This window comes from Streptomyces sp. NPDC001634 (assembly GCF_040298185.1).
Lineage (GTDB): Bacteria > Actinomycetota > Actinomycetes > Streptomycetales > Streptomycetaceae > Streptomyces.
Window position 1 is genome coordinate 8,928 of sequence record NZ_JBEOZU010000010.1, and the last position, 56,287, is coordinate 65,214.

The 56,287-nt window shown below is 70.5% G+C and carries 51 protein-coding genes and 3 pseudogenes; 12 read left to right on the plus strand and 42 right to left on the minus strand.

What is annotated here, in order from left to right:
• Positions 1-134 precede the first annotated feature (134 nt).
• From ABT186_RS08715 to ABT186_RS08760, 10 genes are all read right to left on the minus strand, one after another.
• Positions 135-2,810: a glycosyl hydrolase gene (locus ABT186_RS08715; RefSeq protein ID WP_351924227.1), complete on the minus strand. Its 2,676-nt coding sequence runs from the start codon at positions 2,808-2,810 to the stop codon at positions 135-137.
• Between the two features lie 231 nt (positions 2,811-3,041).
• Entirely contained in the window at positions 3,042-4,613 is a 1,572-nt protein-coding gene (locus tag ABT186_RS08720; protein ID WP_351924229.1) for a sialidase family protein, read from the minus strand.
• Between the two features lie 144 nt (positions 4,614-4,757).
• A complete protein-coding gene (locus ABT186_RS08725; protein WP_351924231.1) occupies positions 4,758-5,939 on the minus strand; it encodes an MFS transporter in 1,182 nt (393 codons plus the stop codon).
• 38 nt (positions 5,940-5,977) lie between these two features.
• Entirely contained in the window at positions 5,978-6,163 is a 186-nt protein-coding gene (locus ABT186_RS08730) for a hypothetical protein (RefSeq protein ID WP_351233685.1), read from the minus strand.
• 25 nt (positions 6,164-6,188) lie between these two features.
• On the minus strand, positions 6,189-6,698 hold the full coding sequence (locus ABT186_RS08735; RefSeq protein ID WP_351233683.1) for an O-acetyl-ADP-ribose deacetylase: 510 nt from the start codon (positions 6,696-6,698) through the stop codon (positions 6,189-6,191).
• Positions 6,695-8,104 (minus strand): phytoene desaturase family protein, encoded by a 1,410-nt coding sequence (locus ABT186_RS08740; protein WP_351233681.1) that lies wholly within the window; start codon positions 8,102-8,104, stop codon positions 6,695-6,697. Before ABT186_RS08740 ends, ABT186_RS08735 begins: the two co-directional genes overlap by 4 nt.
• 228 nt (positions 8,105-8,332) lie before the next feature.
• The gene (locus ABT186_RS08745; protein WP_351924233.1) at positions 8,333-9,178 is read right to left on the minus strand and encodes an inositol monophosphatase family protein; all 846 of its coding nucleotides are present in this window, start codon (positions 9,176-9,178) and stop codon (positions 8,333-8,335) included.
• Between the two features lie 100 nt (positions 9,179-9,278).
• Positions 9,279-11,105: a gamma-glutamyltransferase family protein gene (locus tag ABT186_RS08750; protein WP_351233677.1), complete on the minus strand. Its 1,827-nt coding sequence runs from the start codon at positions 11,103-11,105 to the stop codon at positions 9,279-9,281.
• 453 nt (positions 11,106-11,558) lie between these two features.
• Complete coding sequence (locus tag ABT186_RS08755; protein ID WP_351233673.1) at positions 11,559-11,852, minus strand: hypothetical protein; 294 nt, start codon at positions 11,850-11,852, stop codon at positions 11,559-11,561.
• Between the two features lie 125 nt (positions 11,853-11,977).
• Positions 11,978-12,619 carry a TetR/AcrR family transcriptional regulator gene (locus ABT186_RS08760; protein WP_351233671.1) on the minus strand — a complete coding sequence of 214 codons (642 nt, stop codon included), beginning with the start codon at positions 12,617-12,619 and terminating at the stop codon, positions 11,978-11,980.
• An 88-nt stretch (positions 12,620-12,707) separates the two neighbouring features.
• On the opposite strand from ABT186_RS08760, the gene ABT186_RS08765 reads away from it, so the two are divergent.
• Complete coding sequence (locus ABT186_RS08765; protein WP_502973158.1) at positions 12,708-14,216, plus strand: FAD-dependent monooxygenase; 1,509 nt, start codon at positions 12,708-12,710, stop codon at positions 14,214-14,216.
• 88 nt (positions 14,217-14,304) lie between these two features.
• Here ABT186_RS08765 and ABT186_RS08770 read toward each other — a convergent pair whose 3' ends face one another.
• From ABT186_RS08770 to ABT186_RS08780, 3 genes are all read right to left on the minus strand, one after another.
• Positions 14,305-14,859 (minus strand): Uma2 family endonuclease, encoded by a 555-nt coding sequence (locus tag ABT186_RS08770; RefSeq protein WP_351924235.1) that lies wholly within the window; start codon positions 14,857-14,859, stop codon positions 14,305-14,307.
• A gap of 91 nt (positions 14,860-14,950) precedes the next feature.
• On the minus strand, positions 14,951-15,628 hold the full coding sequence (locus ABT186_RS08775; protein WP_351233665.1) for a response regulator: 678 nt from the start codon (positions 15,626-15,628) through the stop codon (positions 14,951-14,953).
• Positions 15,625-16,728 (minus strand): sensor histidine kinase, encoded by a 1,104-nt coding sequence (locus ABT186_RS08780; RefSeq protein WP_351233663.1) that lies wholly within the window; start codon positions 16,726-16,728, stop codon positions 15,625-15,627. Before ABT186_RS08780 ends, ABT186_RS08775 begins: the two co-directional genes overlap by 4 nt.
• Positions 16,729-16,894: 166 nt before the next feature.
• Between ABT186_RS08780 and ABT186_RS08785 the strand changes: the two genes are divergently transcribed.
• Positions 16,895-17,890 (plus strand): carboxymuconolactone decarboxylase family protein, encoded by a 996-nt coding sequence (locus ABT186_RS08785; RefSeq protein ID WP_351233661.1) that lies wholly within the window; start codon positions 16,895-16,897, stop codon positions 17,888-17,890.
• 209 nt (positions 17,891-18,099) lie between these two features.
• Positions 18,100-18,792, plus strand: coding sequence for a hypothetical protein (locus ABT186_RS08790; protein WP_351233659.1), 693 nt, complete (start codon positions 18,100-18,102; stop codon positions 18,790-18,792).
• Positions 18,793-18,819: 27 nt separating this feature from the next.
• Here ABT186_RS08790 and ABT186_RS08795 read toward each other — a convergent pair whose 3' ends face one another.
• From ABT186_RS08795 to ABT186_RS08835, 9 genes are all read right to left on the minus strand, one after another.
• Positions 18,820-20,346 carry an NCS1 family nucleobase:cation symporter-1 gene (locus ABT186_RS08795; protein ID WP_351233657.1) on the minus strand — a complete coding sequence of 509 codons (1,527 nt, stop codon included), beginning with the start codon at positions 20,344-20,346 and terminating at the stop codon, positions 18,820-18,822.
• Between the two features lie 169 nt (positions 20,347-20,515).
• Positions 20,516-21,535: a TIGR03842 family LLM class F420-dependent oxidoreductase gene (locus tag ABT186_RS08800; RefSeq protein ID WP_351233655.1), complete on the minus strand. Its 1,020-nt coding sequence runs from the start codon at positions 21,533-21,535 to the stop codon at positions 20,516-20,518.
• Between the two features lie 11 nt (positions 21,536-21,546).
• Entirely contained in the window at positions 21,547-22,950 is a 1,404-nt protein-coding gene (gene hydA / locus ABT186_RS08805; RefSeq protein WP_351233653.1) for a dihydropyrimidinase, read from the minus strand.
• Between the two features lie 124 nt (positions 22,951-23,074).
• The gene (locus tag ABT186_RS08810; protein WP_351924237.1) at positions 23,075-23,917 is read right to left on the minus strand and encodes a nitrilase-related carbon-nitrogen hydrolase; all 843 of its coding nucleotides are present in this window, start codon (positions 23,915-23,917) and stop codon (positions 23,075-23,077) included.
• Between the two features lie 148 nt (positions 23,918-24,065).
• On the minus strand, positions 24,066-25,625 hold the full coding sequence (locus ABT186_RS08815) for a PucR family transcriptional regulator (protein WP_351924239.1): 1,560 nt from the start codon (positions 25,623-25,625) through the stop codon (positions 24,066-24,068).
• 67 nt (positions 25,626-25,692) lie between these two features.
• Entirely contained in the window at positions 25,693-26,976 is a 1,284-nt protein-coding gene (locus ABT186_RS08820; RefSeq protein WP_351924241.1) for an aspartate aminotransferase family protein, read from the minus strand.
• Positions 26,973-27,815, minus strand: coding sequence for a nitrilase-related carbon-nitrogen hydrolase (locus ABT186_RS08825; protein WP_351924243.1), 843 nt, complete (start codon positions 27,813-27,815; stop codon positions 26,973-26,975). Before ABT186_RS08825 ends, ABT186_RS08820 begins: the two co-directional genes overlap by 4 nt.
• Before the next feature lie 185 nt (positions 27,816-28,000).
• Positions 28,001-30,106: a hypothetical protein gene (locus ABT186_RS08830; protein WP_351924245.1), complete on the minus strand. Its 2,106-nt coding sequence runs from the start codon at positions 30,104-30,106 to the stop codon at positions 28,001-28,003.
• Positions 30,107-30,298: 192 nt separating this feature from the next.
• Entirely contained in the window at positions 30,299-30,550 is a 252-nt protein-coding gene (locus ABT186_RS08835; RefSeq protein ID WP_351224142.1) for a helix-turn-helix domain-containing protein, read from the minus strand.
• 73 nt (positions 30,551-30,623) lie between these two features.
• On the opposite strand from ABT186_RS08835, the pseudogene map reads away from it, so the two are divergent.
• Together map and ABT186_RS08845 are read left to right on the plus strand one after the other, a co-directional pair.
• Positions 30,624-31,388: pseudogene (map, locus tag ABT186_RS08840) on the plus strand (type I methionyl aminopeptidase); the annotation flags it as partial.
• 227 nt (positions 31,389-31,615) lie between these two features.
• Positions 31,616-34,336 carry an ATP-dependent Clp protease ATP-binding subunit gene (locus tag ABT186_RS08845; protein ID WP_351924247.1) on the plus strand — a complete coding sequence of 907 codons (2,721 nt, stop codon included), beginning with the start codon at positions 31,616-31,618 and terminating at the stop codon, positions 34,334-34,336.
• Positions 34,337-34,348: 12 nt separating this feature from the next.
• On the opposite strand, the gene ggt is transcribed toward ABT186_RS08845, so the two are convergent.
• Positions 34,349-36,145: a gamma-glutamyltransferase gene (gene ggt / locus ABT186_RS08850; protein WP_351924249.1), complete on the minus strand. Its 1,797-nt coding sequence runs from the start codon at positions 36,143-36,145 to the stop codon at positions 34,349-34,351.
• A 104-nt stretch (positions 36,146-36,249) separates the two neighbouring features.
• Here ggt and ABT186_RS08855 point away from each other — a divergent pair, with 104 nt between their 5' ends.
• Both ABT186_RS08855 and ABT186_RS08860 read left to right on the plus strand, forming a co-directional pair.
• On the plus strand, positions 36,250-37,005 hold the full coding sequence (locus ABT186_RS08855; protein WP_351224149.1) for a hypothetical protein: 756 nt from the start codon (positions 36,250-36,252) through the stop codon (positions 37,003-37,005).
• A 116-nt stretch (positions 37,006-37,121) separates the two neighbouring features.
• Complete coding sequence (locus ABT186_RS08860) at positions 37,122-38,690, plus strand: alpha/beta fold hydrolase (protein ID WP_351924251.1); 1,569 nt, start codon at positions 37,122-37,124, stop codon at positions 38,688-38,690.
• A 53-nt stretch (positions 38,691-38,743) separates the two neighbouring features.
• On the opposite strand, the gene ABT186_RS08865 is transcribed toward ABT186_RS08860, so the two are convergent.
• The 9 genes from ABT186_RS08865 to ABT186_RS08905 all read right to left on the minus strand — a co-directional run bounded on the left by ABT186_RS08865 (position 38,744) and on the right by ABT186_RS08905 (position 46,575).
• On the minus strand, positions 38,744-39,634 hold the full coding sequence (locus ABT186_RS08865) for an amino acid ABC transporter permease (protein ID WP_351224153.1): 891 nt from the start codon (positions 39,632-39,634) through the stop codon (positions 38,744-38,746).
• On the minus strand, positions 39,631-40,275 hold the full coding sequence (locus ABT186_RS08870; RefSeq protein WP_351224155.1) for an amino acid ABC transporter permease: 645 nt from the start codon (positions 40,273-40,275) through the stop codon (positions 39,631-39,633). Before ABT186_RS08870 ends, ABT186_RS08865 begins: the two co-directional genes overlap by 4 nt.
• Positions 40,276-40,286: 11 nt before the next feature.
• Entirely contained in the window at positions 40,287-41,198 is a 912-nt protein-coding gene (locus ABT186_RS08875; protein WP_351924253.1) for a glutamate ABC transporter substrate-binding protein, read from the minus strand.
• A 17-nt stretch (positions 41,199-41,215) separates the two neighbouring features.
• Positions 41,216-41,959 carry an amino acid ABC transporter ATP-binding protein gene (locus ABT186_RS08880; RefSeq protein ID WP_351224159.1) on the minus strand — a complete coding sequence of 248 codons (744 nt, stop codon included), beginning with the start codon at positions 41,957-41,959 and terminating at the stop codon, positions 41,216-41,218.
• Between the two features lie 117 nt (positions 41,960-42,076).
• Positions 42,077-42,517, minus strand: a complete 441-nt coding sequence (locus ABT186_RS08885; protein ID WP_351924255.1) for a DUF6278 family protein — start codon at positions 42,515-42,517, stop codon at positions 42,077-42,079.
• Positions 42,518-42,576: 59 nt separating this feature from the next.
• The gene (locus ABT186_RS08890) at positions 42,577-43,356 is read right to left on the minus strand and encodes an exodeoxyribonuclease III (RefSeq protein ID WP_351224163.1); all 780 of its coding nucleotides are present in this window, start codon (positions 43,354-43,356) and stop codon (positions 42,577-42,579) included.
• A gap of 84 nt (positions 43,357-43,440) precedes the next feature.
• Entirely contained in the window at positions 43,441-44,076 is a 636-nt protein-coding gene (locus ABT186_RS08895; RefSeq protein WP_351224165.1) for an MBL fold metallo-hydrolase, read from the minus strand.
• Positions 44,077-44,146: 70 nt separating this feature from the next.
• Positions 44,147-45,445: a bifunctional 3-oxoadipate enol-lactonase/4-carboxymuconolactone decarboxylase PcaDC gene (gene pcaDC / locus ABT186_RS08900; RefSeq protein WP_351924257.1), complete on the minus strand. Its 1,299-nt coding sequence runs from the start codon at positions 45,443-45,445 to the stop codon at positions 44,147-44,149.
• A gap of 32 nt (positions 45,446-45,477) precedes the next feature.
• A complete protein-coding gene (locus tag ABT186_RS08905) occupies positions 45,478-46,575 on the minus strand; it encodes an IS110 family RNA-guided transposase (protein ID WP_351924259.1) in 1,098 nt (365 codons plus the stop codon).
• A 389-nt stretch (positions 46,576-46,964) separates the two neighbouring features.
• On the opposite strand from ABT186_RS08905, the pseudogene ABT186_RS08910 reads away from it, so the two are divergent.
• Positions 46,965-47,370: pseudogene (locus tag ABT186_RS08910) on the plus strand (MFS transporter); the annotation flags it as partial.
• Positions 47,371-47,534: 164 nt separating this feature from the next.
• Here the strand turns inward: ABT186_RS08910 and ABT186_RS08915 are convergent.
• The gene (locus tag ABT186_RS08915) at positions 47,535-48,518 is read right to left on the minus strand and encodes a cation diffusion facilitator family transporter (RefSeq protein ID WP_502973160.1); all 984 of its coding nucleotides are present in this window, start codon (positions 48,516-48,518) and stop codon (positions 47,535-47,537) included.
• A 246-nt stretch (positions 48,519-48,764) separates the two neighbouring features.
• On the opposite strand from ABT186_RS08915, the gene ABT186_RS08920 reads away from it, so the two are divergent.
• Complete coding sequence (locus tag ABT186_RS08920; protein ID WP_351924263.1) at positions 48,765-49,121, plus strand: metalloregulator ArsR/SmtB family transcription factor; 357 nt, start codon at positions 48,765-48,767, stop codon at positions 49,119-49,121.
• A 54-nt stretch (positions 49,122-49,175) separates the two neighbouring features.
• On the opposite strand, the gene ABT186_RS08925 is transcribed toward ABT186_RS08920, so the two are convergent.
• The 7 genes from ABT186_RS08925 to ABT186_RS08955 all read right to left on the minus strand — a co-directional run bounded on the left by ABT186_RS08925 (position 49,176) and on the right by ABT186_RS08955 (position 53,914).
• Positions 49,176-49,307 carry a hypothetical protein gene (locus ABT186_RS08925; protein ID WP_502973159.1) on the minus strand — a complete coding sequence of 44 codons (132 nt, stop codon included), beginning with the start codon at positions 49,305-49,307 and terminating at the stop codon, positions 49,176-49,178.
• Positions 49,308-49,374: 67 nt separating this feature from the next.
• Positions 49,375-50,613, minus strand: a complete 1,239-nt coding sequence (gene chrA, locus ABT186_RS08930) for a chromate efflux transporter (protein WP_351924265.1) — start codon at positions 50,611-50,613, stop codon at positions 49,375-49,377.
• Positions 50,614-50,665: 52 nt separating this feature from the next.
• On the minus strand, positions 50,666-51,040 hold the full coding sequence (locus ABT186_RS08935) for a hypothetical protein (RefSeq protein ID WP_351224176.1): 375 nt from the start codon (positions 51,038-51,040) through the stop codon (positions 50,666-50,668).
• Positions 51,041-51,062: 22 nt separating this feature from the next.
• Positions 51,063-51,494, minus strand: coding sequence for a chromate resistance protein ChrB domain-containing protein (locus ABT186_RS08940; protein ID WP_351224178.1), 432 nt, complete (start codon positions 51,492-51,494; stop codon positions 51,063-51,065).
• Entirely contained in the window at positions 51,491-52,018 is a 528-nt protein-coding gene (locus tag ABT186_RS08945) for a Chromate resistance protein ChrB (RefSeq protein WP_351924267.1), read from the minus strand. Before ABT186_RS08945 ends, ABT186_RS08940 begins: the two co-directional genes overlap by 4 nt.
• Before the next feature lie 103 nt (positions 52,019-52,121).
• On the minus strand, positions 52,122-53,216 hold the full coding sequence (locus ABT186_RS08950; protein ID WP_351924269.1) for a sensor histidine kinase: 1,095 nt from the start codon (positions 53,214-53,216) through the stop codon (positions 52,122-52,124).
• Complete coding sequence (locus ABT186_RS08955; RefSeq protein WP_502973161.1) at positions 53,213-53,914, minus strand: response regulator transcription factor; 702 nt, start codon at positions 53,912-53,914, stop codon at positions 53,213-53,215. The genes ABT186_RS08950 and ABT186_RS08955 overlap by 4 nt, the downstream gene beginning before the upstream one ends.
• 186 nt (positions 53,915-54,100) lie before the next feature.
• Between ABT186_RS08955 and ABT186_RS08960 the strand changes: the two genes are divergently transcribed.
• Positions 54,101-54,382 carry a hypothetical protein gene (locus ABT186_RS08960; protein WP_351924271.1) on the plus strand — a complete coding sequence of 94 codons (282 nt, stop codon included), beginning with the start codon at positions 54,101-54,103 and terminating at the stop codon, positions 54,380-54,382.
• Entirely contained in the window at positions 54,268-54,948 is a 681-nt protein-coding gene (locus tag ABT186_RS08965) for an ABC transporter permease (RefSeq protein ID WP_351924366.1), read from the plus strand. The genes ABT186_RS08960 and ABT186_RS08965 overlap by 115 nt, the downstream gene beginning before the upstream one ends.
• Positions 54,949-55,291: 343 nt before the next feature.
• Here the strand turns inward: ABT186_RS08965 and ABT186_RS08970 are convergent, their stop codons facing one another.
• Positions 55,292-55,525, minus strand: coding sequence for a hypothetical protein (locus tag ABT186_RS08970; protein ID WP_351224198.1), 234 nt, complete (start codon positions 55,523-55,525; stop codon positions 55,292-55,294).
• Between the two features lie 41 nt (positions 55,526-55,566).
• Between ABT186_RS08970 and ABT186_RS08975 the strand changes: the two genes are divergently transcribed.
• The gene (locus ABT186_RS08975) at positions 55,567-55,893 is read left to right on the plus strand and encodes a hypothetical protein (protein ID WP_351224200.1); all 327 of its coding nucleotides are present in this window, start codon (positions 55,567-55,569) and stop codon (positions 55,891-55,893) included.
• Between the two features lie 191 nt (positions 55,894-56,084).
• Here ABT186_RS08975 and ABT186_RS47905 read toward each other — a convergent pair.
• Positions 56,085-56,251: pseudogene (locus tag ABT186_RS47905) on the minus strand (helix-turn-helix domain-containing protein); the annotation flags it as partial.
• Positions 56,252-56,287: the final 36 nt, after the last annotated feature.

A 56,287-nucleotide genomic window follows, 5' to 3' on the forward strand; every position in this document is an offset into this window, starting at 1 on the left:
GCCGCGCCGCCCTCTCGGCCGGGGCGGTGGGTGGGGGGGGTTCTCCGGGGTGGGGGGGCGCGCGGGGGGGGGGGGGGGCGGCCGGGGCGGGCGCCCCCCCCCCCCCGCCGCCGTATCACAGGGATCGACCGTGGTCAGTCGTTACGGCCCTTGAAGCGCCGTACGTCGAAGGACCAGATGCCGCGCCCGTGGGTGGCGGCGTACAGCTTCCCGTCCGGGCCGAGGCGCAGTTGCATCACGGCCGTGCTGGGCAGGTTGTGGCCCAGGACCTGCCACTGGGTGGCGCCGGCCGGCCGGTAGAAGGTGGCCAGGTCGGTGCCGAGGGCGAGGCCGCCGTTCGGGAGGAGCTTCACCGTGTTGGCAGGGACGTCGGGAAGGTTGGCCGAGATGTCCGTCCAGTCGGTGCCGCCGTTCTTCGACTCGAAGATGTGGCCGACGCCCGCACCGGGGCCTTCGGTCCACTTGCGGGAGAAGCCGTTGACAGCCACGTACACATGCTGGGCGTTCGCCGGGTCGACGTCGAAGCCGGAGATGTAGCGGTTCGGGATGGTCCCGTCGACCGGCAGGCTGAGCTGGTGCCAGCCGGTGCCGTCGGCGTTGCCGACGGCGATGCCGCGGGTGAAGCCCTGGTTGTTGCAGGGCCCGCACCAACCGACGTACACCGTGCCGCCCGACGATGCCACGGCGGTGGCCACATGGCCGTCACCGAGGTCGTAGGCGCTCTTCCACTCCGCGCCGGAGCGGATCGCGAAGCCCTTGGTCTGCACCCACACGTGCCGGCCACCGGCCACCCAGGTGTTGGTGTCCTTGGCGTCGGCGGCGATCGGGGCGATGAAGCGGGCGCCCGCGCCGCCCAGGTCCTTGTCCGGCGGGGCGACCTCGAACTCGGTGGCCTTGGACGGGTCCGTGGACCACGAACCGTCGTTGACACCGCAGTTCTGGGTGACCCACATGTCGAGGTAGACGTACTCCTCAGCGATGTTGCAGCCGTTGGCGGGGTCGGCGATGGTGTCGCCGCCGTCCCCTCCGAAGTTGGAGCCCATGACCTTGTCCCGGCCGCGCAGGATCGACTGTCCGTTGTCCTGCAGACCGCCGGTCACCGAGACCCCGCCGTAGGTGAGGTCCTTGCCGACGCCCACGGAGTAGTACTGCAGGGTGTCGAGGGTGCCGTCGCTCAGGGACTGCCAGTCCTTGGCGTGGCCGCCGGAGTCGACCGCGCCGTTCAGCGGGCGCCGGTAGATACCGCCGTCGTTGCCGACGTAGGCCCAGGTCCTGCCCTTGTAGCTGCCGATCGCGACCGCGTGCTGGTCGGAGTGGGTGGTCGGCGAGCAGTCACCGGTCTGCTTGGCCGGATCGATGCTCCAGCAGGGGAAGGGGAAGTTCCAGTACGGGCCCGGTGTGATCCAGCTCTGGCCGCCGTTCTTGGTCTCGAAGACCTCTTCAAGACCGAGGTAGACGTGGTCGGCGTTGGCCGGGTCGACCTGGAGGAACTGGTTGTACCAGGACTGGATGCCCGGCATGTAGCCCGCGCCCTGAAGCGCGGATCCGGACGCCTTCAGCTTGGTGTAGTCCGCGATCAGCGTCCACGGCCCGAACGGCGAACCGTTCTTCGACACGTACACGCCCTTCAAGCCGCTGTCCGGGTTGGCGGCCATCTGCGCCGGCGACTGGTCGACGGCGTACAGACGCGAGCCGTCCGCCGCCGCGGCGAACGTCATGTTGCCGACATCATCACTGCTGGTGGGCAGGTCCCCGAGCCCGCTGACCGGCTTCCAACTGCCGTCGCCCTGCTTGGCGTACAGCCCGTTGTAGGTGTCGCCGCCGCGCCAGCCGACCGCGAGCAGGACCTTGTTCGGGTCCTTCGGGTCGACGGCGACGTCGTTGGCGATGTTCTTGTACGGTGCGCTCGGGTCGGACGCCTTCGAACCGCCCGGCAGATAGTCCGGGTTGGGGGCGAACTCCTGCTTCCACGGCCCGGACAGGGTGGTCGTGGAGTGCGACCACACGCCGGTGCTGGTCGCCGCCCACACCTTGGTGCCGGCGAACCGCAGTGCGTGGATGACGGTGGACTCCAGTTCGGCACCGCCCACCCGGTCGCCGGGCTGGAACTGCCCGTGACGTGGATCCTTCAGCACGTAGACGCCCGTACCCACGAAGGACGTTGCCCCGGTGTTGGACTCGCCCGTGGCGTACCAGAGCCGCTTCTGGCTGTCCAGGGAGAGGGTTCCCGTCGACAGGGACGGCAGCTTGTCGGAGATCGGCTTCCAGTGGCCGCCGCCGGTCGTGGACCGGAAGACGCCGCCGTTCGCGCCACCCGCGTACACATAGCCCTGGTCGTCGGCCGCGATCCCGGTGATCCTGCCGGTCACATCGCCCGCGCCACCGCTGGAGTTGGAGTTCACATCGCGGTAGCGGGGGTCGTCGGAGTTGTACGCCTTCTTGGTGACATGGTCCCAGCTGCCGCGCGTGTGCCGCATCGATTGCAGCTGCTGCCAGGCTGCCCCGTAGGCGCCGGGTGCGACCACACCGGGCGCGGTGCGCGCCTCGGTGAACTGGGCCGTGGCTTCGGCGGAGTTCTCGGCCTCGTCGGCGCCGTCGTCTTCGCCCTCGGACGCGGCGAACGCGGACATTCCATGGCCCGCGTGCACCGCCTTGACGTGCTGACGGCCTACGGTGGCCTGGTGCCGCGCCTGCCAGGGCCGGGGTCTGATGTCGGTCGACGCCGCGAACGACTGGGTGCTTACCAGTCCGAATGCGGCGGCCACGACGGTGCAGGTGATGAACCGTCGCTGATGCCGTTGGGGCGTCATGCCCTCTCCTCCCTGCACCGGGCATATGGGGGTGTCCCGGCGCAGGAGGGATCTTGGCGTGACCACAACAGTCACACCAAGGGATCACAGGAAAAATGGCGTGGAGTTTACGTTTGCCGCTCATTCAGCCATGAACTTCCCTCTGATCAGGGCTATGTGGGGCTGAAGGCCCTGGGATTGGCCCAGGGCGTGGCCGGTACGAGGGCGGAGTTCAGCCCGGGCAGGCTCTGGTCACCGGATGACCCGGTGCGGCTGAGCCGCCCGGAGGGCAGTCGCGCGTGGCGTGGCCGTGGCCGCCGCCGCGAAGGGGCCGTAGCCCGTGGTGGGGAACAGCCCGCTGTAGGCGTCCGTGGAGTCCTGCGGCGCGTTGTCATTGGTCTCGACGAACAGCGGCCGTACGGCGAAGGGGCCGTCGGCTGCGAGGCCCTCGTAGTCGCCGAGGAAGTGGCCCCACCCGGCGTAGGGGGCCTGGAGCCAGTCGAAGACGCGGGAGATGCGGCGCTCGGTGGGGTGGTTCTCGGCGCCGCGCGGGAAGGTGAGCAGCCATGCGGCGGTGGGCAGAGTGGTGGTGTTCCCGGCCGTGAGGTACCGCAGGTCGTAGTAGGTGAGCGCGACCGTGCCGCGGGCGTCCACGCTGATGGAGGGTGTGAAGGCGGGTGCGGTGGCGACCTGGTTGACCCTCGTCGGAGCGGACCAGGTGCGGCCGCCGTCGGTGGAGTGGGTCAGTTCCACGGAGTTGTAGGCGCCGCCGCTGAAGTCCGAGCCCTCGTAGGCGACATACAGCTCACCGGTGTGCGGGTCGATGGCGACGTTCGGCAGGTCGCCGCCCGCCCGCAGGGCCTTGGTCGAGTCGCCGGGGGCGTTGGGGTCGACCTCGCTGACGGCCGTGTCCTTGGCGACGGTGACGGGCTTGCTCCAGGTGCGGCCCTCGTCGGTCGACTTGGCAATGCCGAAGTGCAGGTCGGTGGGCGTGAAGGTGCCGGCGGTGTAGTCGATGTCGTACGTCTGCCAGTCGAAGACGTCGTAGAGGGTGTCGGTACGCGGGTCGACGACGATGACGTTGCCGATGGTCTGCGAGTGGGGGACGACCGAGGTGTCCACGAACGGGCGGGCCGTGGACCAGTGGCGCCCGCCGTCCCGGGTGATGGAGATGTAGCCGGGTCCGTCGTAGACCTTGGCGGAGTCGTCCTCGTCGATACGGTCCCAGACCTGGTAGGCGACTCCGGGATGGACCGGGTCGGCGGTGACGGAGTTCTTGTCGTCGGTGAACTGAGCCTGCGTGTCGTCGATCAGGGGGACGGTGTGCGTCCAGGTGCGCCCTCCGTCGTACGACGTCGAGGCGGCCACGCCGTTGCGCGCGTCGGTCGAATCGAACACCAACCCGCTGGCATAGACCGTACCGTCGGGGCCGGTACTCACCCAGCCGTCGGACGCGCGCTGGTAGTTGAGCCCGCCCGACGCGCAGTGCGTGAACGGGAGCGGGGTCTCGGTGAAGTACCGCCCGTCGTGGGAGTACGTGGCGGTCAGGCCGCGTGCGCCGCCGTTGGACCAGCGGTCCTGCTGGAAGATGCCGACCGTGTTGCGTGGGTCGAGCGGGCTTGCGGTGACGTACGGTTCGTCCTCCGCCGAGGGGTAGTTGGTGCCGCTCCCGTCGCCGCTGATGTCACAGGCGGCGTAGGGGTCACCGGGCGAGACCAAGTGGACCGGCTGACTGTCGCTCGCCGCGGCGGAACTGTCCACGGCGGCCACCAGCAGGAACGCAGCCGCGGCGGCTACGAAAGACGCTCTTGTACGTGTGCGCATGGCGATTCCCCAACTCCCCGAACAGCGGTCCGACTTGGGCTGTGCTGGCGCGTGTGCGGTCCCCGTGTCGACGGGACATGGGTCGCCTGACGAGGCTAACGCGGCGCCATACAAAGGAAGTTGGCAGCTGCGGTCAAGGACGCGTCAATTAAGGTCCGCCTCAGGGCTGTCACTGGTGGCCTGCCGGGAGCGGCCGAGGGCGGAGAGGGCGGCGGCCAGGACGAGGGCGGCGGCGCCGGACACCAGGAGCGGGACATGCCCGTCGGCGCCCCAGGCGAGCCCGGCCCACAGGCCGGCGAGGAGAACGGCGGCGCCGGTGGCGCCCTGGTAAAGGCCCTGCGCCGTGCCCTGTTGGCGGTCGGGGACGAGGGTGGAGATCCAGGCTTTGCCGACCCCGTCGGTGCAGGCTGCGAATCCGCCGTACAGGGGCAGAACCACGAAGACCAGCCAGGGCGCATGGATGAGGCCGAGGCCGAGGTAACCGACGGCGAAGAAGATCAGACCCGCCGCGAACACGAGCGGGCGGGGCAGTCGGTCGGACAGGGCTCCGGCAGGGTAGGCCAGGGCAGCGTAGGCGAGGTTGTAGACCGCGTACGCGCCCACCACTCCCGCCGTGGACAGGCCCAGATCGTGGGCACGCAGGAGGAGCAGGGCGTCGGGGAAATTGACCAGGTTGAAGACGAGCAACAGGGCCAGGACGCGCCAGTACGGGCCGGGCAGGGAACGCCATGGAGTGCCCGCGGCCTTCGCCGACGCGTTGCCCGCCCGGCCCGGGTCGCGGACGGCGGCGACCAGGGCGACCGAGGCGACGGCCGGGATCACCGCGATCCAGAACAACGGCCGCAGACGGTGGTCGAGCGCCTCGTACAGCGCCAGGCCGGCAAGCGGGCCCACCACGGCACCCGCGGTGTCGGCGGCCCGGTGCAGCCCGAACACCTTGCCGCGCTGCCCGTTCGGGATGCCGTCCACGAGGAGGGCGTCGCGTGGTGCGCCGCGCATACCCTTGCCGAGTCGGTCGACCACCCTTGCCACCAGCACCATTGGCCACACGGTGGCGAGGGCGACGAGCAGCTTGCCGAGCGCGGCCAGCCCGTAGCCCACGCCGATGAGCGGCCGACGCGAGAAACGGTCGGCGAGGTGTCCCGCGGCGACCTTGGTGACCGAGGCGGCGCCCTCGGCCAGGCCCTCGATGGCACCGACCACGGCGGGCGGGGCGCCCAACACCATGGTCAGGAAGATCGGCAGGATCGGGTAGAGCAGTTCGCTGGCGGCGTCCTGGAGGAAGGACACCCCGCACAGCACTTTGACGTTGCGGGTCAGCCACACCGGACGGCCTGCTGACGAAGGTGTAGCCGTGGGCCCGTTCACGGGTGAAGGACCTCCAGGATCCGGTCGAGCGCCGAGGCGGCGTCGACCAATACGAGTGCCGTTGCGCCGACCATGAACGCGGCCGGCACGGTGGCGCTGTGCCGGCTTTCGGGGCGTGCGCCCAGGAGGGCACGCACCCGGGCGGTCACCTGATGGCGCAGGGGCCAGTGTGCCTCAGGCAACAACGGACATCCGAACCGGGTTCCGTCAGCGAAGCTGCTCGGCGAACGCCTCGTAGGCCCGCTCGTCGAAGAGGACGAACAGGACCTCCTCGACGTCGGTGACCGCCTCCCGCACGGTCTCGACCGCGATCCGTGCGGCGTCCTCCATCGGCCAGTGATAGACGCCCGTGGAGATGGCCGGGAACGCCACGCTACGGGCGCCGAGTTCGTCGGCGACCCGCAGGGACTCGCGGTAGCAGGAGGCCAGGAGCTCCGAACGGTCCTCCCCTTGGGAGAACACGGGACCCACAGTATGGATGACCCAGCTCGCGTCGAGTTCGCCCGCCGTGGTGGCGACCGCCTGGCCGGTGGGCAGGCCCTTGCCATAGTGGGAGGCGCGGAGTCTGCGGCAGTCCTCGAGGATCGCCGGGCCCCCGCGCCGGTGGATCGCGCCGTCCACGCCTCCGCCGCCGAGCAGCGAGGAGTTGGCCGCGTTGACGATCGCATCGGCGCTCTGCCGGGTGATGTCCCCCTGGACCAGGGTGATGGTGGTCATGTCTGTCTCAGCCTCCTCCACACGGCCTTCGCCGCGTTGTGCCCGGACATGCCGTGCACGCCGGGGCCCGGCGGGGTCGCCGACGAGCAGATGAAGACGGCCGGGTGCGGGGTGCTGTACGGGAACAGGGACGGTCTGGGGCGCAGCAGGACCTGGAGCCCGGACACCGCGCCGGTGGCGATGTCGCCGCCGACGTAATTGGCGTTACGGGCGGCCAGTTCGGGTGGGCCGGCGGTGGCGCGTGCGAGGACGCGGTCTCGGAAACCCGGTGCGTAGCGCTCCAGTTGGCGTTCTATGGCGTCGGTGAGATCTCCCCTCCAGTTGTTCGGCACATGGCCGTACACCCAGAAGACCTGCTTGCCGGCAGGGGCCCGGGTGGGGTCGGCAACGCTGGGCTGCACGGTGATGAGGAACGGCGGATCGGGCGCGCGGCCCTCCCTGGACGCGGCGCGCAGGGCGGTGCCGATCTCCGCGCTGTTCGCCCCGATCTGCACGGTGCCGGCGACGCGGGGCTCCTTCGCGGTCCATGGCACCGGGCCGTCCAGCGCGTAGTCGACCTTGAAGACGCCGGGGCCGTACCGATACCCCTCGTAGTACCTGCCGAAGCCGGCGATCCGGGCCAGGGCGGTGGGCGAGGTGTCGAAGACGTACGCGCGCGCCGGGGGCAGGTCGTCGAGGCGCTTGACCTCGTAGTCGGTGTGGACGGCGCCGCCGAGGTCCTTGAGGTACGCGGCGAGGGCATCCGAGATGGACTGGGAGCCGCCGCGGGCCACCGGCCAGCCGCGGGCGTGCGCCGCCAGCGCGAAGACCAGGCCGATCGCGCCGGTGGCGACGCCGCTGAGCGGGGCCATCACATGCGCGACGAGCCCGGCGAACAAGGTCTTCGCCCGCTCGTCGCGGAAGCGGCGCATCAGCCAGGTCGACGGGGGCAGGCCGACGAGCCCGAAGCGGGCCAGAGTGACCGGGTCGCGGGGCAGCGCGGTCAGGGGCAGGGACATGAAGTCCCGGGCCAGCGTGTCCCAGCGGCTCAGGAAGGGCTCGACCAGCCTGCGGTAGGCCCCCGCGTCCCGCGGTCCGAACGAGGCGGCCGTCTCGGCCACGGACCGGGACAGCACCGCGGCCGTGCCGTCCCGGAAGGGGTGGGCCATCGGCAACTCGGCGTGCAGCCACTCCAGGCCGTACCGCTCCAGGGGCAGTGCCCGGAACGCGGGCGAGTTGATGCCGAGGGGGTGGGCCGCGGCGCACGGGTCGTGCCGGAAGCCGGGCAGGGTCAGCTCCTCGGTGCGGGCGCCGCCGCCGATGGTCCCGCGTGCCTCGAAGACGGCCACGGAGAAGCCTCGGCGGGCCAGCTCCACGGCAGCTGTCAGTCCGTTGGGCCCCGCTCCCACCACGACTGCATCGAGCATCGACGGCACCTTCGGACTCCTTCGTCAGCCGACGGCCACTGGGGATCAGGATATGCCGGGGGACTGACAGCCCTGGGGCGCGGGGGGCCGCCGCCGGGTGAGGAGAAGATTCCGCTTTTCCCCCTCGGAACAGGGCGTTTCCGTGCCGCAGGAGGGTGGCTTCCATGCCGGAGTACGGGAGCCTGCGGTTCCGAGGAGGGGGAGCTTGCGGTGCGGAGCAGGGCGGTGTCAGGCCTTGCCCGACAGCAGCTCCACCACCCGGCGGGCCGTGGCCTCGTCCCGGGCCGCGGTGAACGGCAGGACGTTGCCGCCCGTGATGCGGAACGGTTCACCCGTCAGCGTGAGGTGCACGCCGCCCGCCTCCTCGACCAGGAGGAGCCCCGCCGCGTGGTCCCAGGCCGCCTCCCAGGAGAAGGCCGTGGCGTCCAGCTCGCCGCGGGCGATGTGCAGGTACTCCAGGCCCGCCGAGCCGCAGAAGCGCGGATGGACACCCTCCGTCTGCAGACCGAGAAGCGCGCGCTTCTGCTCGTCCGTCGTGTAGTAGGGGTGGGACGTGGCCACCTCCAGGTCGCGGCCGGGCGCGGGCGAGCCGGAGTGCAGGCGCTCGCCGTCGAGGAACGCGCCCCCGCCCCGGATCGCCGTGGCCATGTGGTCCAGGGCCGGTGCGAACGTCCACGAGGCGTGCACGACGCCGCCCTGGGCGAGGGCGACCATCGTGCAGAATCCGGGGTCTCCGTGGACGAACTGCCGGGTGCCGTCGACCGGATCGACGATCCAGACGGGCGCCTCGCCCCGTACCGCCTCATACGTCACGGGGTTGGCGTGGACCGCCTCCTCGCCCACCACGACCGAGCCGGGCAGCAGCTTGGCGAGCGCCTCGGTGAGATAGGCCTCGGCCTTGCGGTCGGCGTCCGTGACCAGGTCGTGCGGGCCGCTCTTCTCGTCGATCTCGTGCGCGGCGAGCTGGCGGAAACGCGGCATGATCTCGGTGGCGGCCGCCTTGCGCACGGCCTCCTCCACGTCGGACGTGCCGTGGGCGAGAAACTCGTCGATGGTTTCGATGTCTACGATCATTCCTCCATGAGAGCATGCGCCACTGACAATCCCCGCCGTGCCGGTGTACTCAGGGTGGAATCGGCATGAATTGGGGGCTTCGCGGCCCGAGGCGGCAGGTTCAGCGTCCGACCGCGTACCCCTGCATCCCGCGCGGGTTCGCCGCCGCCGAGAGCACGCCCGTCTCCGGGTCCCGGGCGACCGCGCACAGCCGCCCCTCGGACCAGGCCTCTCCGACCGTCACGTCATGGCCGCGCCGGCGGAGCTCCTCGACGACCCCGGGGTCCGTGCGGGACTCGACGGTGACGCTGCCGGGGCGCATGCCGCGCGGGTAGAAGGAGCCGGGGAAGCTGTCGTTGTGCCAGTTCGGGGCGTCGATGGCGCCCTGGAGGTCGAGGCCCCCGCGGACCGGCGGGCGCAGGGCGGCCGCCAGGAAGAAGTGCAGCTGCCACTGGTCCTGCTGGTCACCGCCGGGCGTACCGAACGCCAGCACCGGCACCCCGTCACGCAGGGCGATCGAGGGGGTGAGCGTGGTGCGGGGCCGGCGCCCCGGCGTGAGGGAGTTCGGCAGGCCCTCGTCGAGCCAGGTCATCTGGAGCCGGGTGCCGAGCGGGAAGCCCAGCTCGGGTACGACCGGGTTGGACTGCAGCCAGCCGCCGCTGGGCGTGGCCGCGATCATGTTGCCCCAGCGGTCGACGACATCGAGATGGCAGGTGTCGCCGCGGGTGGCGCCGTCGGCGGCGACGTCCGGTTCGCCCGGCACCGGGGACGCGGGGCTCTTCGCGACCGTCGGTTCGCCGACGCCCATGGGGTCGAAGCCGGGGTCCTCGACGGCCACCACGCGCGCGTACTCGCTCATGCGCGGGACGCGCCCGCCAGGGGCTCCGGGTCGCAGCTCGTACGACGCCTTGTCGCCGATCAGGGCGCGCCGCCCGGCGTTGTACGTGTCCGACAGCAGCTCGTCGAGGGGCACCTCGGCCGCGTCCCCGTACCAGGCCTCACGGTCGGCCATGGCCAGCTTGCAGCCCTCGATCAGCAGGTGCACGTAGTCCGCGGTGCCGTACCGCGGCAGCTCGGGCGGGAGGAGGGCGAGCTGCTGCAGCAGGACCGGCCCCTGGCTCCAGGGGCCCGCCTTGCACACGGTCCAGCCGTTCCAGTCGTACGTCGCCGGGGCCTCGTAACCGGCGGTCCAGGCGGTCAGGTCGGCGGCTGTCAGGGTGCCGCTGTGGCGCTCGCCGCTGGTGTCCATGGTGGGCCGCCGGGCCTGCCGGACCAGCGCCTCGGCGATGAACCCGGACCGCCACACCTCGCGTGCCGCGTCGATCTCGGCCTCCCGGTCGCCCGCCCCGGCGACCTCGGCGAGCAGTCGCTTCCAGGTGGCGGCCAGCGCGGGATTGCGCAGCAGCTCACCGGGGCGCGGTGCCCTCCCGCCGGGCAGATAGACCGCGGCCGACGAGGTCCACTCCGTCTCGAACAGCTCGCGTACGCTCTCGACGGTCTCGCCGACGCGCTCCACGGGCGCGTGCCCGTGCTCGGCGTAGCCGATGGCGTACTTCAGGACATCGGCGAGGGGCTTGGTGCCGTGGTCGCGCAGCAGGAGCATCCAGGCGTCGAACGCACCCGGGACGGCCGCGGCAAGCGGCCCGGTACCGGGTACGAGATCCAGACCCAGTCCCCTGTAGTGGGCGATCGTGGCTCCCGCGGGCGCGACGCCCTGTCCGCACAGCACCCGCACCGCGCCGCCCGCCGGGGCGAGGAGGATCGGGACCTCGCCTGCGGGTCCGTTCAGATGCGGCTCGACCACATGCAGCACAAACGCCCCCGCCACGGCCGCGTCGTACGCGTTGCCGTCATCCTCCAGGACGGCCATCGCCGACTGCGAGGCCAGCCAGTGGGTGGAGGACACCATGCCGAAGGTGCCCTGGAGGGTGGGGCGGGTGCTGAACATATGGCCTCTCACCTCGCTGTTTCCGTGCATCGGCCAAACCGGTCGGCGCTCGGGACCGGTCCTGGGGAGAATCCGGGGAGTTCGGGCAGGAGCTCTCCCCCGTCCGCTCCCCAGGCAGGCTACCGATCGGGCCCCGCCCCGCGCCGGGAGGTGGGCGGCGCCGTATGGCGGTTGGTGCCGCCTGTTCGAAGAACTTCATGGCCATGAAGCCGTGCGCATAGCTGCCGCCCGCACGCAGTGCCGCCGCGATCCTGGTGGTCTCCGCCAGTTTCCGCCTGGGTCGCAGCCGCGGAGTGCGCGGCCCTTTTTCGTGTGCACTTCGATGCAGTACGCCCACTGCGTGGTCAGTGCCACGGCCACGGAGCGGTCGCCCCCGCCGTCGTGCGCACCCCGAGCGGAGTCGACGTCCACGCACCCTCGCAACACAGGCCATTGCCACTGCAGCCGCATCGGTCACTCTGTATCGATGTCGGGCTGGATCTCCACGGTGAAGGCCGCGTCCTCGGGGCCGTCGCCTTCCTCGTCCTCCCAGACGATCACGCGCACATGCCTCTGCCCGGTGCCGCGCACCTCCCACTCGGTCACCAGGTCGGTGATGACGAGGGCGGCGACGTACTCGGCGGCCTCTTGGGGACCGTCGGTGGTGACGGTCCCGCGCCACCGCTCGGGACGGCCGCCGTAGGGGCGCCAGCCCCGCGAGCCATGCGGCTCGTCAACCCGGTACACCCAGCCCTTCTCGGTGCCCATGGCACCGATCCTTCCACTCGAGGAGCACTGCGCGCAGCTTCGGATCGACGCCCATCAGCGCGGGTCGACCGGCTGAAAAAGCTGCTCCGAAGGCATCATCGAGCCGGCTGCTCGGGCGCCCGGAGTCACTGCTCCGGGGTCAGGTGCCCCAATCCGTTCTCCAGCAGCGCGAACGCATGTTCCGCATCAGCCACCGCACCTGCATGGCGCGCGTCGGCCGACTCCCCGTACGCAAGGCGATCGGCGTTGTCCTGTGCCAGCGCCCAGTGGACCCCGACGATCTGGACGGCAGCAAGCCGCGCGGTGAGTTCCGGAGTGTCCGCCGTTTCCTGCAATGCCTTGGCGAGTGCGCGTTCGGCGCCGGTCTTGAACCGTTCCATCCGGGCCACCAGTGAGGGCGCGTCGAGGATCATGCGGTGGAGCCTGCGCACCTGGGGGTGGTCGTTGAGCCCGGTGATCGGATCACGCTCGCTCAGCCCCTTGAGGAAGTGCTCGCGCACTGCGGTCAGCGGGGCGGTGCCGGGCGGGCGGGCCCGCACAACGCGTGCGATTTCGGTCTCATGGTCGGCCAGGCGATGTACCACGAGGTCTTCCTTCGCCGGGAAGTAGGCGAAGAGCGTCCGTTTGGAGACTTCGGCCGCCTCGGCCACCTGGGCCACCGAGACCTGGTTGAAGCCGTGTTCGAGGAACAGCGCGATCGCCGCATCGGAGATCGCTGCGTGGGTCCGCTGCTTCTTTCGTTCCCGTAGCCCTGGCTTGCCGTCCACGGCGTCCACCGTAGCAGACCGCTTCCCCGAGTATATTTCTGCACCTGGTATATATTTACCCCCGGGCGAGAGATGAGACGGAGTGAGGGTGTTGGCCGAGATCGGGACTGAGGTCGTTGTCGCGGGCGCCGGCCCGACGGGACTGGTGCTGGCGTACGAACTGGCTCTGGCCGGGGTCGAGACCCTGGTGCTGGAGAAGCTGTCCCAGCGCATCGAGCAGGTGAAGGGTGGCGGGGTTCAGCCCCGTACCGCTGAGCTGCTGGACTCGCGCGGGCTGCTGGAGCCGTTGCTGAAGCGGGCCATGCCGCGTGATCCGGTGGGCGGGCATTTCGCGGCCCTGCCCGTGCCCTTGGACTGCGCTCCCTGGCGAACCAGGCACCCTTTCCCGATCGCGATCGCTCAGTGGGAGATCGAGGAAGTGCTCGAGGAGCGGGCGATCGCCGCCGGCGCGCGGGTTCTGCGCGGCACTGCCGTCTCAGGGGTCGCGTCGGACGACGACGGTGTGGTCGTGACGGCGGGCGGTCTGCAGGTGCGGGCTCGCTACCTGGCGGCGTGCGACGGCGGCCACAGTACGGTGCGGAAACTGCTCGGGCTGCCGTTTCCCGGTAGGCCCGGGACTCACCAGGCGGTGTTGGCCGACATCCGCCTGTCCGCCGTTTCGTCGCTGGTGCCGCAGCAGATGGGGCATATGAGCAGCCTGACCCGTCATGCGGGCGGTTACTGGGCCATGCTGGTCCCTCTCGGCGGCGACCGGTACCGGTTCACCTTCGGGCGTGCGGACCAGGCGGACACCACCGCCGACATCCCCGTCACCCCCGAGGAGATCACTACCGCACTGCAGGCCGTGTACGGCCATGAGACCACCCTCGGCGCCGTGGACAACTCTTCGCGGTTCACGGACGCCACTCGCCAACTGGAGCACTACCGCGCGGGCCGTGTCCTGTTCGCGGGCGACGCCGCGCACATCCACCCGCCGCTGGGTGGCCAGGGTCTCAACCTCGGCATACAGGACGCGTTCAACCTCGGCTGGAAACTGGCCGCGGCCGTGAGGGACCGGGCGCCGAGCGGCTTGCTGGACAGCTACCACGCCGAACGGCATCCGGTCGGAGCCCAGGTCCTGCACCACACGTCGGCGCAACGGGTCCTGGCCGATCCGAACCCGAGCGAGGACGTGGCCGCCCTGCGTGACATCTTCATCGACCTGCTGCGGCTGCCCGACACCAACCGCCATCTCGCAGGACTGATGTCCGGCCTCTCACTGCGCTACGAGCTGTCCGGGGAACATCCGCTCACGGGGCAACGCATGCCGGACGCCGACCTGATCACCGAAGCCGGCCCCGCCCGGCTGTCGACGCTGTTCGGCTCGGGGCACGCCGTCCTGCTCGATCTGGCCGGAACCGTCCCGGCCGACCTCCGGCTCCCGCCACGAGTCGACCTCGTCCGGGCCACATGCACCGACGATTTGGGCGCTGCCGCCCTGCTCATCCGTCCCGACGGCTATGTCTGCTGGGCTGCGGACAGCTCCGCCGCCTGCGGCGATACCCTGCTCGCCAGCCTGCTCTCCGCAATCGCAGGCAATCTTGGGCAGGTGCACTGAGGCCGGGTGCCCGCCAAGACGCGACTGCATTCACGCGATCGGTGGCCCATCCGCACGGCCTGGCCGCTCGGAGCCCGACAGGCGATCTTCAGAACTCCGAGGTGTCGATCTCCAGGCCGAAGGGGACGGGCAGGGGTACGGGCGTGCCGAAGGGCAGCGGGCCTTTGACCTCGGTGTAACCGAGCCGTCCGGGAGCGGTGTAGAGCGTGCAGGAACGTTCCTGACGGTCGACGAGCAGATAGAGCGGGGCGCCGTATTCCGCACAACGCTTCCGTTTGACGATGCGGTCGGTGTCGCCATTGCTTTCCGAAGTGACCTCGACGATCAGTAGCGTCTGGCCGGGCACCAGGGCACCGGTGCCTTTGGTGACTTCTCTCGGTACAACGGCCAAATCCGGCACGTACCAGTTGCTCGTCCCCGGCAGGTCCAGATTGCCGGAACCAGCGCTACAGCCCAGCCTGTCCAGCGCTGGTACAAGCTGTCGACGGATCTGATCCGCAACGCCCTCGTGATCCCAAGACGGCACCAACTGTTGGATGACCCCCTCGACGATCTGCACCCGGTCACCCTGGATGTGCTGGATCGCGTACTTGAGTGCTGTTTCGGGGTCGGCCACAGCACATGTATGCGGTTGAGTGCTCATCGGTTCTCCGTCGGACATCGTGTCTGCAGCATGACCACCGTTCCCGGTCTACCGCAATCCGTCACGCCCCCAGGTCGATCCCGAACGCAGATCACCCCAACCGGTGACCCTCACCCCGCGGAGCCACCAGCCCCGACTCGAAGGCGAAGACCACCAGCTGCGCCCGGTCCCGCGCACCCAGCTTCGTCATTGCCCGGCTGATGTGGGTCTTGGCGGTGAAGGGGCTGATGACCATGTGCGCGGCGATCTCCTCGTTGGTCAGGCCGCGGGCGGCCAGCGCCGTGACCTCGCGTTCGCGGCGGGTCAGGCACTCCAGGCCGGGGGCGGTGGTGCGGTCCGGGGGCCGCGACACGAACTCGCCGATCAGGGTGCGGGTGACCGACGGGGACAGCAGGGCCTCGCCGCGTGCAACCACCTCGATGGCCTGCAACAGGTCCGCGGGCTCGGTGTCCTTCAGCAGGAAGCCGCTCGCGCCCGCGCGCAGCGCCTCGAAGACGTACTCGTCCAGGCCGTAGTTGGTGAGGATCACCACGCGGACGGGCGCCAGCGCCGGATCGGCGGCGATCCGTCGGGTCGCCTGGATACCCGTCATCACCGGCATCTGCACATCGATCAGCGCGATGTCCGGGACCTCGGCGCGCACGAGCGCCAGCCCCTGCTCGCCGTCCGCCGCCTCGCCGACCACCTCGATGCCCTCCTCGGCGTCCAGCAGGGCCCGGAACCCGGCTCGCATCAGTGCCTGGTCGTCGACGAGCGCCACCCTGATCATCCCGGCTCACCCCACGGCAACCGCGCCCGCACCGAGAAGCCGCCCGCCGCGCGCGGGGCGGCGTGCAGCGTGCCGCCGAGGGCCGTCACGCGTTCACGCATGCCGGTGAGTCCGGTGCCCGGCGCCGGAGGGCGAGCCGGGTCGGCGGTGCCGTCGTCGTCCACCCGTATCGTCAACTCCTCCTCGCCGTAGTCGAGTCCGACGCACACCTTCGCCCCTCCCGCGTGCCGTACCGCGTTCGTGAGGGCCTCCTGGACGATGCGGTACACGGCACGGTCGACCGTCGCGCTCAGGGGGCGCTCGTCGCCGGTCACCGTCAGTTCGGCGGCGAGGCCCGCCGCGCGGGCGCGCTCAACGAGCTGGGCCGGTGTACCCGTCGGCCCGTCGGTGCGCAGTACCTCCAGCGTGCCGCGCAGCTCCCGCATCGCCTCGCCACTCGCCTCCTGGATGGCGAGCAGCGCGGGCGGCACCTCCTCGCCGCGCTTGCGGGCGAGATGGACCGCAACACCCGCCTGGAGCTTGACGATCGAAATGCTGTGCGTGAGGGAGTCGTGCAACTCCCGTGCTATGCGGAGGCGTTCCTCGCCCGCGCGGCGCAGGGCGGCCTCCTCACGGGTGCGTTCCGCCTCCAGGGCGCGCTGTTCGGTCTGGCGCAGATACGCCTGCCAGTTGCGGTCGGCCAGGCCCGTCACCACCGCGCACAGGAACCAGCCGGCGAGCAGTGCGGCGCGCTCCACCACGTCCTGGGTGGCGGGGCCCGTCGCCACGTACCCCGCGAGGTACACGACGCTCGCCGCGCCCGCGAGGCCGCGGTGCCCCGCGCGGGAGGCCGTGTGCACGGCACCCAGGACAGGGAGGGCGGCCACCGGCCCCGGGTGGGCGTGCAGCACGTATGCCGTGCCGGTTGCCGTCGCCACCGCCAGCACCGCACGCGGGGCCGCGCGGTAGCACCCGAGGGCGGCCGAACCCAGCACGATGAGACCGTAGTCGACGGCGGTGGTGTCCCTGTCGAAGGCGGCCGCGATCACGACGAGGGCACCGACGACGACCGCAAGGGCCGCGTCGGCGAGAAGCCTGCGTGTGACCGGGTGCCCGCTCATGCCCGCACAGTAGACCGCCGCACCGACACCGTCTTCAGCCCTGTGGACGGCTCCCCGACTACTCCCGGCGCAGTAGTTCCGGCCGTGGCGGGCTCCGACGCCGTAACCTCGACTTCCTTCACCCGTACGACGACTGGGCGCACCCCCGAAGCGCACCCTGCTGCACATGTCCACACCATTCCGCTACACCAGGCCTCTGCCGCCCAAGTCGGCGACCGGCCGCGTCGCCGAGGTCTACGCGCAGATCTCCCGTGATTTCGGCATCGACCGGCCGCCCACTTTCGTGGTGCTCTCGTCCGCGCCGGAGATCCTCGCCCCGGCCTGGGCCTTGATGCGCGAGTCGCTGATCGCGGGCGCCGGCAGCCGGACCGGCAAGGAACTGGCCGCCCTCGGGGTGTCGCTCGCCAACAAGTGCCCGTTCTGCGTGGACGCGCACACCATGCTGCTGCACGCCACAGGGGACCACGCGCTCGCCGAGCGGCTGGCCCGCGGGGAGAGGCCACAGAACGAGGAACACGCGCGCGTACTCGACTGGGGCCGGGCGACCCGCGTCCCGGGCGCCGTCCTGGAGCCGTATCCCTTCCCGAGCGAGCACGCCCCCGCCTACCTGGGCAGCGCATTCGCCTTCCACTTCATCAACCGCATCGTCTCGGCCCTGCTGACCGAACAGCTCCTGCCGGGAAACGCCCAGCGGTTCCGGGCCGTACGGAGCATCGCCGGCCGCGCGGTCGCCAGGACCGTACGCAGGCCTGCCACGCCCGGCGCAGCGCTGGCCCTGCTCGACGGCCCCGGCCCGGCACCGGCGTGGGCGGCCGGGACGACCGTCGGCCCCGCCTTCGCCGCACTGCGCTCGGCCGCCGCGGCCGGCGCGGGCCTCCTCGACGCGGACGACCAGGCCCTCGTCCGGGAAACCCTGCGGACCTGGGACGGGGCGCACCCGCCCGTCGTCCTGCGCGGATTCCCGCACCGCCGGGAGCGGCCGGCGGCCCGTCTGGCCCTGCTGGCGGCCCTCGCGCCGTACCGCATCACGGAGGAGGACGTGGCCGCCTGGCGGCGGCCCGAGCACACCGATCACTGTCTCGTCCACCTCGTCGCTTTTGGGGCATTCGCGGCAGTCGACCGGATCGAGTCGGCACTGCACCTCCCGGCGGCGAGGGCATGAGGGACACACAACTGCGGGGACAACTTCGGGGACAACTGTGCGGACAACTGCGGGGACATAAAGGGACACACAGCCCGTCAACAGCGGTCCCCCTGTCACCGCGCAGGTACGGAGCGAGTTCACCCTTCCGCCCCACAGGGAGTCATGTGACACTGGCGTCCCGTCCGCAGTGTGGACTCCCTCCGCACCGTCCCCCACGAAAGTGCGCTGTGCAGTCTCTACCTCTGCCACTCGCCCTGACCGCGCGCCTGACGCCGGTCGTCGTGCTCGCCTCGGCGGGCTGGGCCCTGTCGTCCGGGCCGCTCGCCGCGGCCCCGACCACCGGCCATAAGACCGCACAAGAGGGACAGAGCACGCAAAGCGCTCAGAACACCGGCGCCGCCTCCGCGCCTTCGACGTCGGCCGGGGCCAAGGCATACGGCACCGCGCCCGAACCATGCACCAGCCTCTCCGAGGCGACGATCAAGTCCCTGGTCCCGGGCGCCAAGACGGCAGGACAGGAGATCCCCTCGACGGACAGGTCGATCCGGCGCACCTGCTCCTGGAACGCCCTCAAGGGCTACGACTACCGGTGGCTCGACGTGTCCTTCGAGATCATGGACTCGGACGCGACGGCGCAGAAGTCCTACACGCAGCGCACGACGGAGAAGAGCGGCGGAGGGGCCGTTCCAGGTCTCGGCGACTCGGCCTACTCCGTCGTGAACCTCACCACCGAGGACAAGCAACAGACCCGCGAGGGAGTGGTGATGGTCCGCACCTCCAACGCGCTGGTGGTCGTCACGTACAACGGCAGTGACTTCGAGACGAAGAAGGCACCCGGTACGGACGAGATCAACAAGGGCGCCATCAAGGCCGCCAAGGATGCGGTGGCAGCGCTGAAGGACGGTCAGCAGAAGAGCTGACCGTCCTCCGCACGCTCGGCCGAGCAGTCAGACGGTGGCCTTCTCCCGGCCCCGCAGCAGCATCAGCACCAGGTACACCACCATCGACGTGCCCAGGCCCACCGCCCAGCCGTAGTCGGCGAGCGACTTGAGAGCCGGGATGGGACGTCCGTCGATCAGCGGGTGGAAGTCCGCGCCGCCGATCGCCAGGACGCCGCCGGCAACGAAGGCCACGACGGCCCGCCAGTTCCAGCCTCCCGCATACCAGTAGCGGCCGCCCGCGCGGTACAGATCGGTCAGGTCGAGGGAGGCCCGGCGCAGCAGCCAGTAGTCGGCGATGAGAATGCCGGCGACCGTGCCGAGCAGACCGCCGACCAGGCCGAGCCAGGTGAAGATGTAGCCCTGCGGGTCGGAGTACAGCTTCCACGGGAAGATCAGCACACCGAGCACACAGGTGGCGAGGGCGCCGGTGCGGAAACTGATCTTCTGGGGCGCGATGTTGGAGAAGTCGAACGCCGGCGAGACCAGGTTGGCCGCGATGTTCACGGACAGGGTGGCCACCAGCACGGTGACCAACGCGTAGAGCAGACCGACCACGTTGTCCGTCTTGGCGGCCAGCTGTACCGGGTCCCAGATCGGCTTGCCGTACACGGCCTGCGAGCCCGAGGTGACCAGCACCGACAGGAAGGCGAAGAGGGTCATCGTGGTCGGCAGGCCGAGTGCCTGGCCCCAGGTCTGGGCCTTCTGGCTCTTGCCGTAGCGCGTGAAGTCCGGAATGTTCAGCGACAGCGTGGACCAGAAGCCGATCATGCCCATGAGGGAGGGCCAGAACAGCTTCCAGAAGGCGCCGCCCCAGCCGAGCTTGGACGGCTGGTCGAAGAGCGGGCCGAGGCCGCCGGCCTTGCTGCTCATCCACCACAGCATCACAAAGGCGCCGACGAGCACGAAGGGCGCCGCCCAGTTCTCGAAGCGGCGGATGGTCTCCATGCCCCGGTAGATGATGGCTACCTGGATCACCCAGAAGATCGCGAACGACAGCCACATCGTCCAGGCGTAGCCGCCGACAGTGGACGCGTTCGTCCAGCTGTCGCCGATGAGCTTGCCCGCGAGGAAGTAGATCGCCTCGCCGCCGATCCAGGTCTGGATGCCGAACCAGCCGCACGCGACCAACGCCCGTACCACGGCGGGCAGGTTGGCGCCCCGCACACCGAAGGAGGCGCGGGCGAAGACGGGGAACGGAATGCCGTACTTGGGGCCCGCGTGCCCGGTGAGCAGCATCGGGATCAGCACGATCACATTGGCCAGGGCGATGGTGAACACCGCCTGCTTCCAGTCCATGCCGACGGCGATCAGACCGGAGGCCAGGGTCCAGGAGGCCGTGTTGTGGGCCATGCCGACCCACAGCGCCGAGAAGTTGTACGTGGTCCAGGTGCGCTTGTTGACCGGGACCGGGAGCAGGTCCTCGTTGGCGTACGGACCGCTGGGCAGCGGGGAGCCCGGGGCGATCTCCACACGCCCGTCGGGAAGGGTGACTTGGGCGGACACAGGTATGGCCGTGGGAGCGGTGTCGGTCATGGGCAGGCCCATCGTGAGGCGGGACGGGAAAGGCCGTGCGGGTGGCGGCGCCGATGGGGGGTGCGCCCCGGTGGACGAATCAACTGGAGCGCCCTGGGCCCCCTTCCCGGGAGAGCGGGAAGGGGACGAGCGGGGAGGGGGGAAGGCGGGTCGGATGACCCTCTGTGCGCTAGCCGTTGACGGCCGGGATGACCTGGCTCCCGTACGCGTCGATGACGGCTTCCTGTGCGTCGTGCATGTCGTAGACGGCGAACTGGTCGACGCCGAGCTCGCGCAGTGCGGTCAGCTTCTCGATGTGCTTCTCGACCGGGCCGATGATGCAGAACCGGTCGACGATCTCGTCGGGTACGAACTCGGTGTCGGGGTTGCCGCTGCGCCCGTGGTGGGCGTAGTCGTAGCCCTCTCGGGCCTTGATGTAGTCGGTGAGTTCATCGGGTACCGCGACGGAGTGCTCGCCGTACTTGGCGACCAGGTCGGCGACGTGGTTGCCGACCATGCCGCCGAACCAGCGGCACTGCTCACGGGCGTGGGCGAGCGCCTCGGGCGAGTCGTCCTCGGTGACGTACGCCGGGGCGGCGACGCAGATCTTGACGTCGGACGGGTCACGTCCGGCGGCCACGGCCGCGTCCTTCACCGCCTTGACCATGTACTCGGTCAGATACAGGTCGGCGAGCTGGAGGATGAAGCCGTCGGCCTCCTCGCCGGTCATCTTCAGGGCCTTGGGGCCGTACGCGGCCATCCAGACCGGGAGTTCGGCGCCGGGCTTGATCCACGGGAACCTGACGACCGTGCCGCCGAGGTCGGCCTCCTCGCCGCGGCCCAGCGCCCGGATGACCTTCATGGCCTCGCTGATTCGGGCCAGGGTGTTGGGCTTTCGGCCCGCGACGCGCATCGCCGAGTCGCCGCGCCCGATACCGCAGATCGTGCGGTTGCCGAACATATCGTTGAGCGTGGCGAACGTGGAGGCCGTGACCTCCCAGGTGCGGGTGCCCGGGTTGGTGACCATCGGGCCGACCGTCAGCTTCTGGGTGTTCGCGAGGATCTGGCTGTAGATCACGAACGGTTCCTGCCACAGCACGGCCGAGTCGAAGGTCCAGCCGTAGCGGAAACCGTTGCGCTCGGCCCGCTTCATCAGGCTGATGACACGCGAGGCCGGCGGGTCGGTCTGCAGGACGAGTCCGAAGTCCATGTGCTCCGCTCCTAGTTGAGGTACTGACAGGTGGAGCGGGGGGTGTAGACGCCATGGCCTGCGTGCCCGGTGTACTCCCGCTCGGTGATGACGGGCTCGCCGCGCGAGAGGACGGTCTCGACCCGGCCGGTGATGCGCTTGCCCTCGTACGCCGAGTAGTCGACGTTCATGTGGTGCGTCCCGACGGAGAGGACCTGCTCGGCGTGCGGGTCGTAGATGACGACGTCGGCGTCCGCGCCGGGCGCGATGGTGCCCTTCTTCGGGTAGAGGCCGAACATCCGGGCCGGGGTGGCGCAGGCGATCTCGATCCACCGGCGGCGCGAGATGTGTCCGTCGACAACGGCCTGGTGCAGCAGGTCCATACGGTTCTCGACGCCCGGCAGACCATTGGGGATCTTGGAGAAGTCGCCCCGGCCCAGCTCCTTCTGGCCGACGAAGCAGAAGGGGCAGTGGTCGGTGGAGACCACCTGGAGGTCATTGGTGCGCAGGCCCCTCCACAGGGCCGCCTGGTGCTCCTTGGGCCGCAGCGGGGTGCTGCACACGTACTTCGCGCCCTCGAAGTCGGGCTCGGCAAGGTTGTCGGTGGACAGGAACAGATACTGCGGGCAGGTCTCACCGAAGACGTTGAGCCCCTCGTCGCGCGCCTTGGCCAGCTCGGCGACCGCCTCCTGTGCCGATACGTGCACGACGTACAGGGGCGCCCCGGCCACCTGGGCGAGCTTGATGGCGCGGTGGGTGGCCTCGGCCTCCAGCAGGGCCTTGCGGACCTCGCCGTGGTAGCGCGGGTCGGTCTCGCCGCGGGCCAGCGCCTGCTCGACGAGGACGTCGATCGCGATGCCGTTCTCGGCGTGCATCATGATCAGTCCGCCGTTCTCGGCGGAGCGCTGCATGGCGCGCAGGATCTGACCGTCGTCGCTGTAGAAAACGCCGGGGTACGCCATGAACTGCTTGAAGGAGGTGACACCCTCCTCGACCAGCAGATCCATCTCCTTTAGCGTCTCCTGGTTCACATCGGAGACGATCATGTGGAAGGCGTAGTCGATGGCGCAGTTGCCCTCGGCCTTGGCGTGCCAGGCGTCCAGGCCCTCGCGCAGCGTGTGGCCGACGCTCTGCACCGCGAAGTCGACGATCGTCGTCGTGCCGCCCCAGGCGGCGGCCCGCGTGCCGGTCTCGAAGGTGTCGGAGGCGAAGGTGCCGCCGAACGGCAGCTCCATGTGGGTGTGGGCGTCGACGCCGCCCGGGATCACGTACTTGCCGGTGGCGTCTATGGCCCGCTCGGCCGTAAAGGCCTCGGCGGCCGGGGTGCCGGACGCGGCGAGGGCGGCGATGCGGCCGTCCTCGATCAGGACGTCGGCGTGGATCTCGTCGGATGCGGTGATGACGAGGCCACCGCGGATGACGATACGGCTGCTCATGCGCTCTCTACTCCCTCTCCTGCGTGGACGCTCCGCTGGTGCGTGGTACGAAAACTGCGGGTTCGTCGTGGCTGGTCGCGCAGTTCCCCGCACCCCTTTCAGGGGCGCGGGGAACTGCCCCCTGTTACGGCGCGGTCAGCGGGCCGTACGCCTCCGGGCGGCGGTCCCGGTAGAACTGCCAGCGGTCGCGCACCTCGCGCAGCTTCGCCATGTCGAGGTCGCGGACAACCAGTTCTGTCTCCTTGTCGCTCGCCACCTCGCCGACGAACTGGGCCTCCGGATCCACGAAGTACGAGGTCCCGTAGAAGTCGTTGTCGCCCAGCTCCTCGACGCCCACCCGGTTGATCGCACCCACGAAGTACTCGTTGGCCACGGCCGCCGCCGGCTGCTCCAGCTGCCAGAGGTAGGCGGACAGTCCACGCGAGGTCGCCGACGGGTTGAAGACGATCTCGGCGCCCTCCAGACCGAGCGCCCGCCAGCCCTCCGGGAAGTGGCGGTCGTAGCAGATGTAGACACCGATCTTGCCGACGGCGGTGTCGAAGACCGGCCAGCCCACGTTTCCGGGGCGGAAGTAGAACTTCTCCCAGAATCCCTTGACCTGCGGGATGTGATGCTTGCGGTACTTGCCGAGGTACGAGCCGTCCGCGTCGATCACCGCGGCGGTGTTGTAGAGGACGCCTGGCTGCTCCTCCTCGTACATGGGCAGGACCAGGACGATGCCCAGCTCCTTGGCGAGCGCCTGGAAGCGCTTGACGATCGGGCCGTCCGGAATCTGCTCGGCGTACTCGTAGAACGCCGGGTCCTGGACCTGGCAGAAGTACGGCCCGTAGAACAGCTCCTGGAAGCACATGACCTGAGCACCCTGCGCGGCCGCGTCGCGGACCGCCTGCTCGTGGACCTGGATCATCGATTCCTTGTCGCCGGTCCAGGCGGTCTGGAAGACGGCGGCACGGATCACTCTGCTCATCGGGACCTCCGGTCGCTCGGTGTGCGGCGAGCCTAGGAAGCACGGCGAGGCGGTTTGAGTTGCACCGTGTCACGTCTGCGGGGGCCCGGCGTTCCACGGTGTCACCCCGGCCCGTGCAGAGCTGTTTCCCGCTCTTTTCCATGGCGTTTCACCCTTGTTGGGCGTCGTGCGCGAGCAGCGCGATGTGCACGGAGGCGGCCTGTTCGAAGTCGTCGAGGTCGACTCCGAGCCGGGCCTGAATGGCCTCGAGGCGGCGGTAGAGAGCGGGCCGGCTGACGTGGTGGAGTTGCGCGGTGCGGGACTTGTTGCGGCCGGTGGCGAGATAGGTCCGCAGCACGGGCAGCAGGTCGCGCTCGGCGTCGCGGCCGCACAACAGCCCGTCCAGCTCCCGCTCGGCGAAGGACTGCACGTGCGGGTCGTCGCGCAGCAGCCTGATCAGACCGCGCAGATGGACGTCCTTGAGGCGGACGACGGCCGGGAGGTCCAGCGCGGCGGAGTGGTCGGCGACGGCGTCGGCCACATGCTGGGCCTCGCGCAGGCCGGCGGGCACATCCTCCCAGGCGGTACGGGGGTCGGCCGCGGCGACGATCGTGCCGCCCGCCCCGGACTCCGTGCGCAGCCGGGCGGCGAAGTGCCCGGTCAGCGCCTCGGCGTCCTGGTCACGGGCGAGGCTGAGGAGCACGGCGGTGGCCCCGTCGGCAAGTTCGGCCACGAGTCCCGGCAGCCCCAGCATCCGCAGCACCCGGTCGAGGTGGGCCGGGTCGCCGTCGCTGACGACGAGGGGGACGAAGGTACGACGGTTGACGGGCAGCCCGGCCGCCCGCGCCCGCGGCAGCAGCTGACGGGCCGGTACGACACCGGAGACGAGGTCGGTCAGCAGGCTCTGCGCGGACTGCTCCTCCCAGGAGTGCGCCGCGCCGCCGAGCATACGGTGCAGGACGAGGGCCTCGGCCGCGCGCTCGGCCAGGAGGCGCCCGATGGGACTGTCGCCCCGGTAGCCGCACAGCACGATCCGGCCCCACCGCTCGCCGTGCCCGCCCAGTTCGGCGCGGACCCAGCCGTCGCCCTCGTTGCCGCCCGCCTGCCGGGCGATGCGCTCCCAGTCGCGCAGCACGTCGTCGACCGCGGACCGCTCCCCCGCCGTGGCAAGGACGCGATGGGCGAGATTGGTGAGGATCACGGGACAGCCGGCGTGCACGGCGACCTCGTCGAGCAGCCGTTGCAGCGGGGCGCATGCGGTGATGAGCCCCGTCAGGGCCGTCCGTACGGACTCCGACAGGCTCACCGCGGCGAACTTGCGCCGCACGAGCCGGGACTGGACCTCCTCGGTCAGTTCCGCGAAGGGGAAGGGCCGGTGCAGGACCACCATGGGCAGCCCGCAGCGCTCGGCTGCCCGGCGCATCACGTCCGGGGGCGTCGGGAAGGCGCGGCCGAGTCCGAGGACGACGGCCGCGGCCTCCGCGCGGTGCAGGGACCGGATGTACTCGGCCTGCTTCTCCTCGTCGCCGGCGAGCAGAACCCCGGTGGTGAGGACCATCTCGCCGCCGGTGAGCATCACGCCGACGTCGGCGGCCTCGGCGACGTGCACCCAGCGCACGGGCCGGTCGAGGTGCCCGGCGCCGGCCACCACCTCGGGCTCTCCGGCGAGCACCCGGTCCAGGGTGAGGACCTGGCGTACCGACAGGGCGGGTTCCAAGGCGGTGGTCATGGCTGTCTTCCCTTGCTCCGGTCTTACTGAAGACACCTCGTGACGGCGCTGTCGAGGGGGTGGTACATCACTGGACGCTCCTCAGGGCGCGCTCCAGGATCGCGGCGCCCTCCTCTGCCTCCGCGACGGTGAGGGTGAGCGGAGGAGCGATGCGCAGGACGCTGGTGTTGTGCCCGCCGCCCTTGCCGATCAGCAGGCCTCCCTCCCGGGCGGCCTCGAGCACGGCGGACGCCGCCTCGGGGTCGGCCTGGTCCGTGCCGGGCCGCACCAGTTCGATGCCGATCATCAGGCCGCGCCCGCGCACCTCCCGTACCACCGGAAGCTGGGCGGCGATGGCCCGCAGCCGCTCGATGAGCAGGCCGCCGACGCGCCGGGCGTTGCCCTGGAGGTCGTGTTCCAGCAGGTACGTGAGGTTGGCGAGCCCGGCGGCCATGGTGATCTGGGTGCCGCCGAACGTCGAGATGGAGTTGGCGTCCAGGCAGTTCATGATCTCGGCGCGGGCGACGACCCCGCCGATGGACATGCCGTTGCCGATGCCCTTGGCGAAGGTGAGGATGTCCGGGGGGCCGCTCTGGCCGTGGGCCTGCCAGCCCCAGAAATGGTCACCGGTGCGGCCCCAGCCGGTCTGCACCTCGTCCGCGATCCACAGGATGCCGTGCTCCTGGAGGACCTCACGGAAGGCCGCGTACAGCCCGTCGGGCGGCGAGGTGAAGCCGCCGACGCCCTGGATCGGCTCCGCGATCAGGGCGGCGGGCGGGCGGATGTGGCCGAGCAGGTCCTTCAGGTCCTCGACGCAGGCCGCGATGAAGTCGGCGTCACCGAGGCGGGCGAAGGGGCCGCGGGTGCGGACGCCGCCGTGGACGTACAGAGTCCCCAGCGGTGACAGGGAGGTCGGCGACCAGCCGCGGTTGCCGGTGATGCCGATCGCGCTGAACGAACGGCCGTGGTAGCTGTTCCGCATCGCGAGGATCTGATTGCTCTGCCGGTACGTCGTCGCCAGCAGCAGCGCGGTGTCGTTGGCCTCGGTGCCGGAGGTGGTGAAGAAGACGCGGGCGTCCGGGATGCCGCTCAACTGGGCGATGCGCTCGGCGAGTTCGACCATCGGCCGGTTGAGGTAGAGGGTCGAGGAGTGGATGATCCGCCCGGCCTGCTCGGTCACCGCCTTGGTGACCTCGGGCAGGGCGTGCGCGGTCATCGTGGTCAGGATCCCGCCGAAGAAGTCCAGGTACTTCTTCCCGTCGGCGTCCCAGACGTGGCGGCCCTCGCCGTGGCTGATCTCCAGGGGGTCCTTGTAGTACAGGGCGAGCCACTCGGGCAGGACGGCCTTGTGGCGGTCGTACAGGTCGGTCACGGCTTCACCAGTCCTTCGTACGCGTCGGGGCGGCGGTCGCGGTAGAACGCCCACTGCTGCCGCACTTCTTCGATGAGGTCGAAGTCGAGGTCGCGGACGACGAGTTCCTCCTCCTTGTCGCTCGCGACCTCCCCCACGAACTGCCCACGCGGGTCGACGAAATAGCTCGTCCCGTAGAAGTCGTTGTCGCCGTACTCCTCCCGGCCCACGCGGTTGATCGCGGCGACGAAGTACTCGTTGGCGACGGCGGCCGCGGGCTGTTCCAGCTGCCACAGATAGGCGGACAGGCCGCGCGAGGTGGCGGACGGGTTGTAGACCAGCTGCGCACCGTTCAGGCCGAGCTGCCGCCAGCCCTCCGGGAAGTGGCGGTCGTAGCAGATGTAGACGCCGACCTTGCCGACCGCGGTGTCGAAGACCGGCCACCCCAGGTTCCCCGGCTTGAAGTAGTACTTCTCCCAGAATCCCTTGACCTGGGGGATGTGGTGCTTGCGGTACTTGCCGAGGTAGGTGCCGTCGGCGTCGATCACGGCGGCGGTGTTGAAGTAGAAGCCGGACTGTTCGACCTCGAAGACGGGGACGACGATGACCATGCCGGTCTCGCGGGCCAGCTCCCGCATCCGGGTGACCGTGGGGCCGTCGGGCACGGGTTCGGCCCAGCGGTAGTGCTCGGGCTCCTGGACCTGACAGAAGTAGGGGGCGTTGAAGACTTCCTGGAAGCCGATGACCTTCGCGCCCTGCCGGGCCGCCTCGCGGGCGTGCTCCATGTGTTTGGCGATCATGGACTCGGTGTCACCGGTCCAGGTCGCCTGGACCAGTGCGGCGCGTACGACGTGGGCCATGGTGCCGCTCCTTTGCCTGTTGTCCTGGTAGGGACGTCAGAGAGCCTCTACGCCCGTAGACACAGGTTGTAGAGGCTTGAAAGTAAGCCTCCGGGACGGCCTTGCCAAGACCATCGTCGTCAACCCGCGGAGTCGATCATGTTTCGCACTCCTGTGGGTGAGTGGACGGACTGTCGGCGGGCCGCTCAGGTGGTGAATCCGGCGACCCGGAAGGCGTGGACGAGGTCCCAGTGCCGCTCGTTGGAGACACCGCGGGCCGCCTCCAGGAGCAACGGTACGAGCGTTCGGGGATCCGCGGCGACACTGCGGGCCGCTTCTTCGGGCGTACGCATGCGTACGTACGCGTCGAGGAGGGCGCGGACCTCGCGCCGGCGGCCGTCGGCAGCGAGGACCAGCACGGCCTCGCCGATCTGGTTCGCCGGCCGTACGACGCCCTGGCGCAGCATCTGCTCGCCGTCGGCGGTGCGGCCCGCGGCGACGAGGGCGTCCGAGGCCGCGACCAGGAGCTCGGCGGGCAGCGAGGCGGCCTCCCACAGGAGGGTGGCCCAGTCGGCGCCGAGGCCCGCGCGGTGCAGTTCGGCGGCGAGCAGCGGGTAGCGGGCGGCGGGCCAGTGGACGGCCTCGACGAGCAGGGCGTGCGCCTCGCCGCTGCGGCCCTCGGCGCGCAGCCGGGTGAGTGTCGCGACGGTCTCGGCGATGATCCGCCGGTCCGCCTCGTCGAGGGCCTCCCGACGCGGTTTGGCCGCCGCCTCGGCCACTCTGGCGGCGGCCCCGGCGAACCGGGCACCGCGAGGGCTGCGCCCTCTGGGAGCGGGCGTCGGCGCGGTACCCGGCAAGGCACCCGCGGGCGTCTCCTGGACGTCCATCACCCCGGCGAAACGGGCACTGCCCCGGGGGCGGCGCTTGGAGCGCTGCTTGGCGGGGGGTTCGGGGGCCTGGGCGGGCTCTTCACCGGCGGGGTCCTGCGGCGCGGCGGGTTCGGCCGACGGCTGGGGCGCCGGGTACGGCGAGGCTGCCCGAACGCCGGGTGCCTGCGCGTGGCTGCTGGGCGGCTGCGCGTGGCCGTCGGGCGCCTGCGCGTCACTGCTGAGTGCCTGCGCGTCGGTATGGGGGCCGTCGCCGCCGTGCGGCCCCTGCGACCACACGGAAACCGGGTCACTTGCGTCACCGGTCTGCGGGACATCCGGCCATGCGTGACCGCCACCGTCGGCGTCACCGCCTTGCAGGGCTTGCGGCCGCACGGAGTCGCGACCGACCGGACCACGGGCCGACGAGCCCTCCGGCCGTGTGTCACCGCCGCCGTTCATGCCGTCGGCCCGCGGGCCCTGCGGCCACACGGAACCGCGACCGGCCGCTCCACCCGTCAGAGGGTCCTCCCGTCCCGCGGCACCGCGGCCACTGCCACCGTCGCCCTGCGGGGCCTGCGGGCCCTGCGTCCGCACGGGAGCGCCGTGGGCCGTGGCATCGGCCTGCCGGCCTCCCGGCCCCGCGGAACCACCGTCCCGCGCGCCGGTCACACGCCGGTCGGCTGCCCACCCGGCCCGCCGCGCCCGGACCACATCCGCACGCCGGGCCCCCGGCCACCCCGCACCATCGTCGTCCGTTCCCACGGCTTCCCGGCCCTCCGGCTGCTCGGCCCCACCGCGAGCCGGTCCCGCTGCTCCCCGGTCGGCAGGTCCGTCGCCCCGGTGGTCGTCCGCGTGCCCCTCCCCCGCCACCCGGAACACTTCCCCGGCCCCGGCCGCCCGGAATGCCGACGCGCCCTGCGCGGGAGTGTGCAGAGCGCGATGATCGACGGCTTCCATACGGCGGCGGAGTTCGGCGCAGCGGGCTGTGGCGCGTTCGTGGTCGTCCTGGGCCCAGGCCAGGTCGTGGCGGAGCGACTCGGCCTGCTCCTGGGTGGCGGCCGACTCCAGCCGCCGGCCGAGGTCCGCCCGCCGCTCGGCCGCGTAGCGCTGTTCGCGGAGCATCACGTCGAGCCGGTCGCCGAGGGCGTCCCGCCCGCCGGGCCGGGCGTCGTGCGCGATGAGCGCGGCACCGTGCAGCGTCCGCGCCCGCTCGGTCTCCCGTGCGGCGACCGAGGGGCCGTATGCCGAGGCCAGGTCCCGCAACAGCGCCTCCACGACGTCCCAGGGCGGCACCTCCCGGCCGTCGAGGCAGGCCCGCATACCGTCGGGGTCGCGCTGCCAGAACACCCCGCACCAGCCGTCGCCCTGGTCGAGCCGCGTGAGCAGCCCGTTCAGGTAGCTTGCGAACTCCCTTACCCGACCCGGGAGTTGTTCCACAGCCATGCCCAGCTCCCGCCCGAGTGGAGTACTCCGCTCCGGTAGAAAACACCAACCGTGTTACGGAGAGGCTACAGCGAGTTTTCAGACCGGACGCAGAGCGCTCAACGGGAGCGTCCCGGGCCCATGCGCGCCCCCTCCGTCGATCCGCTGCGCGCGGGGACATCAACCGCCCGCGCGGACAGGGACGTCCACGGCTCACAACGCGACCGGCACGCACCGCCCGACGAGTTCGTCCATGGACAGCCCGAGCACCCGCGCCAGCGCCGCGACCGTGAAGAACGCCGGCGTCGGCGCACGCCCGGTCTCGATCTTGCGGAGCGTCTCGGCGGAGATCCCCGCATCCGCGGCCACCTCCGCCATGCTGCGGTCACCACGGGCCTCACGCAGCAACCGCCCGAGACGCTCGCCGCGTTCGCGCTCTTCGGGGGTGAGGGGGTTACGCACCATGGACCCATTCTAATACCGCCTCCCCCCACCCGGGCCGGTATAGTAATTGGCGCAGACCGGTATAGTAATTGGCATGGTGGAACTCAAGACAGACACGTCGATCGACGCGATGTACGCGGCCGGCCAGGTCGTCGGCCGTGCCCTCACAGCCGTCCGAGACGCCGCGGACGTGGGCGTCTCCCTGCTCGAACTGGACGAGGTGGCGCACCAGGTCCTGCGCGACGCGGGTGCGCGCTCGCCGTTCCTCGGCTACCGCCCCTCCTTCGCGCCGACCCCGTTCCCGGCGGTCATCTGCGCCTCCGTCAACGACGCGATCGTGCACGGCATCCCGGACGGCTACCGGCTGCGCGACGGCGACCTGGTCTCCATCGACTGCGGCGCCCAACTGGACGGCTGGGTCGGCGACTCGGCGATCAGCTTCGTCGTGGGCGAACCGCACGCCGAGGACCTGCGGCTGGTCGGAACCGCGGAGCGGGCGCTCGCGGCGGGCATCGAGGCGGCGGTCGTCGGCAACCGCCTCGGGGACATCGCGCACGCGATCGGCTCGGTGTGCCGGACCGCCGGATACGGCATCATGGACGGCTTCGGCGGGCACGGCGTGGGCCGCCGTATGCACGAGGACCCGCCCGTCCCCAACGAGGGCCGCCCGGGCCGCGGCCTGCGGCTGCGCCACGGCATGGTCCTGGCCATCGAGCCCATGCTCATCGGCGGCGGTACGGACAGCTACTACACGGCCCCGGACGGCTGGACCCTCCGCACATGCGACGGCTCCCGCGCGGCCCACACGGAACACACGGTGGCGATCACGGACGCGGGCCCGCGTGTCCTGACCGCGCGGGGGGCTGCGCCCCGACAGGGGCGCGAGGAACTGCGCGACCAGCCACAAACCGACCCGCAGCCGCCCGGCGGCATCCAGCCCCCACCCCGTGGGGCACATCTTTGAAGGTGCCCCCCGCAGGGGTTCGTGCCATCGTGGTCTACGAGCACCGCGCGGCCCCAGGTGTACCCGGGCCCGTTCCGGGCACCCGCGTCGCACACGCACGTCGATCAGCGGAACGGATGGCCATGACCAGCGGGTTCAACGGCGGTCCGCAGGGCTACGGCTCGGACCCCTTCGAAGAGTTCTTCCGACGGATCTTTGGCGGCGGACAGCGTCCCGGTCCCCGGCAGATCGACCTCGGACGGCTGCTGAGTGAGCCGGCCCGGCAGCTGGTCGCCGGGGCCGCGCGGTACGCCGTGGAACACGGCAGCCGCGACCTCGACACCCAGCACCTGCTGCGCGCCGCGCTCGCCACCGAACCGACCCGGAGTCTGCTCAGCCGCGCCGGCGCGGATCCCGACTCGATGGCGACGGAGATCGACCAGCGCTCCGGACCGGTCCAGCCCAGCGCCAACCAGGCACCGGCTCCCACCTCGCTCTCGCTGACGCCCGCCGTCAAGCGGGCCCTGCTGGACGCGCACGAACTCGCCCGGGCGAGCGGCGCCGGCTACATCGGGCCCGAGCACGTGCTCACCGCCCTGGCCGCGAATCCCGACTCGGCCGCCGGGCACATCCTCCACTCGGCCCACTTCGCGCCCTCTGCCATGCCGCCGGAGGCGGGGGAACTCGCTCAGCAGCGCCCGGAACGGCCGCGCCCCGTCACCACCCCGACCCTGGACAAGTACGGCCGCGATCTGACCGATCTCGCACAGCAGGGCCGTATCGACCCGGTGATCGGCCGGGACGAGGAGATCGAGCAGACCATCGAGGTGCTCTCCCGCCGCGGCAAGAACAACCCGGTCCTCATCGGTGACGCGGGCGTGGGCAAGACCGCCATCGTCGAGGGGCTCGCCCAGCGCATCGCCGACGGCGACGTGCCCGACGTGCTGCTCGGCCGACGGGTCGTGGCTCTGGACCTGCCCGCGGTGGTCGCCGGAACGCGCTTCCGCGGTGACTTCGAGGAGCGGCTCACCAACATCGTGGGCGAGATCCGCTCCCACTCCGACGAGCTGATCATCTTCATCGACGAGCTGCACACCGTCGTCGGCGCGGGTGGCGGCGGCGCGGAGAGCGGGTCCATGGACGCGGGCAACATCCTCAAGCCCGCGCTGGCCCGCGGCGAACTGCACATCGTGGGTGCCACCACGCTGGAGGAGTACCGCAGGATCGAGAAGGACGCGGCGCTGGCCCGCCGGTTCCAGCCGATCCTGGTGCCGGAGCCGTCCGTCGGGGACGCGACCGAGATCCTGCGTGGACTGCGCGACCGCTACGAGGCCCATCACCAGGTCCGCTACACGGACGAGGCGCTGGTGGCCGCGGTGGAGCTGTCCGACCGCTATCTCACCGACCGTCATCTGCCGGACAAAGCGATCGACCTGATCGACCAGGCCGGCGCCCGGGTGCGGCTGCGTGCCCGGACCAAGGGCACGGACGTACGGGCCCTGGAGCGCGAGGTCGAGCAGCTGACGCGGGACAAGGACCAGGCGGTGGCCGACGAGCAGTACGAGCAGGCCACCCAGCTGCGCGACCGCATCACCGAGCTGAAGGAGCGGATCGAGGAGGCCACCGGCGGCACCGAGGCCGACGAGGGGCAGCACCTGGAGGTCACCGCCGAGGCCGTCGCCGAGGTCGTCTCCCGGCAGACCGGCATCCCGGTCAGCCGGCTCACCGAGGAGGAGAAGGAGCGGCTGCTCGCCCTGGAGGAACATCTCCACGAGCGGGTCGTCGGACAGGAAGAGGCGGTCAGCGTGGTCGCCGACGCGGTGATGCGCTCACGCGCGGGGCTCTCCAGCCCCGAGCGACCGATCGGCAGCTTCCTCTTCCTGGGCCCGACCGGTGTCGGCAAGACGGAGCTGGCGCGGGCGCTCGCCGAGACGCTGTTCAGCAGCGAGGAGCGCATGGTCCGCCTCGACATGAGCGAGTACCAGGAGCGGCACACCGTCAGCCGGCTCGTGGGCGCCCCGCCCGGGTATGTGGGCCACGAGGAGGCCGGCCAGCTCACCGAGGTCGTACGGCGGCATCCGTACTCGCTGCTGCTGCTCGACGAGGTGGAGAAGGCGCACCCGGACGTCTTCAACATCCTGCTGCAGGTCCTCGACGACGGCCGGCTCACCGACTCCCAGGGCCGCACGGTGGACTTCACCAACACGGTCATCGTGATGACGAGCAACCTCGGCTCCGAGGCGATCACCCGGCGCGGAGCCGGCATCGGGTTCGGGCCGGGTGGCGCAGAGGCCGACGAGGAAGCACGGCGTGAGCAGATCCTGCGTCCGCTGCGCCAGCACTTCCGGCCGGAGTTCCTCAACCGCATCGACGAGATCGTCGTCTTCCGGCAGCTGACGTCCGAGCAACTGCGGCGGATCACCGACCTGATGCTGGACAAGACGCGGCGGCGGCTGCAGGCCCAGGACATCGACGTGACGTTCACCGAGAGCGCCGTCGACTGGCTGGCGCAGCGCGGATTCCAGCCGGAGTACGGCGCCCGTCCGCTGCGCCGCACCATCCAGCGTGAGGTCGACAACCAGCTCTCCCGGCAGCTCCTGGACGGCCGGGTCGAACGCGGCGGCCGGGTCGTGGTGGACGTCGAGGACGGGCAGCTCGTCTTCCGCGCGCAGCCGCCCGCCCCGAAGGCGACCGCCTCGGTCGCAGCCGCTCCGACGGAACAGGGTGCCCGGCCCGCGGCTCCCACGGAGCCGGGCCCGGACACCGCCGCTCCCACGCGGCCGGGCGGGGACGCCGCACCCCCTGCCGTGCAGGGCGGCGAGACGGCCCGCCCCGAAGGGGACGAGGCGCCCCGCCCCGAGTGAGCCGCGCGGCCGTCACTGCGCCGGGTCCACCACCATCGCGGACCCGCCGCCGCGCCGCACCTTCTCGGCGGCGGCCAGCCACTTGCCGCCCGGCAGCCGCTGCACACCGGTGGCCGCCCCGATCTCCGGGTTCAGCTTGAAGGAGTGCCCGATCGCCTCCAGCTGCGTGCGCAGATCACTGTTGTAGAGGCCCGGTTCGAGTTCCGTCTGTGCCGCGTTGCGCTGGCTGGCACGCGGCGCGGCGATCGCGTCGACGAGCGGCAGATGCCGGTCGAGGAACTGGGTCAGGGTCTGCAGCACGGTCGTGATGATCGTCGCGCCACCGGGCGAACCGAGCGCGACGACCGGCCTGCCCTGCTTGTCGAGAACGATGGTCGGCGAGATCGAGGAGCGCGGACGCTTGCCCGGACCGGGCAGGTTGGGGTCGTGGACGGCCGGGTTGGCGGGCGTGAAGGAGAAGTCCGTCAGCTCGTTGTTGAGGAGGAAGCCGCGGCCCGGGACGGTGATGCCGCTGCCGCCGGTCTGCTCGATGGTGAGGGTGTAGGAGACGACGTTGCCCCATTTGTCGGCGACCGTGAGGTGGGTGGTGTTCTCGCCCTCGTACGTCGTCGGGGCCGCCGTGCCGCCGGTCGCGCAGGCCGCCGGGTGGCGCGGGTCACCGGGCGCGAGCGGGCTGGTGAGCACCGCGTTGTCCTTGATCAGGCACCCGCGGGAGTCGGCGTACCGCTGCGACAACAGCTCCTTCGTCGGCACGTCCTCGAACGCGGGGTCGCCGACCCAGCGCCCGCGGTCCGCGAACGCGATCCGGCTTGCCTCGATGAAGTGGTGCAGGTACTGCACCTCGCTCGCCTTCGAAAGGTCCGTCTTCTCCAGGATGTTCAGGGCCTCGCCGACCGTGGTGCCGCCGGAGGAGGAGGGTGCGATGGAGTAGACGTTCAGGCCGCGGTACGAGGTCTTCGTCGGCGCCTGGATCTTGGCCCCGTAAGCCGCGAGGTCCTGTGCGGACAGCCTGCCCGGGCGGGCGTTCCAGCCCGAAGCGGGGTCCACCGGCGGCTTGTCGACGGTGGCGACGATGTCCTTGCCGAGGTCGCCGTGGTAGATCGCGTCGACACCCTTGCGGCCCAGCTCCTCGTAGGTGCGGGCGAGTTCGGGGTTCTTGAAGGTGGAGCCGACGACGGGGAGCTGCCCGTTCGGCAGGAACAGCCTGGCCGTGTCCGGGAAGTAGCGGAAACGGGTCTCGTTGGACGCGGTCTGCGAGCGGAAGGTGTCGTCGACGGTGAAGCCGTCGCGCGCGATCCGTTCGGCCGGCCTCAGGACCGTGCCGAGCCGCTTGGTGCCCCACTCGTCCAGCGCCTCTTCCCAGGTGGCGGGCGTGCCCGGGGTGCCGACGCTCAGCCCGCTGCTGACGGCGTCGGCGAAGGCGAGCGCCTTGCCGTTCTCCACGAAGAGGTTGGGGTCCGCGGTCAGCGGGGCCGTTTCGCGGCCGTCGATCGTGTGCACCGTACGGGACTTGGCGTCGTAGTAGACGAAGTAGCCGCCTCCGCCGATGCCGGAGGAGTAGGGCTCGGTGACGCCGAGCGCGGCGGCAGTGGCGACGGCCGCGTCCACGGCGTTGCCGCCCTTCCTGAGGACCTCTATGCCGGCGGCGGAGGCGTCCGCATCGACGCTCGCCACGGCACCGCCGTAGCCGACGGCCACGGGCACTTTCTCCGGCGTCGTGGCGGCCCCTGGCGGCGCTGCCGCCCCCACCGACACCATGGCGGCCGAGACCGCCAGGACAGCCAGATGACGCGTGACAGGGCGACGCATACGTACCTCCAGTCAACGACCGTCCGCGCAGCGTAACCGTATTGCCATGGTCCCGTCAGTCCCATCGAACACCGGTACACTCCGGCCCGCTACCATGCGCGCCCATGAACGACGACGTACGCAACATCGTCCTCGGGGTGATCGCGGCCGGCATCAGCGCCGCGCTCGGCTGGCTCGCCCGTACGTACCTCTGGAAGCGGAAACTCCGCCGCAAGCAGGCGTTCTTCGGGCTGCCCGACAACTCCGAGACGCTGCTCGTGGTGAACCGCGACGCCGGAAGCCCGGATCTGGCGGTGCACCGCTACGACGTGTTCGCCCTCCTGGAACTGTCCGCCCTCATCAAGGACTGCGGGGCAAACGCCCAGATGGTCACCCAGGACGCGGCACAGCAGGGCTTCGGCGAGCGGACCGAGTTCTGTGTGGGCGGACCGGGATCGAACCGACGGATGCTCGCCCATATGTCGGCCATGCTGCCGGGCGTGCGGGTCAACCTCGACCCGGAACGGGGTCCGGACCAGGGCGCGTTCCAGATCGGCAGCGAGCGCTACCGCATGGAACGCGGCATCACCGAGTACGTCCTGCTGGCCCGGATCACCGCGGGCCTGTCGAGGCCGGTGTTCCTCTTCAGCGGCCAGCGGGCGATCACCAACCAGGCCGCGACCCGTTATCTCGCCCGCAACCACGAACGGCTGCACCGCAAGTACGGCAACAATTCCTTCGTCCTGCTGCTGAAGGTCGTCAACTCGCAGGCGTACGGCCCCGATGTGGTCGAGCTGGTCGGGGATGTGACGCGGGCGGCACAGGCGCCACTGCCAACCCCGACACCCTCCTCCACACGCGCTTCACACCGTGCCTCCTGAATTCATTCACACGACAACAATCGTTACTCGCACGTAACTTACCGACGGGTTACCTCCGGTAAAGGGCCGAGGTTACCGTCGGGTCACTTTGCACTGACCCGAGTGAGGAGTGACCCGTGGGAACTTCACGCAAGGCCCTGCGTACGACCGCCGTGGGTGCCGTCTCGGCGACGCTGATCGCCGGCAGCGCCCTCGGGCTCGCCCCCGCCGCTCAGGCGGCGAACAACAGCGTCCGGTTCGTCGACATCACGGGCGACGGCGGCACGGTCCTGAAGGCGAACGTCGTCACGCCCGCGGGCGCCGACGGCAGGCATCACTACCCGCTCCTCGTGCTCCCCACGAGCTGGGGCCTGCCGCAGGTCGAGTATCTGGCCCAGGCGCAGAAGCTCGCGGACTCCGGGTATGTCGTGGTGACGTACAACGTGCGCGGCTTCTGGCAGTCCGGCGGCCAGATAGAAGTGGCGGGCCCGCCCGACATAGCCGACGCGACCAAGGTCATCGACTGGGCTCTCGCCAACACCCCGGCCGAGGCAGAGCACATCGGCATGGCGGGCGTCTCCTACGGCGCCGGCATCAGCCTGCTGGCCGCCGCGCACGACAAGCGCATCAAGGCCGTCGCCGCCCTGAGCGGCTGGTCGGATCTCATCGGCTCGATCTACTCCGGCCGCACCCAGCACATCCAGGCAGCCGCCCTGCTCGACGGAGCGGCAACCGTCACCGGCCGCGAGAGCCCCGAAGTGAGGCAGGTGTTCAACGACTTCTACGCCTCCAACCTGTCCAGGGAACAGGAGATCATCGCCTGGGGGAAGAAGCGTTCCCCGGCGACCTACATCGACCAGCTCAACCGGAACGGCGCTGCGATCATGCTCGCCAACGCCTGGGGCGACACGATCTTCCCTGCCAACGGATACGCCGACTTCTACGAGAAGCTGACGGGCCCGAAGAGACTGGAGCTACGTCCGGGCGACCACGCGACGGCCGAGCTCACCGGACTGTTCGGGCTGCCCAACGACGTGTGGACCGACACCGGGCGCTGGTTCGACCACTACCTCAAGGGCGAGGACAACGGCATCGACCGTGAGCAGCCCGTGGAGCTCAAGCCGCGCTCCTCCGGCGGCTACGAGGGCTACCCGGACTGGAAGTCGGTGGGCGAGACGAGGAAGAAGATCGCTCTCGCGGGCACCACCACGATCCACGCCAACGTCGACTCGGGCGCGGACGGCGGGGTCATCTTCCTGTCCAGCATCCTCGACCAGGTGGCGCAGGCCCCTCCGATGGCGTCGATCCCGCTGCTGCCCCGCTGGTGGGCCGCCGTCTGGCAGTCGGAGAAGTACGCCACGGCCCAGCACATCCGCGGCACGACCCGCCTGCACACCACGCTCACTCCGACCAAGGAGAGCGGCACCCTCGTCGCCTACCTCTACGACGTGGGTCCCCTCGGCCTCGGGAAGCTGGTCAGCAACGCGCCGTACACCTGGCACGGGCTCACGCCCGGCAAGCCGGTCGGTGTCGACCTGGACCTGTTCTCCACGGCCTACGACGTCCCGGCCGGGCACCGGCTCGCCCTGGTCGTCGACACGGTCGACCCGCTCTACATCGAGCACAACCCGTCCGGCGCGCAGCTGACCTTCTCCTCGCCGGCGAACGACCCGTCCTACGTGTCCGTTCCGCTGCGCGAGCAGTGATCTCCGGCTGCCGCCGGCCGGGTCTGGCCCTGTGAGCTGCTGCTCCCCTCCCCCTACGGCGTCGGGGCCGTGGGGGGACCCCCACCCGGCAGCAGCGTCCCCGGTTCCGCCGCGGTGATGTCCACGGCTTCGGTCTTGGGACTTCGCCGCTCCCACCGGGACGCCTGCTGGGCGAACCAGGAGAGCAACATGCACATCCCGATGTAGATCGGTGAGATCACCATCACCACGGGGATGAACGGCAAATCGTAGTCGAGGTTCGACGCGATGAGCTTCCCGGCATGGAGGAACTCCTCATAGGTGATCAGAAAGCCCAGCGAGGTGTCCTTCAGTGCCACCACCAACTGGCTGATGATGGCCGGCAGCATGGCTCGTACGGCCTGCGGCACGAGGACGTACGACATGACCTGCGTCTTGCGCATGCCGAGCGCGTACGCGGCCTCCCTCTGGCCGCGGTCCACGGAGTTGACCCCCGAACGGAAGACCTCGGCGAGCACCGAGCCGTTGTAGAGGGTGAGTCCCGCGACCAGTGCGGGCAACGGCTGCACCTTGAGCGCCACGAAGATGAAGAAGATCATCACCAGCAGGGGCATGGCGCGGAAGAACTCGACGACGAGCGTCGACAGCCAGCGCACGGGGGCGTGTTCGGAGAGCCGTCCGGTGGCGAGCACTCCGCCCAGGGCCAGCGAGAGCACCGCGGCCATCGCGAAGGCCTTGAGTGTGTTGCCGAGGCCCCGCAGCAGCAGTTCCTGGATTCCCTTGTACTCGAAGGGCATCCACTTCGTGTAGGTGAACTGGCCGGTGTCGAAGAGGAGATACACGATCCAGCCGAGCAGGCAGGCGATGGCGACGCTCGCCACGGCGCCGTAGGTGCGGTGGCGTTGCCGGGCGCGGGGCCCGGGGATGTCGTAGAGGGCCGTGGCCTCGCCGGCCTTGACGGTCATCGGGCGACCCCCCAGCGGTGTTCGAGGAGGTTGAAGACCGCACTGATGGCAAGGGTGATGATCAGATAGCCGACGGCGATCCAGAAGAACGTCCAGACGATGTTGTAGCCCAGCTCGCTCAGCGTCCGGTAGGTGCCGAGCAGTTCGGTGACACTGAACGCGCCGGCGATGGCCGAGTTCTTGGCGAGCGCGATCAGGATCGAGCCGATCGGCGGGATGACCGAACGGAAGGCCTGCGGCAGCACGACGTTGGACAGGGTCTGACCGAAGGTCATGCCGAGGCTGCGGGCCGCCTCGCCCTGACCCGTGGGCACGGTGTTGATGCCGGAGCGCAGCGCCTCGCAGATGAAAGCCGAGGTGTAGCAGCCCAGCGCCAGCACCGCGAACACCTTGAAGGGCAGCACGAGGCCGAAGCGCGGCAGCCCGAGCAGCACCGCGAAGAACAGCAGGGTGAGCGGGGTGTTGCGCAGGACCGTCACCCACGCGGTACCGAAAGCCCGGAGGGACCGGACGGGCGCCACCCGGCAGGAGGCCATCACGAAGCCGAGCGCAAGGGCCAGCAGGGACGAGTAGACGGTCAGTTCGACGGTGCCGAGGAATCCCTGGGCGAAGGTGGAGAAGTTGTCTGTCAGTACGTTCACGCGTGTCTCGCTCAGCTCGCCGGGTAGCGGTCGATCGCGGGCGGGGTGGGCGCGGGCACGCCGGACAGGCCGAGCGTCGCCTCGTAGGCCCTCTTCCAGTCGCCGTTCTTCTCTCGGGCCTCCAGTGCGTCGTCGAGGGCGAATCTGAGGGCGTTGTCGCTGCGCGGGACGCCGATGCCGTACGGCTCCTCGGAGAAGGACCTGCCGACGACCCTGAGTTCGCCGGGTGCCTTGGCCGCGTAGCCGATGAGGATGGCGTCGTCGGTGGTGACGGCGTCGACCTGGTAGGTGAGCAGGTTGTCCACGCAGACGGAGTACGTGTCGTAGGCGATGAGGATCGCCTTCGGGTAGTCCTTCTTGATGCGCTGGTACGGTGTCGAACCCGCCGCCGAGCAGACGCGTTTGCCGTCCAGGTCCTGCGGGCCGTCGATGCCATGCTCGTTCTTGCGGACCAGCAGGTCCTGGCCGGCCATGAAGTACGGGCCCGCGAAGCCGACGAGCTTCTTGCGCATGGCGTTGATGGTGTAGGTGCCCACGTAGTAGTCGATCTGCCCGTTCTGAAGGGCGGTTTCGCGGTTGGCGGAGGCGATGGTCTTGAAACGGATCGTCCCGGGGGCGAAGCCGAGCGAGGCCGACATCATCTTCGCGATCTCGACGTCGAAGCCCGAGTAGGTGCCGGTCGCGGGGTCCTTCTCGCCGAGATAGGGCTGGTCCTCCTTGGCGCCGACGACGAAGTAGCCACGCTTCTTCGCCCGCTTCCAGGTGGGCGAGTCGGGGAGCTGGAATCCCTGCGCCACTTGGTAGTGGGGGAGTCTGTCCGTGGCGGGCCCCTTGCCGGGCGGGCTGCCCTCCTTGCCACAGGCGGCGGTCGGCAGCGCGGCGAGCACCGCCAGGGCGAGGCACACACGGGTGATCCGGATCATGGGTCGCACTCCCCCGGTCAGTGCTTGAGGATCTTGGAGAGGAAGTCCCTGGCGCGGTGGCTGCGCGGGTTGGTGAAGAACTCCTCCGGGGTGCGGTCCTCGACGACGCGGCCGTCGGCCATGAAGACGACACGGTTGGCGGAGGCGCGCGCGAAGCCCATCTCGTGGGTGACCACGACCATCGTCATGCCCTCGCGGGCAAGCTGCCGCATGACCTCCAGGACTTCGTTGATCATCTCGGGGTCGAGGGCGGAGGTCGGCTCGTCGAACAGGAGCGCCTTGGGGTCCATGGCGAGGGCGCGGGCGATGGCGACGCGCTGCTGCTGGCCCCCGGAGAGCTGGGCCGGGTACTTGGCGGCCTGGGAGGCGAGACCGACGCGGTCGAGGAGTTCGAGGGAGCGCCGGTCGGCCTCCTCCTTGCGGCGGCCGCGGACCTTGACCGGGGCGAGGGAGACGTTCTGGAGGACGGTCTTGTGGGCGAAGAGGTTGAAGGACTGGAAGACCATGCCCACGTCGGCGCGGAGGCGTGCGAGGGCCTTGCCCTCCTCGGGAAGCGGCTGACCGTCGAGCCTGATGGTGCCGGACTGGATGGTCTCGAGCCGGTTGATCGTCCGGCAGAGCGTGGACTTGCCGGACCCCGAGGGGCCGATGACCACGACCACCTCTCCCCTGTCGACGGTGAGATCGATGCTCTGGAGGACGTGCAGGTCGCCGTACCACTTGTTCACGTCGTCCAGTTCGATCAGCGGATCGACAGCCATGCCCAGCCCCGCCCTACTCGCTCTCAGCCGTGTCACAGGTGCCGCAAACTATCCAGGCGGGCATGGATTTGACTCCCGACACGCACCTTTCGGGCATAAGCCGTATTTAAGAGCAGGTCAGACCTCCGCCACCTCGGCGTACACCTGCGAGAGCTCGGGGGCGCCCGTGGACGCCCAGGTGTGGCCGTCGGCGACCACGTCGATCTCACGGCCCGAGGCCAGCCGTACCACGGGGTGGCCGTTCGGCCAGATCCTCCAGGCGGCGCCCGGGACCGTGCGCACGACGACCGTGCCCAGATACAGGCCCGCGTCGTTCCCGAGCCAGGGCAGGGTCTCCTCGTCGTCGCGCCAGCGCGGGACGAGTTGGTCGAGCGCCTCCAGCGACGCCGCGGAGTCGTCGAGGTCGACGCCCGCCTGCTCGGCGTGGGAGCGCAGCAGCTCGCACTCGGAGAGGAGTTCGGCGACGCCGCTCGCGTCCGCGTCACCGTCGGAGTACACCGCGACGCCGAAGGCGGGGCCGCGCTTCTTGCGCCAGGTGCCCAGGAAAGGGATGTCCATGCATCCAGCGTGTCACCGGCGCGAGGGCTCGCACCACCGTGACACCGCGGGAACCCTCCCTACACGTCCAGGTCCACCACCACGGGCGCGTGATCCGAGGCACCCTTGCCCTTGCGCTCCTCCCGGTCCACGTATGCGTCCTTGACCGCCTTCGCGAACGGCTCGTTGCCGTACACCAGGTCGATGCGCATGCCGCGGTTCTTGGGGAAGCCGAGCTGGCGGTAGTCCCAGTACGTGAACGGATGGTCGTACTTGAGCGGGCGCGGGACCACGTCGGACAGCCCTGCCTCGCGCAGCGAGGCCAGCGCGGCGCGCTCGGCCGGGGTGACGTGGGTGAGGCCCTCGAAGGCCGCCACGTCGTAGACGTCGTCGTCCGACGGCGCCACGTTGTAGTCACCCATCACCGCGAACGGGCGGCTGCCCGCCGCGTCGCCCGCGACGGCCGCCTTCAGGGCCTCGAACCACTGCAGCTTGTACGCGTAGTGCGGGTGGTCCACCTCACGGCCGTTGGGCACGTACACCGACCAGACGCGGACCGGGCCGCAGGTCGCGGAGACGGCGCGGGGCTCCTCGACCCCCTCGTAGCCCGGGTCGCCGGGCAGGCCCTTCACCACGTCGTCCAGGCCGACACGGGAGAGCACCGCGACCCCGTTCCACCGGCCGGTCGCGTGGACCGCCGCCTCGTAGCCCAGGTCGCGCAGCTCGTCGTACGGGAACTGCGCCTCGGCGATCTTGGCCTCCTGGAGGCACAGCACGTCCGTGCCGCTGCTCTCCAGCCAGGCCAGAAGCCTCGGGAGGCGGGCGGTGATCGAGTTCACGTTCCAGGTCGCGATGCGCATGCCTCACAACCTACCGGGAGGGTGTGACAACGTGTCCCCGCGTCTCGTGGAACGGCGCCGGCCGCCCGGCCTCCCGGGCTCCGCTCAGACCTGTGCCGAGGACCCCGGCGTCAGCCTCAGGTGCTCCGCGCCGCCCAGTGCGCCGATCTGGTTGTCGTAGATCGGGCGGGCGAGGTCCGTCAGAAGGGCATCGTGGATGTCGTACGCCCGCTGGGGCTTGACCTCGCGGACGTAGTCGATGACCTCGGAGATCTTGTTCCAGGGAGCCATCACCGGAAGCATCAGCGTCTCCACCGTGTGATCGGGGACGGTGAGCGCGTCGCCGGGGTGGAAGACCTTGCCGTCGTCGATCAGATAGCCGACGTTCGTGATACGCGGAATGTCCGGGTGGATCACCGCGTGCAGTTCACCGTGCACCTGGACGTCGAAGCCCGCGGCGGTGAAGGTGTCGCCGTGGCCGACGGTGTGCACGCGCCCGGGGAAGGCAGCCGAGATCTTCTCCGCCACGGAGGCGAGGGTCCAGATCTCGGCGCCGGGGTTGGCCTCCATCCCGGCCCGCAGCCGGTCCTCGTTGAAGTGGTCGAGGTGCTCGTGCGTGACGAGGATGGCGTCCGCCCCGACCGCGGCGTCCTCCTCGCTGAAGGTGCCCGGATCGATGACGAGCGTGCGTCCGTCCTTCTCCAGCCGGATGCAGGCGTGCGACTTCTTCGTGAGCTTCATGGGTCCATCCTGCCCCGGCCCGGGTGGCCGGGGCCCGCTCAACCTGGTGCTCCTGCTGCCCGGCTGACGATCACTCCTGGGGAGTGGTCTCCTCCCGGATGACCTGCTGCGCCACCCTGAACGCGCTGTTCGCGGCCGGTACGCCGCAGTAGACCGCCGCCTGGAGCAGCACTTCCTTGATCTCGCCCGGAGTGAGTCCGTTGCGCAGGGCCGCCCGGGTGTGGAAGGCGAGTTCCTCCAGGTGGCCGCCCGCGACCAGCGCGGTGAGCGTGACGCAGCTGCGGGTGCGCCGGTCCAGGCCGGGGCGGTCCCAGATCTCGCCCCAGGCGTACCGGGTGATGAACTCCTGGAAGTCCCCGGAGAAGTCGTCCGCGGAGGCCAGCGCCCGGTCGACGTGCGCGTCCCCGAGCACCTCACGGCGGACCTTGAGTCCCACGTCGTAGGGGTCGGGCCTGCCCCCGAGCGGGGCCGGGACGACGACCGGGGCGATCTCGGCGAGGGGTACCACCGGTGGGGGCGCGGCCAGTACCGGCCTCACCGGGGACGCCGCGATCGCCGTCATCTGGCCGGTCGTCGCGTCGAACGCGGGCTGCCAGGCGGTCGAGAAGTGGTGGACGAGCAGGTCGGTGACCGCGGCGGGCTGCTCAACGGGCACCAGGTGGGAGGCGCCGGGAACGACCGCGAGCCGGGCGTCCGGAATCCCGGCGACCAGGGTGCGCGCCTCGGCGGGCCCGGTGACCTGGTCCTCGGAGCCGACCAGGACGAGGGTCGGCACGCCGATGCGGCCGAGTTCGGCCCGTACGTCGAAGGAGGCGAGCGCCTCGCAGGCCGTGATGTAGCAGCCGGGGTCGGTGGTGCGCACCATCTGCACGGCCCATTCGGTGATCGCGGGCTGGGCGGCCGCGAAGCCCCCGGTGAACCACCGCTCCGGGGATGTCCGGGCGATCGGGTCGAGCCCGTTCGTCCGGACGATCACACCGCGCTGGCGGAACTCGTCGGCCGTCCCGAATCGGGGCGAGGCGGCGATCAGCGCGAGCGAGGCGAGGCGTTCGGGGTGACGCAGCGCCAGCTCGGCCCCGATGGCACCGCCGAGCGCGCAGCCGGCGTAGCCGAAGCGCTGCACGCCGAGCGCGTCGAGGGTGGCAAGCAGCCGGGCGGTGAGGTCGGCCACGGAACCGGCAGGGTACGCGGGGGCCCCGCCGTGACCGGGCAGGTCGAACCGGAAGACCCGCCACTGCTTGACGAGTTCCGGGATCTGGCGGTCCCACATGTGCCATGTTGTACCCAGGGAGGGACCCAGGATCAGGACGGGAGCCTCTTCTGGCCCGTCAAAGCGGTATTGCAGGGTGTTCGACGGTGTCTCACTCACGCCCCAGACCCTCTCACGTCTCACGGACGCCCCTATAACGGGGGAACGCCGGGTACCGTTCTGACCAGGTTGAAGACCTCGCGGGCGGCATATCGCTTGAGGCATCGGATGATCTCGCGTCGGGTCTTGCCCTCCTGGGTGCGGCGTTCGTAGTACGCCTGAGTGCGGGCGTCGTGGCGCAGCCGGGTGAAGACGATACGGTGCAGGGCGGCGTTGGCCTGTCGGTCGCCGCCGTGGTTGAGCCGCCGCGTGCTCCGAGGGCCAGAGGAGTACTCGACGGGGCTGACTCCGCAAAGGGCAGCAAAGGACGCCTCGGTGTTCAGCCGCTCGGGGTTGTCCCCCATGGTGATCAGCAGGGTGACGGCGCTGTCCGGGCCGATGCCCACCGGTACGAGTAGCTGTGGGGCGTGGTGTTCGACGAGCTGGGTCAGGCGTTGGTTCAGCTCATCGATCTGCCCGGTGAGCTGTTCGATGCGCTCCGCGAGCATTCTCAGGGTCATGTGGGTGGCCTGGGCCACCGCGTTCTCGCCGTCCTCGCCGACGCCTGGGCCGAGGCGTGCGCAGGTGCGGAACAGCTCGCGGTTGCCCAGGCTGGACAGTCGTTCCCGCAGTGCGGGATCGGCGATGACCAGAACGGCTTTGAGCTGGTTGATCGCCTGGGTACGGGCCTTGACCGCGGAGTCCTTGGCGAGCTTGAACATCCGGGCGCTGTGCACCGGACCGTCGCCGGACTTGGCCCGGGCCCGGGCGCGGCCACTGAGCACGGCCCGCGCGGCGGCCTGCGCGTCGAGCGGGTCCGACTTCCCGAGCAGCCGGCGGGCCGTACGGTCGGGCCGGTTCACTTCGAAGACCTGAATCTGCCGGGCCAGCAGGTAGCGGGACAGGCCCGCGCCGAAGGTGCCGGTGCCCTCCACACCGGCCCGGCGCACCGTCCCCCGCTTGCGGGCCCACACGAGCAACTGTCGGTAGCCGGCCGCCGTCGCGGGAAAGGACTCCGTTCCCAGGATCTTCCCGAGCGGGGAGATCACGGCGGCGACATGCACCTCGCCGTGCGTGTCCACGCCCAGGACGACCTCGCGCCGAACGGGCGGATCCGTGCTCGAGGAGGTGCTGCGCTGTCGGGTCGTCATGATGGTTCGCCTCCGACGTGGGTGACGTGCTGGCTGGGGTGGATGGCACCGGCCTGCTCGGGCGGTCTGAACCGTGATGGCGCCTGAAGATCGGCAAGGCCCCTATTGGGACACGCCCTGTGGCTCGGTACCAGCAGTCGCCATCCCGCAACGACAGTCGACAAGCCAGTGACTGGACACTCCGGTCATAGATCTCATGAGTCAGACCCCCGTCCGGGACGGCACTGCGCCACCGTCCCATCGATCCCGGCACAACGGCGTGACTCGATCACTGCAGGATGGCTTCGAACGAACCGGCGCTCAACCTGGCCTACTAGGTCTGACAGTGAGTCGACTTCTCGCCCACTCGTGACCGGCGTGGCGGACAGCCTCATGGCCCGCTCTATGGGGTGGTTCGGCTCCGCCCTGCGCACCGCACCTACCGCCACTCTTCGTCGCGCAGGTCATCGCCCTGGTCGCACCGGCCTGGCCACGGTCGCGCTCGGCCTGCTCGCATACGAAATCCGGGGCACCGACGCCGGTTGAGTCCTTCAGGGCCTCGGTGGCGCTGATGCTGCCCTTCGTGGACCAGGTTTGGCAGGTCTACGTCCTGATCTTCCTGCTCCGGTTCGCGTCGGCGGCTCACCCCTTACCTTCCAGGGGGTCATCCCGGACGTGCTGCCCGCCGAGCGCCCCTGCATCCAGGCGCTGTCTCCGTCCCGCCTCGCCTACGACCTGGAGAGCCTGTTCAGCCTGGCACTCGCCGCTGACCAGCTCTCCCTGATCACGTACCACTGGCTCTTCTCCGGCAAGATCTCCAAGGGCAACTGCTGGTCCGTGGCCAGTGCGGGCACCGGATGCGCCTGACCGACTTCGGGAAGAAGGTCCTCGCCGCCGCCCAGCCGTACACGGACCAGCTCACCGCGCCCGCCGGCCAGGAGAACCCCGGCCTCATGAGCTGAAGTGAACCGGGACCGCCGTTAGCGACTGCCCCCTGCGCTGTGGTGGGCCAGTACCTGGTGAGGGTCGCCGTCGGCCGGCGTGTGGTCGGTGTGGACGGTGGCTGCGGTCAGACGGGGCACGGCGTGGATGAGGGCGTGCTCGGCCGCGACGGCGAGGCCGTGGGCCTGGACGACGGTCAGGCGGGGGTCAACAACGATGTCGGCCTCGGCGCGCAGCGCGTGCCCGATCCAGCGCATGCGGACATGACCGACGCCGAGGACCCCCTCGACGTCGCGCAGAGCCTGCTCAGCAGAGTCGACCAGCTTCGGGTCGACCGAGTCCATCAGGCGCCGGTAGACCTCGCGGGCGGCGTCCTTGAGAACCATGAGGATCGCGGCGGTGATCAGCAGGCCGACGACCGGGTCGGCCCAGCGCCAGCCGAGCGCGACGCCGCCGGCGCCGAGGAGGACGGCCAGGGAGGTGAAGCCGTCGGTACGGGCGTGCAGGCCGTCGGCGACCAGCGCGGCAGAGCCGATCTTGCGGCCGGTGCGGATGCGGTAGCGGGCGACCCACTCGTTGCCGATGAAGCCGACTACGGCGGCGATGGCCACCGCCCACAGATGCGTGATGCCGCGGGGGTTGAGCAGCCGGTCGACCGCCTCATAGGCGGCCAGCGCGGAGGAGGCGGCGATCGTGAGCACGATCGCGATGCCGGCCAGGTCCTCGGCCCGGCCGTAACCGTAGGTGTAGCGGCGGTTCGCGGCCCGGCGGCCGAGGACGAACGCGATACCGAGAGGGACGGCGGTCAGCGCGTCCGCCGCGTTGTGGATGGTGTCGCCCAGCAGAGCCACCGACCCGGATATCGCCACGATCACCGCCTGGATCACCGTGGTCGCCCCGAGGATGCCGAGGGACAGCCAGAGCGTGCGCATCCCCTCACGGGAGGTCTCCATCGCGGAGTCGACCTTGTCCATCGCCTCGTGACTGTGCGGAGTGGCCAGGTGCGCGAGCTGGTGCCGCAGCCTCGCCCACCGGCCGTCCCCGTGAGCGTGGTCATGGTCGTGGCCGTGGTCACCGTGCTGGTGCCCGTGGCCGTGGTCACCGTGCTGGTGCCCGTGGTCGTGGTGGCCGTCGGCGTGCGGGTGCTCGTGATGGCCGTGGCCGTGCGGCTTGTGGGTGTGGGTCTGCTCGCTCACGGTGGTGCACCTTTCCCGGACGGCGGGCTGGGGGGACTGGACGACGGCGCTGCTGCATCCCATTATGTGCACATGAACGCACGCATGCATCTATCAGGTGCGCACGGCTCGCAACAGCCAGAAGAAGGTGAACGCATCGCGGTAGCCGTAGAGGTTCTCGGCCTACTCGCCGACCGCACGCGTCTGGCTCTGCTGCGGCGGCTCGGCGAGAGCGAGGCCGATGTCACGACGTTGACCGCAGCGACCGATGCGACGCGGACCTCGGTCAGCCAGCATCTGGCCCGGCTGCGCCTGGCCGGGCTCGTCACCACCCGCAAGGAGGGGCGCCGAGTCGTCTACGGCCTGCGCCACGGACACTTGCGCCGCCTGGTCGACGAGGCGCTGAACGTCGCCGACCACCAGATCGGCCACCTGCCGCCCCACGACTGACGCCCCACGGTGCAGGGGATGCCGGCTGGTGACGCGGTTACCGGATCGGACGGGTCACGGTTCGACGGCTTGGCGGATGCGGCGCGACAGGCTGGAGGCGTACAGGTCGAGGACACCGGGAGGGTCGGCCAGGCCCGGCCCGCCGGCCTCGACCCAGGCCGCAATGTCGTCTGCGGCGTCCGGCACCACGTACCGCCACCCCTCCCTGGCCCACCTGCCTCGTTAGCCGGGCCGCCAAGTCACCCGGGTCCAATCAGAGGAGCAGCAGGCCGAGGACACCGGCCACCCCGACGACGTAGGGTTCGGGGATCTTGAAGCGCCACAGCAGGGCCAGGGTGGCCAGGGCTATGGCGGCGGTGGGGATGTCGGTGACGGCCTGGCGGGTCAGGACGACCACCGCGCCGCACAGGGCGCCGCCCGCGGCGGCGGTGGCTCCGGTGACGAACGCCTTGAGCTGGGGGTTGTCGCGGTGGCGGATGAACCAGCGGCCGGGGACGACGACGCCCAGGTAGATGGGGATGAAGATGGCGACGGTGGCGACCAGCGCGCCGGTGGCGCCTCCGACGAGGTAGCCGATGAAGCCGGCGGTGATCACGACCGGGCCCGGGGTGATGAGTCCCATCGCCACGGCGTCCAGGAACTGGGCCTGGGTGAGCCAGTGGTGCTGGGTGACGACGCCGTCGCGCAGCAGGGGGACGATGGCCAGGCCGGAGCCGAAGACCAGGGCGCCGGTCTTGAGGAAGAACAGGCCGAGGGAGGCAAGAGTCCCGCCGGTGGCGAGGGTGCCGAGGGTGGTGGAGGCCAGGGGCCAGGTGGCGATGCCGTACGTGGAGGTGCCCTTGCTGGGAGACGGGGTGCGGCGGCGCGGCAGGCGCAGGCGGGGCCGGGCGTCGAGGAGGATCATCAGCAGGCCGGCGCCGACGATGAGGTAGATCGGTTCCCTGCCGGTGAGGGCGGTGACCGCGAACACCACGGCGCTGATGGCCCAGGTTCGCCAGTCCTTGCCGTCGGTGAGGCTGACCAGCTTGTAGGCGGCGATGGTGATGATCGCCATGACGGCGGGGGCGATGCCGTAGAAGAGGGCTTGTACGACGCTGAGGCCCGAGTAGTGGGCGTAGATGGCGGCGACGCCGGTGACCATGAGGAACGACGGCGCGATGAACGCGAGCGCGGTGGCCGCGGCGCCGAGCGCGCCGCGCTTGAGGTAGCCGACCCACATGGCGACCTGTGCGGCCAGCGGGCCGGGCATGGTCTGGCCGAGGGCGACGCCGTTGAGGAACTCCTGCTTGGCGATCCAGCCGCGCTTTTCCACCAGGTCGCGCTGCATGTAGCCGACCACGGCGATGGGGCCGCCGAACCCGAGGGTGCCCAGACGCAGGAAGTACCGCAGCACGGCGGTGAAACCGGGGTTGTCCGGTGCCGTCGCCGTGGGCTGCGCGGAGGTCTCTGTGTCGCCGGGCGTGCTGGGCGTCGACGCGTCCTCGGAACTCATTCGAGCACTGTAACCACGGTTGCATTTTTTCGACAGTGGGCACGAGCGCCGGTCAGATGGTGATGACGTTGACTGCCAGTGAGGCGAGGGTGGCGAGTGCCCGGGTCTGGGCGTAGCGGCGTGGGTCCGCCGGGAGGCGTACGTCGGCGTAAAGGCTGAGGAAGACATAGGTGAGGACGGGTGTGGCCCAGTCGTTGGCGGAGAATCCCGGCAGGCCGTCCTTGTTCAGCGGCGTCATGTTCGCGGAGGTCCGCCACAGGTACACGGAGGCCGCGGACAGTACGGCGACTGCGGCCATGTCGGGCCATGCGGCTCGGGGCAGCCGCCAGACGGCCACGGCCAGTGCGAGGGCGCCGGTGATGGCGGCGGTCAGCCCGATGTGGGCGGTGGTGAAGACCTCGGGTGACGAGGCGAGGACGAGTGGCATGGCGTGCTCCGGGATGACGTGGTCAGGAGGGCTCGCGCCCCAGCAGCATGCCCCGGTGGTGGTACTCGTACAGGCCGTCGAAGAGCGGGCCGGTCAGCTCCAGGATCCGTTGGTCGTCACAGATCATGGACAGGCCGCGCAGGACGACGTCCACGCCTGGGGCTTCGGGGGCGTCGTAGCGTTCGTCGTCGAGGTCGGCCTCGTGGACGATCTCCGCGAGTTTCCACAGCACGGGTTCGGTCAGGTCGTAGTGGCGCAGGATCGTCTCGAAGGAGCAGTCGCCGCCATGGTGGCCGAGTTCGACGCCGCGCATGTCGAACGGGGTGGCGTCATCGGGGACTTCGGCGGGGTCGGTGACGAAGACGAACTTCGCGTCCTTGTCGATGTGGCGGCGGATGAGCCAGGCGCAGGCGGCCCGGTCGATGTGGATGCCGACGCGGGTGGCCCACTTCATGCGTTCTTCTCCGGGTGGCTTGCGGTCTTCGGTGCCGTGGGGGCTTTGCTGCCCGGTTCGTCGGCGAGGGCGCGTACGGCGGCGTGGGCGCGGTCGCGTTCGAGGGGCGGGAAGAAGTCGCGGCGGCTGATGCGGCGTAGTTCAGCGCGCAGCCTGCGGGCGACGGATGCGGCGTTGGCGGTGCCGGTGGCCTGGGATGCCTCGTCGATGACGGCCTGGTATTCCGCGGCGCGGGCGGCGGCCATGGCGGTGGCCAGTTCACGTTCCTGGGCGTGGGCGGCTGGCCGGGCGATCCAGAGGGAGGCGGTGCCACCGGCCTCGATCGCCTCGTCGGCGATCCACTCCAGCTGTTCGCGGGTGCGTGCGTCGGCGGGCAGGGCGACCAGCCCGTCGGAGAGCTGGGCGACGCCCAGGCGCTTGAGCTTGCGCCAGAGGGCGATGCGGGGCGTGGACGGCTCGCGGGGCATCCGGTAGGAGAGCAGGACCCACTCGCCCGGCCCGCGGACCGGACCGTCAGCGGCCATGGCACGTGCCGATCCGTGCGGCGGAGTTTGTCCGGCCCATCGATGCTCCCCACGGCTGGATACCGACTAAACGTAACCATGGTTGCATGGTGCTCTGGGCCCATCAAGCCGACGCGGGTGGCCGTGGCAGGGCCGGGAGGGAGATCCATACGACTGCTCCGCCGTCGGGGTGGTTGAAGGCGCCGTACTGGCCGTGGGCGGCGCGGGCGATGGCGGCGGTGATGGCCAGGCCGAGGCCGGTGCCGGTGGTGGCGCGGGAGCGGTCGGCCTGGGTGAAGCGGTCGAAGGCGTGGGGGAGGAAGTCGGGTGGGAAGCCGGTGCCGTGGTCGCGGACCTCGATGCGGATCTGGTTCCCGTCGTGGTGCGCGGTGACTTCGACGGGGCCGCGGCCGTGCTGCTGGGCGTTGTGGATCAGGTTCGTCACGGCTCGGTCGAGCCGGTCGCCGGGGACGGCGGCGGTCAGCCCGGTAGGGCAGTCGACGGTGATGGTCTTGTCGGGGGAGCCATTGCGCAGGCGGGCCGCGACGCGGTGCAGCAGCGGTGCCAGGTCGGACACCACCGACCCGGCCGACGTGGTGTCCCGACGGTCGGTGCGGGCCAGGAGCAGCAGGTCCTCGGCGAGCTGGACCAGCCGTTCGGTCTCCTCGTGTGCGGAGACGAGGGCGGCGTGCAGTTCGGTGGCGTCGCGGGGATGGCGGAGAGCGAGTTCGATCTCGGTGCGTAGCAGGCTGAGGGGGGTGCGCAGTTCGTGGCTGGCGTCGGCGACAAAGAGGCGCTCGTGGTCCAGGGCGGTCTGCAGGCGGGTGAGCATGTCGTTGAGGGTGGTGGCGAGGCGTGCGATCTCGTCGCGGCTGGGCGGTACGTCGAGACGGTGGTCGGGGGTGTCCTCGGTGACGGCGGCGGCCTGGGTGCGCATGCGCTCCACCGGGCGCAGGGCCGCGGCGGCCAGCAGGTAGGCGCCGATGGTGGCCAGGACGAAGACAATGGGCAGGGCGGTGAGCAGTTCGCGCACCAGGTCGTCGAGGGCTTCCTGCTGGGCCTGGTGGGCGATGCCCGTGGCGGCGCCGTATTCGGCCTGGGACTCGCGGAAGCGGCTGAGGGTGAGGTAGCCGGCGCCGGCCAGGACCAGGGCCATCACGGCGGCGAAGATCGCGGTGAGGCGGATGCGGAGCGGGATGCGGAGCGGGATGCGGTTCATGACGGGCGGCTCGTGGGGGTGCGGCCGCCGTCGCGGCGGATCCGGTATCCGGCGCCGCGGACGGTCTCGACGGCCTGGGTGCCATACGGGCGGTCGATCTTGTCGCGCAGGGCCTTGATGTGGGCGTCGACCACGTTGGAGCCGGGACTGGTGCCCAGGTCCCAGCAGTGCTCGACGAGCATGGCCCGGGTCAGGACGGCGCCGGGGCGGCGCAGCAGGGCTTCGAGGAGGGCGTACTCCTTGGCGGTCAGGCAGATCTCCTCCTCCCCGCGCCGCACGGTGCGGGTGGCCGGGTCCAGGGACAGGTCGCCGGCGCTGAGGACGGCCGGGCGTTCGAACGGACCGCGGCGGATCAGCACCCGCAGCCGTGCGAAGAGTTCCTCAAGGCTGAACGGTTTGGTGAGGTAGTCGTCCGCTCCGCCGTCCAGGCCGCGCACGCGGTCAGCGACGGCGTCCTTGGCGGTGAGCATCAGCACGGGCAGCCAGGTGCCGCGCCTGCGCAGGGCGGCGCAGACCTCGAAGCCGTCCAAGCCGGGCAGCATCACGTCCAGCACCATCGCGTCGTAGATGGCCACGTCGGTGAGAGCCAGTGCCTGGGGGCCATCAGGGGCTGTGTCGACGGCATAGCCTTCCTCGGTCAGGGCCCGGCGCAGCAGGTCGCGCATCTTCGGCTCGTCCTCGACCACCAGGATCCGCATCGCACCTTCCCCTCGTTCGCCGTCACCGCACACCTCGTCGGGCGGTTCACGATCCCCGCCGCTCATGAAGGTGGCATGAAGTCACCCGTTTGTCCGGGTGGCTCTTCATGGCAACTTCATCAGGGGCGGCTTCTGTGACCACATAGGCACCTTCGACTTCGACAACGATCTCGACGAGGAGTGGTCATGTCACCCCGTTCGATCACCAAGCCGGCCGCAGGGGCGGCGGCCGCGCTCCTGCTGGTGACGGGCAGCGGCCTGCTCGCAGGCTGCGGCAACCAGACGAGAAGCGACGCCGACGGTACGAGCGCGGCCGCGGCGCAGGCCGCCTCCGCCTGGCCCGCGACATCACCCTGGCTGCCGGCCGCGCCGCACTCCAACTCGCTGCCGTCGGCGCCCTCCTGCTCCTGGTCTTCCGCCACACCGGCCTCGCCGGAGCCATCGGCTGGCTCGCCCTCATGGTCCTGATCGCCGGCCGGGTCGCCGCCCGCCGCACCCCCGCCCTGCCGAGGGTCCTCCCCACGGCGACCGCCGCGATCACCGTCGGCACGGCGGCGACCATGGGCACCCTGCTCGCCCTCGGCGTGATCGCCACCCAGGCCCGCGTCGTCATCCCCGTCGGCGGCATGGTCGTCTCCGGCGCCATGCAGGCCACCGCCCTAGCCCTGACCCGCCTCCACGACGAGGTCCGCACCGCCCGCCCCGCCATCGAGGCCCGCCTCAGCCTCGGCCTCTGTGCCACCGACGCCTTCGCCCCACACCAGCGCACCATCGTCCGCACGGCCCTGATCCCGGCCCTCGACTCCACCAAGACCGTCGGCGTCATCAGCCTGCCCGGCGCCATGACCGGCCTCATCCTCGCCGGAGTCGACCCCTTCACCGCGATCCGCTACCAGATCGTCGTGATGTACATGCTGCTCGCGGCGGCCGCGCTGGCCGCGCTCATCGCCGTACGCCTCGCCGAACGCGCTCTGTTCGACGACGCCCACCGCCTGCGCCCCATCACCACCCAACCCGGGAAGACCCACACGTGACCTACCTCCTCAGCACCCGAGCCCCGCTGGCCCTTGCCAGTGGGTTGCTCCTCACACTCGCCGCCGACTTCACCTCGCTGCGCGAGTAGGACCTGGCAGACGCCGGTTTCTAGGAGGGAACCCTCCGAATGACGGGTCGGACGCCGCAAAGGACAAGATCGTGAGACAGATCTGACGTGCCCCTTGAACGAGACGGCGGATGAAGCCCAGGTCACCACGCCGGAACGGGACAATCCGATTGCGGGCCTACACCACCGGCCCGGTTCGGCCTCCGACGGCGGCACAGGTGCGAGATGCGCAAGGCTCGGACCAAGACTGGCGGGCGGGGGGATCGCCTGAAATCTCAGCCCTCGATGTGATAGCGGCTCTGGGCCACGACGGCTTGGCGGATCTTGGTGGTGAAGTCGGCGGTACGGGCGATCCGGTGATCGTCTTCCATCGGCCGGGCGGCGGCGCCCGCATCCGGTTCGCGTGGACCGACCGGGGCCCCGCGCTCGGCGAGCGCATCGACCAGCTCGCCCTCGCCTCGGCTCCCTCGCCCCCCGGCTCGCTCCCGCAGCTTCACTCTGGCCGACACAGATGCTGCGTGGCTGCTCCATTCCTGAAAGGCTTCAAGGCATGCGAGAGATCAGCGGGGTTGGTGCCGTCCGTATCGAGTACAGCCACTTCTCAGTAGGCGAGCATTGGGAGCGAGGCTTCGAGCGCAGGAAGAGCGAGCCGAATTTCCAGACCGACGAAGAGGTAATCGTGCCCGGCCAGCTCGTCGTGACGTCGCGGGTTCAGGAGCATACTGCGCCGGTCGTTTTGGCTGTCAACGACCAACTGGACGAGGCACCGGGATCGGCCAGGACGCTGGTTGCTTCTGTGGACTACCAGCCGGTCTACAAGGGCCGCAAGGCAGCCTTTGACACGATGAACGGCCCGGCTCAGCCTGCCCGTGCATGATCACCACCGCCGAGGCCGAAGGACACACCTGCTCGGCCGGGCAAACCGGCTTCGCACCCCCGTCTCATCGCCGCCGCAGGGCACATCCTCACTTCACCATCACCGCACAGGGCCAGCCAGTGGGGTTTCTCATCCTCCAGGAACAGGTCCGGGCCGAGCACGTCGCCACCTCTCAGGACGCAACCCCGATCCAGATACGGCCGCTTCGCCGGTCCGCTCGAGCGCAACGCCGCGGTGCCGCCGCCTTCCTGCCAGGGCCGCGCCACCGCTCCACCGACAGCACGCTGACCCGTAACTCCGCGGCGATCACCGAGCTCTTCTCACCGCGAGCGAAGCGATCAGCGGCCTGCAATCGCATAGCCTCGCGAAACGACAGGTCAGTAACGCGCGCAAA

Coding starts and splice junctions, on each gene's coding strand:
- ABT186_RS08715 (WP_351924227.1), bottom strand. CDS start 2,810: ATGACGCCCCAACGGCATCAGCGACGGTTCATCACCTGCACCGTCGTG.
- ABT186_RS08720 (WP_351924229.1), bottom strand. CDS start 4,613: ATGCGCACACGTACAAGAGCGTCTTTCGTAGCCGCCGCGGCTGCGTTC.
- ABT186_RS08735 (WP_351233683.1), bottom strand. CDS start 6,698: ATGACCACCATCACCCTGGTCCAGGGGGACATCACCCGGCAGAGCGCC.
- ABT186_RS08740 (WP_351233681.1), bottom strand. CDS start 8,104: ATGCTCGATGCAGTCGTGGTGGGAGCGGGGCCCAACGGACTGACAGCT.
- ABT186_RS08745 (WP_351924233.1), bottom strand. CDS start 9,178: ATGATCGTAGACATCGAAACCATCGACGAGTTTCTCGCCCACGGCACG.
- ABT186_RS08750 (WP_351233677.1), bottom strand. CDS start 11,105: ATGTTCAGCACCCGCCCCACCCTCCAGGGCACCTTCGGCATGGTGTCC.
- ABT186_RS08755 (WP_351233673.1), bottom strand. CDS start 11,852: ATGGGCACCGAGAAGGGCTGGGTGTACCGGGTTGACGAGCCGCATGGC.
- ABT186_RS08770 (WP_351924235.1), bottom strand. CDS start 14,859: ATGAGCACTCAACCGCATACATGTGCTGTGGCCGACCCCGAAACAGCA.
- ABT186_RS08775 (WP_351233665.1), bottom strand. CDS start 15,628: ATGATCAGGGTGGCGCTCGTCGACGACCAGGCACTGATGCGAGCCGGG.
- ABT186_RS08780 (WP_351233663.1), bottom strand. CDS start 16,728: ATGAGCGGGCACCCGGTCACACGCAGGCTTCTCGCCGACGCGGCCCTT.
- ABT186_RS08785 (WP_351233661.1), top strand. CDS start 16,895: ATGTCCACACCATTCCGCTACACCAGGCCTCTGCCGCCCAAGTCGGCG.
- ABT186_RS08795 (WP_351233657.1), bottom strand. CDS start 20,346: ATGACCGACACCGCTCCCACGGCCATACCTGTGTCCGCCCAAGTCACC.
- ABT186_RS08800 (WP_351233655.1), bottom strand. CDS start 21,535: ATGGACTTCGGACTCGTCCTGCAGACCGACCCGCCGGCCTCGCGTGTC.
- hydA (WP_351233653.1), bottom strand. CDS start 22,950: ATGAGCAGCCGTATCGTCATCCGCGGTGGCCTCGTCATCACCGCATCC.
- ABT186_RS08810 (WP_351924237.1), bottom strand. CDS start 23,917: ATGAGCAGAGTGATCCGTGCCGCCGTCTTCCAGACCGCCTGGACCGGC.
- ABT186_RS08815 (WP_351924239.1), bottom strand. CDS start 25,625: ATGACCACCGCCTTGGAACCCGCCCTGTCGGTACGCCAGGTCCTCACC.
- ABT186_RS08825 (WP_351924243.1), bottom strand. CDS start 27,815: ATGGCCCACGTCGTACGCGCCGCACTGGTCCAGGCGACCTGGACCGGT.
- ABT186_RS08830 (WP_351924245.1), bottom strand. CDS start 30,106: ATGGCTGTGGAACAACTCCCGGGTCGGGTAAGGGAGTTCGCAAGCTAC.
- ABT186_RS08835 (WP_351224142.1), bottom strand. CDS start 30,550: ATGGTGCGTAACCCCCTCACCCCCGAAGAGCGCGAACGCGGCGAGCGT.
- ABT186_RS08845 (WP_351924247.1), top strand. CDS start 31,616: ATGACCAGCGGGTTCAACGGCGGTCCGCAGGGCTACGGCTCGGACCCC.
- ggt (WP_351924249.1), bottom strand. CDS start 36,145: ATGCGTCGCCCTGTCACGCGTCATCTGGCTGTCCTGGCGGTCTCGGCC.
- ABT186_RS08855 (WP_351224149.1), top strand. CDS start 36,250: ATGAACGACGACGTACGCAACATCGTCCTCGGGGTGATCGCGGCCGGC.
- ABT186_RS08865 (WP_351224153.1), bottom strand. CDS start 39,634: ATGACCGTCAAGGCCGGCGAGGCCACGGCCCTCTACGACATCCCCGGG.
- ABT186_RS08875 (WP_351924253.1), bottom strand. CDS start 41,198: ATGATCCGGATCACCCGTGTGTGCCTCGCCCTGGCGGTGCTCGCCGCG.
- ABT186_RS08880 (WP_351224159.1), bottom strand. CDS start 41,959: ATGGCTGTCGATCCGCTGATCGAACTGGACGACGTGAACAAGTGGTAC.
- ABT186_RS08885 (WP_351924255.1), bottom strand. CDS start 42,517: ATGGACATCCCTTTCCTGGGCACCTGGCGCAAGAAGCGCGGCCCCGCC.
- ABT186_RS08890 (WP_351224163.1), bottom strand. CDS start 43,356: ATGCGCATCGCGACCTGGAACGTGAACTCGATCACCGCCCGCCTCCCG.
- ABT186_RS08895 (WP_351224165.1), bottom strand. CDS start 44,076: ATGAAGCTCACGAAGAAGTCGCACGCCTGCATCCGGCTGGAGAAGGAC.
- ABT186_RS08905 (WP_351924259.1), bottom strand. CDS start 46,575: ATGACGACCCGACAGCGCAGCACCTCCTCGAGCACGGATCCGCCCGTT.
- ABT186_RS08920 (WP_351924263.1), top strand. CDS start 48,765: ATGAACGCACGCATGCATCTATCAGGTGCGCACGGCTCGCAACAGCCA.
- chrA (WP_351924265.1), bottom strand. CDS start 50,613: ATGAGTTCCGAGGACGCGTCGACGCCCAGCACGCCCGGCGACACAGAG.
- ABT186_RS08935 (WP_351224176.1), bottom strand. CDS start 51,040: ATGCCACTCGTCCTCGCCTCGTCACCCGAGGTCTTCACCACCGCCCAC.
- ABT186_RS08940 (WP_351224178.1), bottom strand. CDS start 51,494: ATGAAGTGGGCCACCCGCGTCGGCATCCACATCGACCGGGCCGCCTGC.
- ABT186_RS08945 (WP_351924267.1), bottom strand. CDS start 52,018: ATGGCCGCTGACGGTCCGGTCCGCGGGCCGGGCGAGTGGGTCCTGCTC.
- ABT186_RS08950 (WP_351924269.1), bottom strand. CDS start 53,216: ATGAACCGCATCCCGCTCCGCATCCCGCTCCGCATCCGCCTCACCGCG.
- ABT186_RS08955 (WP_502973161.1), bottom strand. CDS start 53,914: ATGCGGATCCTGGTGGTCGAGGACGAGCCGAAGATGCGCGACCTGCTG.
- ABT186_RS08960 (WP_351924271.1), top strand. CDS start 54,101: ATGTCACCCCGTTCGATCACCAAGCCGGCCGCAGGGGCGGCGGCCGCG.
- ABT186_RS08975 (WP_351224200.1), top strand. CDS start 55,567: ATGCGAGAGATCAGCGGGGTTGGTGCCGTCCGTATCGAGTACAGCCAC.